The organism is Streptomyces sp. SD31 (assembly GCF_052068475.1).
Taxonomy (GTDB): Bacteria; Actinomycetota; Actinomycetes; order Streptomycetales; family Streptomycetaceae; genus Streptomyces.
Map to the genome: position 1 here is coordinate 1 of NZ_JBQHCX010000026.1, position 57671 is coordinate 57671.

Here is a 57671-nt window from a genome sequence, read left to right on the forward strand (position 1 = left end):
ACAGGAGGCGCTGGAAGCGCGAGAGAACACGTCAGGTCAAACGCCATCACCGGTGACACCTAGCGCTGGAAGTCACACAAGATCGGGAGCGGTTTCCGGCCCGCAGATGAACGCTCGGCCACGACGATGCAGGCACGGCTGAACAGCTCGACGACCCCCGCCACAGCGCGGCAGCAGCCGCTCCCCCTCAGCCCCTCCCCGGCCGTCCGGTCTGCTCACGCACCCCCGCCCCGAGACGGCGGCAGTACGGCGCCCAGCCCAACTCCGGCCCGCCACACGGGATGCCGGGCCCCGCCGGGCACCCCTCCCCTCCCCGCCAGCCCCTTGCTACGCGCACAACAGCGATGCCCGCCGGCCGGGCGACGGCTGGCCATGTAAACCCCGGCGGGATGCCGCCCGCCCCGTACGCCGCAGGTCCCCGCCTCCCGTTCCCCGTCGGGTCTCTCCACCGAGGCCACCTCCGGCTGGCACCCGCCGTGCGACCTTCGCCGTTCCCGCCCGTGGCCGGGAACGGCACAGGGGCCCGGCGAGACGCGCATCTCGCCGAGCCCCTGCGGGGTGTGCGCTGTCCGGCCTACGCCGAGCGGGCCGCCTCCTGCTCGGCCGCGAACTGGAGGGCGCACTGCACGTTGGCGTCGGCCAGCAGGGCGGCCAGCCGGTACATGTCGCCGAGTTCGGGGGTGCCGATGGAGGTCACCTCCAGCACCTCGCGCACGTTGCTGAGCGATCCGGAGAGGCTGAAGGCGGCCGGGCTGCGGGTGCAGCCGCGGTAGGTGCCCCGGTGGAGCTGCCCGAGCTCGCGGCGGGCGCGTTCGAGCCGGGGCAGGTTGACGGTGCAGCGCTCCGCCCCGCGCTGGGCCTTGATGACGGTGTCCAGGACCTGGCGCATGGCCGGGTAGACGCCGTTCCAGGCCACGGCGATCTCCTGGGCCTGCTCTGCGGGGATGTAGCGGTTGGTCACGCTGTCGGCGGTGAGCACGATGTTGGGTTCCTTTCCTCCGTCAGGCCTCGATGCCCATGTCCTTGATCCGGCTGAACCTTCCCTGGAACGCGCACGTCACGATGCCCGTCGACCCCTCGCGGTTCTTCGCGACCATGAGGTCGATCTCGCCCGCCCGCGGGCTCTCCGGGTCGTAGTAGTCCTCGCGGTGCAGCAGCACGACGGCGTCGGCGGCCTGCTCGATCTCGCCCGACTCGCGCAGGTCGGACAGCTGCGGCACCTTGCTCTCGCGACCCGTGGTCTGGCGCGAGAGCTGGGCGGCTGCGAACACCGGGATGTCGAACTCCAGGGCCAGTTCCTTCAGTCCGCGGGCGATGGCGTCGACCTCGTTGGTCCGGTTCCCGCCCCGGCTCTGCCCGTCCGGTTTGATGATCTGGAGGTAGTCGATCGCCAGGGCCGCCGGGAGCCGGTCCTCGATCTGCCAGCGGCGCAGGTTCGAGCGGATCTGCGGCACGGTGATGCCGCCGGGCGGGACAATCAGCCGCAGCGGCGAGTCCACGATCCGCTGGCGGACCCGGTCGTACTTGGTCCACTGCTCCTTGTCCATGGACCGGGTGCGCACGAAGTGCTGCCCGATCTCCGCCTCGGCGGCGATCAGCCGGTTCATGATCTGACGGCGGGCCATCTCCAGCGACACGAACGCGGCCGGACGCCCATGGACGATCGCCAGGTGGCGCATCAGGTCCAGCAGCGTCACCGACTTGCCCATTCCTGGACGGCCCGCGAACACCACCAGGTGGCCGGGCACCGTGGCCAGCATCAACTGAAGGTCGGCGTACGGCATCGGCAGACCGGGGTTCACGCCGGCGGCCTGGTCGTCCTCCCACTCCTCGACCAGCTCCTCCATCGGGGTGTCCCACCCGGCCGGGTCCTTGCCGGTGTCGAACTGCGCCTGCATCGCGAGGAGTTCGCTGGCGGCCCCCTCGATGACCTCTTCAGGTTCGAGCGTCGGGTCGTAGCCCATGGCCGCGACCCGGGTACCCGCCTCGACGGCCATCCGCAGCTTCCACTTGCCGCGCACGATGAACGCGTAGTACTCGGCATTCGCCGCCGTCGGCACCACCTGCACGAGGGTGTGGAGGTAGGACGCCCCGCCGACCTTGTTGATCTCACCGCTCACGGTGAGCGCGGCGGCGACCGTGATCGGGTCGGCGGGCTCGCCCTTGCCGTACAGCTCGACGATGACCCGGAAGATCGTCTGGTGCGCGGGCTTGTAGAGCTCGCGGCCGCTGAGCACCTCGACCACGTCGGTGATCGCGTCGCGGGACAGCAGCATCCCGCCCAGGACGGCCTGCTCCGCGTCCAGGTCCTGCGGCGGCAGCCGGTCGAAGAACCGGTCACCGGCCGAGCCCTCGCCACGGAAGGTCTCGGGCACCTCGGGCCGCTGCTGCGCCGGAAGCACTCGCTCGCCCTCGAACAGGTCGCCTTCGCTGTTCGGGCCCTGTGGTGTCATGCTGGTCATACGGATCTCTTCCTTCGAGGGTTGGGGTCTCAACGGCGGCCGGTTCTTCGCGGGAGCGGCCGCCGTTTGCGTGCGTCGGAATCAGGGGGTGCGGGTCAGACCACGGCGGGCTGACGGGCGCCGGGGTGGCACTCGGGGCACCGCACCAGACGGCCGTCGACCTTGCGGAACCGCTCGGCGGCGGTAGCGGGGCGCACACCGTCGTTGCACTCGCCGCACCAGTCCGCTACCGCTGGACGCTGACCGGGCACTGCCGCACCGCGCGGCGCCGGGCACTGCGGGTGCGTCTTCGCGCTGCCAAGGTCGAAGTAGCCCCTGGTGACCATGAAGGGCACCACGGACTCCGTCAGCCACTCCGCCGAGTCGCCATCCTCGAGTGCCTCCGCGGCGTCGGCGGCAACGGCAGCCAGGCGGCGGCGGTTGGGCCGGGTACCACGAACGTCCTTCCACTGCGTGGCGAAGGCCTCCGCCACAGCGTTCGCCGGGACGTCCTTCCCTGACTTCGCAGCAGCGGCAGGGGCGGGGGTGATCTTTTCCGGCGAAGCCGACATCTCTCTCTCCTCCGACACCTCCTCGGCCGAGACGGCGGAGGCCGCTGGGGCACCTGGGACGGTAGAGAGAGAGGCTTCTGAGAGAGAGCTTCTTAGAGGGTGATCATTTCCGCTGGTCAGAGCCAGATCCGTTCCAGAATTCTGGACCGCTGTTCCAGAATTCTGGAAAGCTGTTCCAGTTTTCTGGAACGGAGGGGTCGCACCGGCCTCCACCTGCTCTGTTCCAGTTTTCTGGAACGGCTCCCCGTCCGGGCCGAGTAGCCGGACCCGGGCCACGGCCTGACCGTTCGGCTCGGTCGTCGTCTCGGTGAGGTGGGTCGGCGGCTGCGGCGGGTTCTCCCGCCAGTCCGGCCGGTAGGCGTCGAGCTTGTCCCACGCATTGCGCCAGCCCGTGTAACGGGCCGACGGCGGGAGGTCCATGACCCGCATGCCCCGGGCGATCGCCATGGCGGCCTTCGCCTTGCCCTTGAGCTTCGACGCACCCTCCAGTTCGAGCGTGTCGCCGGGCAGGACCAGGTTGAGCTCCTCCAGGGTCTTCAACACGTCGTACATTGCCGAGACGGACAACGGCTTGTCGTTCGGCCCCGGCAGCAGCCAGCACATCTGATCGATAGTCATCCGCCGCATGCCACTACGCGGCCGCCGCCCGGCCTCGATCATCATCGAGCGCAGGATCGAGTAGAACCGGAACGCGGTGTGGGTGATCCCGGGCATGAGCATCACGTAGTCGCGGACCTGGGTGTAGCTCCAGTAGTCGGTGATGGTGCCGGTGAACTCGAACACGGCCTCGCCGGCCGGGTCGTCCTCGGCGCGCAGCTGGCTCGTCATCGGGCCACCGCCTCGGCGGCCTGGACGACTGCGGCGTCGGTACTCGCGACCGACCGAGTCGGTGCGGCGACGCTTCGTGTCGCGGGGCGGATGTGGAACATGGTGCGGGGTCTCCCCTACGAGTGGTTTGGGGAGCCGCAGACCGGCAAGTGACGGAAAAGGATGAGTCGACCTGGGGCACGCTGCTGCGTGCCGGCCAGTGCTCGCTCTATCCTGGGGGTGGTGACCTCGGGCCTGGCAGGGCTCGGGCCCCGGCGTCACGCCGACCTACGACTCAGGCTTGTGGAGGGCTGAGAGTCGTCGACTGAGATGGCCGCTCTGCTGGCAGGCAGGGCGGCCATCGGCGTTTCAGGGGGCACGCGCTGGCTGCGGAGTGCTGCTCAAACCGCCACCTTCGACGGTCTTCGCGGACGGGAATTGCCATCCTGCGATCTTGCAACGCAGCCGAGGTAGAGGCGAAGGCGTTTTCGGGCGTGGCGCTCGCTTGTGTACGGGGGTGTGTCGGTTCCTGGCCATGCTGTGGTGCCTCTCTGGTTCCGTTGGTTTCACCGCTGCCGCGGTTACTCGGATCAGTGCGGTACCGACCACCACAATCGGCCACCGCTTGGTGCAGTGCTTCCGGAAGTTGCTGGGGAGAAGCCTGCGTCGTCGCGCATTCTCCTCCTCCGGCGCGGGCTTCGTGGGCACACGCTCAATTTCGGAGTGTCGCTGGACATCTTCCCTGCTCATGACAGTCCCGGCTGCCCGATGGTGACGTATGCGGCGGTGGCGTCGTCAGAGCGCTTGAACCGAGGCCATCGGTAGCCGGTGGGGTCAGATAGTTCAGCTTCGCGGGTCCGAGTGATCAACATGGCTGGGCCCTCGGTGCGCAAGAGCGTGAGGAGGTCGGCCCAGCTAAGGATCCCGAAAGAGTCGACGAGACGGCTTGCTCCGTCGGTGAGCAGCGCGGCCTGCTGTACGCGTTCGAGTTCCACGGATCCGGTGATCGCCTCATCCGCTGCTGCCGGATTGGTGGCTGCGACCCAGTAGCCACCGGGCTTGTTGCGAAGGTTCCGCTGGACCGAGACGAGCTTTGACACGCGGGCTGTGTGCTCGGGAGTGCCGGTGGGTCCCTGAAGGGCTGCCTGCATCTCCTCGGTCGCTGTCTCTTCCACGCGCTTGTCGACGATCGTCTTGATGCCGGCGGTTCCGAGATCGAGCACCAAGACGTTGTCGGAAAGCACCAGATAGTCGAGGAAGCGGCCCCGCTCGCGGATCATTACCACGGTCGAAGCGGGCACGGCCTCCTGGTCCAGGTCACAGGTGTCACGGTGCAGGTCGTTGACCACAGCGATGGCGCGGCGTAGAGCCTCGCGGAGGGAGACCGCATCATCACCAATCAGGTTGATCAGGGTGGTCCCGAGTTGCCTGACGAACCATGGGGTGCCGTGCATGCATCCCATGGGCAGATCCTTCGGGGCGGACAGGCCGTCCAGCACGACGACTCCGGTGGGGCTCACGTGGACTGTGTCCTCGTTCGCGGTTCCCGCACCTGGGGTCGATGCCACGGATACCTGCACGTCAGGCCCCTTCCGGGCGGTAGAACGGCGTGATGCGCTTGCTGGAGGTGATCTCTAGCGTGTCGGGGTCGAACGTACTGGAGATAAGGGTGGAGAAGCGCTTCGCCTTCAGCTCCCTGTGCACGTTGGACAGCTCATTGTTGAGCCAGTGAACGACGCCGCCGGAACCGCGGGCGTGAATACCGGCGATGTAGAGGAACGTGCCTTGACCGTCAGGGCGCGGGAGCCGACCGAAGTATGCGACGTCACTGTTGCCGCCGTGGTCCATGGGCGACCGGTAGACCTCGCCGGTCTTGCGGTCGGTCAGGTACCAACCGTCGTCGTCCTTGTCGAACCGCAGGTGAGGGTCACCTTCGAGGATCTGCTCAATCAGGGGCGACAGCCGAGGGCCACAGATGACAACGAGGTTGTTGCGGTTGAGTCGCACGTTGCCCCCGAGCGGGATGCGCTCGAAGGTGATCTCCAGGCCGACGTCCTCGGCCAGCTCCCGCAGATGTTCATAGGTTTGGAAGTCCTCCGTGGCGATCACGGGTCCCTGAACCCGCTTGTCGCGGCCGTCCTCCAGCTTGCCGTGTTCCAGCTTCTCGGCGAGCGCCACGATGACCTTGCCGGAGCCGAGGAACAGACGCTCTGGAGGAGCACCCTTGGCGAGTTGACTCACTCGCCCCTTGCTCATGCGGAGCTCCGCCGCCAGTTGGGTGCTGTTCAGCTCCCCGACTCGCAGAGTCTCGTTCATCGCTTCGTTGCGCACCGCCTGGAACTCGCTGCCGTACTCCTGCACCCGACCGGCAAGTCCGTGGGCGGCTTTGGCCCTCTGTAGAGGGTCCGCCAGCTCCTTGAGCTGGGACAAGACGACGTCGACCGCTGCTTCGAGCTGTTCCTGCAGCTCGGGCAGCGGAGCCGCGTCGCGCTGTTCCTTCTCCATCAGTGCCTCCTTTCGTGACTCATGTTTACCGCACTAAACGGCATCTGTTCAAGGTGGTTGACTCCTTGCGGAATGACGCCCTATGGTTTCGGTACGCGATCGGTTTAGGGCGCTAAATCGTGCCGTCGCGTTGGCTATACCTGCACTTCGAGCGCCCACATGGCGGCGTCAGAACCAGGTCCCACGGGGCTGAAGCTGGCTGGCTGCTTGTTTCTTGAGAACTCAACAGCGTGCCAATTGAAGCGATTTGGGCTTGAGCTGCCGGGCTCCCCTCCTCAGAGGAGAGCCCGGCACATCCCCCAAAAGCCGAGGTCATGAAGGGCGAGCCCGTTTGGCAGGGCTTCGCAGGGTTCGATTCCCGCTCGCCTACCGCGCCGACCCCAGTACGGCGCGACCCCCGGCACGGCGTTGCAGCGCCATACGTGCCGGGGGTCCACGGATCCATCCCAGCTAGGAGCTGATCCGCATGACCATCATGCCCTCCCACCTGCGCCTGAAGTCCACCGGTGTTGCCGAGGACCTTCAGGACGCGGTCGCTGACGTGTTCCCTCTGTTTGAGGCGGTTCAGGGTCTGGCCCGTCTCGGGGTCCGCGTCGAGTTCACGGTGGCGCCCTCGAAGATCCTCGCCACCATCACCGTCACGCCGGACGCGGTACAGGTCCTGCCGGCGCTGCTGGAGTCGCTGGACGAGGCCCGCCCCGGGTCCCTCCCCACCGGCCAGCTCATCGTCAAGGGCTCGATGTGCCAGCGCACGGTCATCCTGACCGTGCTCATCCCGTTCGGCTGGGTCACCCCGACCGAGCTCGCGGTACTGACCGGCACCGCTGACGCCGACCCCTCCGGCCTGCTGTGAGCCCGTTCCCCCTCGGGGACGTCGCTCCCCGGCAGATCCGACTCGTACGAGACGCCCTGATGGGCGGAGAGGTGGTCAACACATGAGCACAAACACGCTGGACAGCAAGCAGGCCCACTCCCTCGACGTCTTCCGGCGTCAGGTCGACGTCGCCAAGTGGAACGGCGCCCGTTGGGAGTCGTACGAGACCCACGTCGAGATTGCCCGGGCCCACGGCCCGATCGGCAGCTTCACCGACAAGGCCCACCGCCGTACGGCGGTGGTCGCGCTCCTCGCCTACGGCTTCGCGCTGTACGCGGCGATCGAGCTGATGGAGGCCCTGGGGTTCCCGGCGAGTGAGGACCTCGACAAGCGCCTGAGTGAGCTCGTCACCGGGCCGCTGGCCAAGGCTGAAGCGCGTCTTGGCCGGGAGGGTGACCTGCTCTTCCGGCTGAAGGCGGAGCGCAGGAGCCGGTTCGTCGTCACCTGGTTCGACCGCTTCGCCGGGCGGCTTCCCCGCCTGACCCGGGGCTGACGGACCGCCCGGTGGCCACTTCCCCGGTGGCCACCTGAGTACGAAAGGAGCTGACGTGGCGGGCCGTGTAGGAACAGCCACCCGCAACAGGTCGAAGAAGTCGACGCCTCGGACCACCAGGACCAGGACGTCGACCGCACAGACCCCGCCCGCACAGCGCACCTCGACGACGGCGGCCGCCACGGCGGCCGCCCCGCTGGTGCACGACGAGGCGGACCCCCGTATCGCAGACCTGCACGACCGGGCTGCCGACATGCGGGACCTGGCGGCCGACATCCTCGGAGCGGCCCGGAAGGCGGCGGCCGACGAGGCCGCGGAACTGATCCGGACCGCAGAGGAACAGGCCGATGCCATCCGGCAGGCGGCGGCCACCGACCGCCGTACGGCTCAGGAGGACGCGGACAACGTCCGCGCCCAAGCCGACCGCTCGGCCAAGGACACCGCGAAGACTGCCGAGGAACAGGCGCAGGCCCTGCTCGCCGACGCGGAACAGCGGGCGAACGAACTCGCGGAACTGCGCCGGGCTTCGGCCGATGCCGCCTACCGCAACGCTCTGGCGGACGCGGCCCGGATCCTGGGCGAGGCCCAGGAGCAGGCGAGCGAGGTCAAGGCGGCCCGCGCGGCCGTTGAGGCCGAGACAGACCTTCACCGCAGGCGTGCCCTGCTCGAACTCGACGAGAAGCTCGCCGCGCGGCGAGGGGAGATCGAGGGCGAGTTGGCGGAGCTGAAGGAGAAGGTCCTTCGCGAGGCCGAGGACGAAGCCGACGCGATCCGGGCTCAGGCGGAGCGGGAGGCCGGACAGCTCGGCGAACGGGCGGCCGCCGAGGCCCTGCGCTTGCGCCGGGAGGAGGAGGAGCGGGCCCGGGCGGCGGTCGCAGACATCCGCCGCGAGGCCGACCAGACCCTCAAGGAAGCCAAGGAGACCCGCTCGGAGGTCGGCCGCGAGCTGGCGACTGCGCGGGAACAGCGCCAACTCGCCGAGCAGCGCGCAGCGAAGCTGGACCGCAGCCGCAGCCGGGCAGCGGTGGTCAAGGAGGCCAGCATCTGGGTCGCCCTGACGGCGGCGATCCTGCTGACGGCGTCCGGCGAGTGGCAGTTCGCCCGGCTCGTCGGACTGGGCGACACTCCGATCGGAGACGCGGCCTGGGCCCTGCCCGTGGGCCTGGACGTGTACGCCATCACCGCGTTCCGCACGAAGCGCGACGTGCCGTTCGCTCTCGGGCTCATGGCGGCCACGAACATCACGTATCACGTGGCCGACATGACCGGCGCTGGCATGGACGTCGTCGACGGCCGGGAGCACCCGAGCGTGTGGCTGATCATCGTCGCGGTGATCGTTGTGATCGCCATCGTGTGGCGCGTCCACCGCCTCCTGGAGGACGGCCACGACGAGCCTGCCCCCGCACCCGCCGCGTCCGGTAACCCGGCCGGTGGCTCCCCCGCCGGGGTGTCCGCGGGCGGCACCGGTAGCGGCTCTACCGGTACCGGTAGGCCGACCGGCAACCGGGCTTCTACCGGTACCGGTAAGTCGACCGGTAAAGCCGGGCCTACCGGTAGCGGTAAGTCGGGTTCTACCGGTGGCAGTTCCCGCACCGGTAGCGGGAGCCGTGCCGGTGGCGGTAAGCGCTCCGGCGACCTGCCTACCGCCCAGCAGCGGCAGGCGGTACGGGACCGGGCTACCGCGCTCATCGCTGCGGGCGAGAAGCCCTCGCCTACCGCTCTCGCCGCCGAGTTCGGCGGCCTCGACCCCGAGTGGGTTCGCAACCAGATCCGCGCCGTCAGTCCCTGACGGCGCGGCGTGTACCGCCGCGGGCACGGGCCCGCTTTCTGCCCCCGACAGACGGCGGGCTCCACCCCGAGAAGGAGTCACTCGTGACCGAGATCAACAAAGTGGGATCCCAGGACCTCACGCCCCTGCTGAACGTGACGGTGCTGAGCAACTGGACGCTCGACCGGCAGGGCGAGCACAACAGCGACCTCTCTACGTACGAGCGGGGGCTGGCCACCTTCCAGACGGCGCTCCGGTCGCAGCACGTTGAGGGCGACCGGGCGGGGCTGCTGGGCTCCTGGCAGCGGGCCAGCCGGGCACGGAAGGTCCTCAAGCCCTGGAAGAAGCTGGTCAAGTCGCAGAGGGACGCGGCCGCGGCCGCCGAGGAACTGCGCGTCGCGTACGCGGACCACGTCGCCCTGGTCGCCGCGCTGCCCCAGCAACGCCGGGACAAGGCGCTGGCCAGGCAGAACCGCAAGCAGGCCGTCGGCGCCGTGGCTGCCAAGTCGCTGCACAAGACGGCGTCGACCATGACGCCGAGCGCCTCGGAGGACGAGAGTAGCGGTGAAACCGCTGGTCAGGGGTCTGTTCCGGCCCAGTCCGGCCAGATCCGGGGCATCAACGACCTGTTCCATAAGGCGGGTTGATGCTCCCCTCCGCTGAGCGCAGCCGGGCCAACCAGACCTCGCACTGGTCGGCCCGGCAGGCGGACCAGGTTGCTCGGGGCACTCGGGGGCTGGCCGCCTCTTGGTGGGAAAGCGCCAAGAGGACCGCGTCTGACCAGGCACAACGCGGAAACGCGGCGGCCTGGGAGGCGCTGGTGCAGTACCTGGAGAGCTACTGCCAGCAGCACGGCCCGCGGCCCGACGGCGACAGCCGCAGCCTGGCCAACCAGAACAAGCACTTCGGCGACCGGCTGGCGGCGGCCCGCCACCCGGCTAGGCGGGCTTCGGCCTGGTGGGACCGGGCGCGCTCGATCGCCGCGAAAGCCGAACGGGAGGGCGACGAGGAGGCCTGGAACATCCTGTGCCGCTTCCTGGAGAACTACGCCCAGCACTACGCGCAGTAACCATCACCATCACCATCACCGCGACGGGCGGCCCGGATGGGGCTCCCAAGGCGGGCGCGCGGGCGCACGGGCGCGCGGGCGCGCGAGGATCCCCCATCCGGTCACTGTCTGTCAAGTAGGAGACCCCGTGGACGACGACCAGAATGTGCTCACATTCCGGCCCCGGAGCGGCGCTCCCCCCGGGCTGCCTCCGCTCCCCGGAGGCGCCCCGCCGTCTCCGCCGGCCACTCCCCCGACCCTCGGCGGAGCCACCCCGGCACCGCCCACCGCCCCGCCGCCCCCGGCTACCGCGCCGGACGACGACGGGGCGGGCCTCTTCCCGGCCCGCACACGCCGGTCGGCGGCCGACTCGCTGGCCGCCGCGACAGCCGGTCCCCCGGCGTTGCCTCCGGTCCCCGGATCCGCCCCGGCCGGGACGGTCGCCCTCCGCTCGGAGGGCGCCGACGACACAGAGGGAGACCCGCAGACCCCGGGCCTGGGAGCGCTGAGCTTGGCGGCCACGCTGGCCATCGCCCTGGCGGCGCTGCGCGGGACCGTGACGTTCGTACAGGACTGGAACACCCGGCGCCTGGCCCGGGAGGCGGAGACCGCTCCGCTGCGCGAGGCTCGCCTTAAGCGGCAGGTAGCCGCCGAGGAAGTGGCCGCCAAGCTGGAGGGCGTCAGCGGTAAGGCCGCCCAGCAGCGGGCCAAGCAGGTTCCCTCCAGCCAGGACTTCGGCCGCAAGTCCCTCAGCGGCGGCCGCGGTTCGCTCCTGGGCGGGGGCGGCCGCGGTGGCGGTGGCGGGTCCACCGGCCCGGGCCGAAGCGGCAAGTCCGGCCCCGGGTCCGGCTCGACGGGTCCCGGCGGCAGCAAGGGACCCTCGGGTAAGTCGCCCTCGACGACGACACCGTCCCGCTCGACCTCCGGCAGCGGCAAGTCCGCCGGCGGAACGAGCGGATCGGGCAAGGGCGGGTCGGGCCCGAAGTCCGGCTCTTCCGGCTCGGGCTCGAAGGGCGCCGGGAAGGGCTCTGGCAAGGGCATCAAGTCCCCGACCGACGGCAAGTCCCCCAGCCCGAACGCCTCCAGCCCCTCGCTGGAGCGCGCCCGCGGCCGCCAGGAGCGGAAGGCGGCCGGTCAGCAAGCCAAGGCTCAGCGGCGCGCGGACCGGCAGGGGGCCCGGCTGGACAACCGGGCGAAGGACCGGGACGCCGCCCGCGACCGCAAGAACCGCGTCGCGGACGCCCGGCAGGACACCAAGGACCGGATCCGTAACGCCCGGGCTGACGCGAAGGAAGCCCGGAAGGAGCAGGTACGGCAGGACCGGTTCGAGGCCAAGCAGAAGGAACACAGGGCACGAGCCAAGGCCCGCCGGAAGAAGAAGGCGGCGGCGGCCGCCGCCGACGCGGGCCGCACCACCCTCGGTCAGGCCGTGGCCAAGGCGGCAAGGCGGCGACTGAAGAAGCGCCGCCGCAAGCTCGCCCCGCCGATCCTGACCACCGTCCCGCGCAAGAAGGGCCGGAAGAAGACCAAGCCCGGTAGCCCTGCGGCCACAGGCTCGGGTTCGGGAGCCTCCACCGGCTCGCCGAAGGCGCCGACCGGCAAGAAGGGCCCAGGGGCGAAGAAGAAGCCCCGGGTGAAGGTCAAGACCAGGAAGACCGGCAAGACCCGCCTCGGCAAGGGCAAGGGCTCCGCCACCGGCTCGGGCCCCGGCTCGGGCACCGGCTCGGCAAAGACGCCGAAGACTCCGAAGGCGCCGACCGGCAAGAAGGGCCCAGGGGCGAAGAAGAAGCCCCGAGTGAAGGTCAAGAAGCCCAAGGCCAAGAAGACCTCGACCGGGACCGGCACGACGTCGTCGACCGGTTCTGGAACCGGGTCTGCTGGCAGCGGCTGGGAGTTCTGGACGCCCCCGCCCCGGGGTGAGCGCAAGAGCGCTGAGGACTCCATGCGCGACGCCGATCCCAACAGCCAGACGGTATGGATCGCGGAACCGGTCTTCGGCCCTGGCTACCAGGCTCCCGCCCGGGAGCCGCTGACTACCGGTGCCCGGGGGCTTCCCTCTGGCTCCACTACCAGCACAGCGATCAAGAAGGAGGCGTCAGTGAGCGCATCCGGATCATCCCTGCCCACCCTGCGCTCCATGGCGTCGTCCGAGCACATGACGGAGGTGACCCTCGACGACGTCCTCGACAAGCTCGCCGACTCCAAGAAGCAGTGCCTGAAGACGTACGACGAGTGCGCCAAGCTCGCCGACAAGGCGGTGAAGCTGCGCAAGCAGTTCCTGGAGCTCTCCCAGGAACTCGCGCAACGGCACAACGTGATCGGTCGGCTCACCTCCCGCGCGATGGCGCGGCTGGCGGAGTCCATGGACCTGATCAGAAAGAAGGCCCTGGAGATGCGCGCCAAGTCGCTCGCGGCCGCCGAGGCCGTGGAGGTCGCGCACGACGAGATGCACGACGCCTACAAGCCCGTGCAACAGGCCACCGCCGACGCGGGCCTGGTCATGCCGTCCGCCCGTATCCACAACGAGGACTGAGCGCCATGAGCGAAATCGAGTCCTACAAGGCCCCCGCCGTGCCCGCCCTGCGTACCGGCGGCGGGGCGCTGTCCTTCATGCGACTCCTGGGCAGCATGGTCACCCTGGTCGGGCAGGCCGTTGCTCTCAAGGAAATGGCCCATCTGCTGAGTTCGCGCATGAAGAAGGACGCCGACGACCACGACAAGATCTCCGAGATGTGCGCGGAGGCCGAGGTCGAGCCCCGTTTCACCGGGCTGATCGTCGATGCCGGAGCGGCACTTCGAGAGGTGGCCACCGCCTCCGGGGAACTGTCGGGCGCCGCCGACCAGTTGGCGACCAACGCCAAGGCCTTCGGCAGTGCCCACAAGACCGAATACCAAGGCATCTACGAAGCCGTGCGGGCGGCCAAGCGACGAGGAGTCCGGCAGGCAAAGCCGGGCTTCTACCGCACGCGCTGACCGCGTCACCAGGAAAAGCGCAGCACGTCACCGGTCGGCCCTGACCGATTCCCGCAGGGCCGACCAGCGAGGGGTCCGGCATTCCAGCCGGGCCCCTCCCTCTTTCCCTATTCCGCCCCGGCCACGGAGAACGAATTGACCACCGAGATCGAAAAGACTGATGCCGCCCCCGCGGCTGACGGGCGGCTGACCCCGAAGGGCGCCCGTCGCCTCGCCATCGTCGAGCGCCTTGCCTACGGTGCCGCCGGTACCTGGGCGGCCGCTGGCCCCATCATGGAAGTGCCCTGGTGGGCCCACGGCGCGACCGTAGCCGCCGGCGCCTTGACCGGCTGGCGGCTGTGGCGGCGCACCCGCGCCGACGACGGACCCGGCCTGCTGGTCTCCACCTACCGCTCCCTGCCGGTCCTCGGATGGTCCGGCAGCTACACCGCGGGCCTACTCGCGCCGCACCTCGACTACCCCAACGGCTGGCCCATACTGGCCGCCGCGACCTGGACGTCCGCGATGGCCTGGGCCGTGCCGCTCACCCGGTCGCTCGGCCTGCGCCGCATCGTCGAGCAGCTGCCAGAGCACAGCGCGGCCCTGGACACGGTCCAGGGGCAGGTCGAGCCCGTACCGACCACGTACTTGGGCCACCTCAAGCAGATGTGGGCCCTGTCGTCCGCGACCGGCGACACGACGCTGGAGAAGATCCACCAGTTCCAGCCCGATGAGCCGGACTTCGAGTGCTACATCCTCGCCCCGCCCGGGCAGGCCGTCCCCAGCACGGTCAACGAGCACAACATCGCTGCCGTCTTCGACGTCCCCGTGGCCGCAGTGACGATCGCCTCGGTCGACGGCTACGGCCCCGGCCGCCTCTACCTGCGCGTCGCCCCCAACAAGGCAAAGCGGGAAGCCGAAACGCGCTCCGCACAGGAAGGCCTCGTCCAGCTCTGGGCGGACCGAGTCTCCGGCCCGGGCGGCGCGGCCCCCGGGATGAACCTGATCGACTTCAAGGTCAGCGAGGAACGAGACCGCGTCCGCATCCTCGTCGAAGCCGAGGACAGTGAGCTGATCAACCTGCCCCGCCTCAAGATCGCCCGGGCCCTCCAGATGGACGACCCCGAACTCCTCATGATCGAGACCGACGGTCTCGGTCGCGGTGTGGTCACCATCTACAAGGAACACCCGCTGATCAACATCCGTGAGGCCACCGCCGAAGACCTCACGATGGGGCCGGACGGGCTGGTCACGGTCGGCCTGCGGCACGACGGCCGTCCGTTCAAGATGCCGCTGTACGACCCGGAGATGGGAGCCCTCACCGACCTCGCGGTCGGCGCCATGGGCTCGGGCAAGAGCGTCTTCCTGCTCACCGTCCTCATCGCCGAGCGCCTGAGTGGCGTGATCTCCCTTGTGGCCGACGCCCAGTCCGGCATGTCGCTCCCCGAAGCGAAGGGCAGGGTCTACCACTTCGGGGCAGGCGTCGCCGCCATGGGCGCCACGCTCGCCGCCGCCTGCGCCGTGGCCGACTATCGCGAGCAGGTCAGCTCCGCCAAGGGCTGGGGCTCCTTCAAGCTCAACGAGCCCTGGCGCCTGGCGAATGTCACCCTCGACGAGATCAACATGGTGCTCGGCGAACAGGCCCTCGTCCCGGCGGAGTTCCGCAAGTGGATCACCGGCATGATCGCCCGGCTCCAGCAGACCGGCCGGAAGTTCGGCTTCGGCATCCGCTTCGCGGGCCAGTCGATCCACGTCACCGACCTCGGTGACGCCGAGAAGATCCGCGCGAATGCAAAGCAGGGCACGGTCTGGATGGGCCGGGTCAACTCCACCATGACGCAGACTATGGCCGCCGACATGGTCACCGACGGCACCGAGATCACCCCGATCCGCCGGTTCTTCGGCTCGATCTCGGAGGAACTGGAAGCAGCCTGGGACGGCCGGGACGTCCCGCCTGGACCGATCACGGCGGGCATGGCCTGGGGCCTCCAGGGCGGCAGGGCCATCCTGATGCGGGTCTTCAAGGCCCTCAAGAAGGACCGGACCTACCCGCACCTCATCAAGCTGTTCGAGACGCAGCCGGTCATCCCCGGCTTCACTCCCGAGGAAGACCGGATCTTCCAGGCCGCCTACGCCCAGGCCCTCGCCGACGCCGAGCGGTTCCTTGCCGGTGAAGAGGACAGCGAGGACGACGAGGACGAAGAGGGCGGCAGCCGCCGGCGCAAGAAGAAGGCGAAGAAGTCCATCACCTCGGCGCCCACGGTCACCGCCGCCCCCAAGACGCTGCGCGACAAGATCCTCGAAGCCCTCGACGACGGCGAAGTCCACCTCACCAGGGACATCCGCCGCGCCGTCGGAGTCGGCACCGAGGACGGACCGGCCGCTGGATCCGTCGACACCGCCCTCGGCCGCCTCGCCGCCGAGGGACTGATCGTCAGCACTGGCCACGGCAAATGGCAGCTCGTCCCCGACCAGCCCGACGAGGGCCCCGAGTCCTGACCCGCCATGGGGCGGCCGTACCGGCCGCCCCTCCTCGCCGAACACACCGACGCGGGGCCGACCGCGCCCATCACGACCGATCGGCCCCGCCACTCCCCCAGAGACGAAGGAGCACAACAAGTGCAGCACAGCGACACCGCGCGCACGGCCAAGACCGCCAACTGGCAGGCGATGAGCCCCGAACTCGCCGAGGCAACGGCCAAAGAGATCATCCGCAACGCACTCCACGAAGAAGAGCGCGTGTCGACCGCGCCCGTCCGGCAGCCCGACCGTCGCATCATCCCCGAATGGGCCGTCGGTGTCGCCGTCGCCTCCATCGGCGTCGGCGCTGGCGTCACGCTTATCGGCTGCGGCGTCTGGCTGGCCTGCAAGGGCATCGCCTCCGTCTCCCTGACGTCCGTCCTCTTCGTGACGCTGCCCATCGCCGCGGTGGCCGCCGTCGTCACCGCCGTCGGTACCGCCGTCAAGGGAGCCAGGGCCGCCCGTACCGAGCACCACCACCACTACAAGGGCGACGTCTACCAGGACAACAGCAAGAACAGCAGCAAGACCACCGGGCTGCTCGCCCAGACCAAGAACGACAACCGGCACCGCTGACGAGAGGGAAACCGTGCGCCGCCTGACCTTCACCCGCTCCCGCCGAGCCCTCTTGCGCTCCATCGCCGCCCTGCACGACCGGGCCAGCGCCCACAAGACCCGCGCCGACATCGCCGAGCACCGCATCGAGCGGGCCCTGGCCCTGCTCGATGAACGAGGCGTCGCACACGACGACGCCCTCCGCCTCACGCTCAAGGGGGAGCTGCTGTGACCAAGCCCGCCAACGTCTTAACGGCTGTCCTTGAGGCCCACGGAGCAAAGTGCGCCTGCCGCGGAGGCTGCGGCACCGAGCACAGCGGCCGGCAGTGCGCCGCCACCAACAGCGGCAAGGGCAAGCCCCTTCTCGCTGCCCCGCAGTACCCGAACGCCAGCGACACCCAGAACGCGGCCGCACCGTTGGAGGACCTGCGTCCGTGGTGCTGGAAATGCTGGCGCGACGCCCTTGAACGTGAGCGGGAACGCGCCGCCGACCAGCGGCGCCGTGAACTAGAAGAGGGGCAGGTCAGTCTGTTCGGCGCCGACTGGGGGTCCGCCGCGTGACCGACATCGACGCCCGCCTGGACGCGGCCACTACCGCTGTCCTCGCCGAGATCAGCCGCACCGACGCCAAAAGCGGGGTACTGCTCACGGCCTTCTCCCTGCCCCTGGCCGCACTGGTCGCCGCGATGCCCGGCCGCACGCTGCCCGGCGCCTCCGGCCTCCTGGTCGGCGTCGGCACCGTCGGCCTCCTCGTAGCGATGCTCGTCGTCCTCTTCGTGGTCCGGCCCCGCCTCGGCGGGGCCGCCCGCGGCTCGTACTTGTACTGGTCGCTGTGCACGACCGAGGAACTGGTGGCGGACCTGAAGGTGCCGACGAACCAGGCCCAGCACGTCATCCACCTATCGAAGATCGCCAAGCGCAAGTACCGCGGGCTCCGGCTCGCTGGTGACATCACGGGCGTCTCGTTGGTCGCCCTCGCGGCCGCGCTGCTGGCGGCCCTGCTGTAACCCGCTCGATCGGCACGCATCGCACACAAAGGCGGGCCCCATCCTTCGGGACGGGGCCCGCCTTTGTGTTTCCGGGAGTTACGCGGCTGTCGCCTCTTCTCCGCTTGCCGATTCCTTCTCGGTGCCGCCTACCTCGACTGCGGTCTCAGCCTCGATCGTGACCGTGATCCCCGCAGCCGACGAAAGCACTTCGATCAGTGACTTCACGGCAGTGCGAGCCCGCTCGGGGTCGTGCTTCACGGCGGCCTCCACCGTGTCCGCGTCGAAGGTCCTGGCCGCCTTGGCGAGGGCCCTGACCGCCTTCACGGGGTCGGGGGCAGATGCCGTGCGGACCTCACCTTCGAGGGATGCCAGGTAGGCGAGGACTGCCTCCTCGGTCTTCGCCTTATGACCGATCGCCGCCTTGGGCAGCGCCTCCACGGCCCCCTGGATGATCGCTGCTGTCAGCCCTGCACCCTTGACCTTCAGTAGCGCCAGGTACAGGTAGACCGCCGCCTGCACGCTGTGCGTTTCGACCAGCGGTACCAGAGCCCACGCCTGCCCGTATCCGAGCTTCTTGGAAACAATTGTTTCCAATCCGCCGCCCGGCTTCGCATGGAACAGCGCCTCGGCCACGCGCCAGGTACGGATCAACTTGCCCGCGTACTGGGGCGTGATGTCCCACTTGGCCTGTGTGTATTCCTCGAAGGTGTCGAACTCTGCCCGATACAGCCGGGCGTCCCGAACCACTTGAAGTGCCTTGCCTCCGGCCCAGAAGGCGAAACGAAGGTTCTCGATCGCGGCTTCGCACTTGACGTACAGGTCCTGCTCTTGTGCGATCAGCGCTGGAGTGTCGGTGAGCTGCCTGCTGGGGAGCTTGTCGGAGTCGCCGAGCGCACGTGCCAGCTCGACCACGTTGTCCGGACGCCCGGGAGCCGTCGGGGCTCCACCTACGGTGATTGCCTTACCCATCAGAGCATCTGCTCCATCGTCAGGGCCACGCGCATGAAGTCTTCCCGTGCGTTCAGGGCCGTGCCCGACATCTTGTATTCGGTGACCAGGGTGCCGTTCTCGTAGGCGTGCTCGTGGATGGTGTACCGGCGGATCGGGTCGGCGACGCGCGGGTAGTTCCGCTCGTCGATCCAGGCCTTCACCTTGTTCAGCTGCTTCTCGTGCTTGTCCTTGCCGGGGTCGTGCATGTTGATCACGACCAGGAAGGGGATACCCCTCGGCTTGAGGACGCGCTCGATGGTGAACTCGCACTCGTCCCAGGTGATTTTGGACGGGGTGATCGGGACGATGGCCAGGTCCGCCACGTCCAGTACCTCGCGTAGGGCGTCAGCCGTCCGGCTCTCGCCCAGGGGGTCGGCCCCCCATTCGGCGTCGGGGTCGACGTCCAGGAAGCCGGGGGTATCAACGATGATGCGGCGTCGCTCGGGGTCCTCCACGATGCTTGGCAGGATGCCGAGCTTGCTCTTGGTGACGACGTAGTCGAACGGCAGAGCCTCTTCGCGCACGCCTGCACACCACTTCTCCAGGGTGCCCTGGACGTCGATGCCGGCTGCGACGATGGGGGAGCCTGCCGAGTCGTCGTCGTTGGTCAGCACTGCCGACCGGCCCGCACAAGCGGCCGTGTTGACGGCGATCGTGGACTTACCTGCGCCGCCCTTCTGCTGAATGACGACGATTACTCTCGCCGCTTTGCCGTGACGCGGCGTCGGGTCGACCGCCGCTTGCAGGGTTGTGGGTGTGCTCATTCTGTGGCCTTCCGTGATTTCACCGCGCGGTGCGGCTACTCGGATCGCCGCACAGCTTGCCAGACATTCGTGGCCACGGTGGTCACCCTCCCGTTACGGGGGCGGCGTGGGGGGCTGATCGCGTTCGAGTGGAATCGAACAGGGTGGAAACAATTGTTTCGGAACTCGTGGGCGGCCGTGGTGCGTTGCTGCGCGGCGTGAGGGTGGTGCGGTAGCTCGGGCCTGATCATTGCGTCACGCGAAAAGAGCTGACAACTCGGGGGGCGCAGGCGAAATCCGTTGTGGATGGGCCGTTAGGGTCGATGAGGATGGATCATGTCCGGCCGCCGTTGACTGCTGACGGGGGGATTGGGGACAGGGTCTCTGGTCCCGTCGGTAGGACCGGCGTGCCGGGACGGGTCGGCACCTTGAGCCCTGGCACCACCACGGGGGAGGACGCTCTTGAGCACTGGGGGAGTGGAGCAGCCGCTTCACGCGGACGAGGGGAATCGCAATGACGCAACTGGGCAGGCACGGGAAGACGGCCCTCGAATACTGGCAGACGTACCGGCCGACGGCCCTGGTGGAGCTGGGGAACGAGGAGCAGCAGACGGAGTTCTTCCACGCCTTGGATCTGCGGGTGACGGAGCAGATCGGGACACGGGCGCAGGAACTGCTCCAGCAGCTTCCGGCGGGGCAGAGGGCGGCGGCGCGGCGGGCGATGCGCTCGCGGGCGCAGGAGATGGTGTACGCCGAGGAGATCTGGCTGGAGAAGGAGCCGGGGACGGAGCACCGGGAGATGTGAGCCCGCCCCCGCGGTTCGAGCCGCGGGGACAGCAGGACCTCGCCCCCTCCGGGCAGGGTGAGCGGGCCCGCGCGAACCTGGCGGCACTGGAGACCCTGCGGGCCCTTGAGGCGGAGGGTCGCCCGGCGACCGCGGAGGAACAAGGGGTGCTGGCCCGCTGGTCGGGCTGGGGTGCGCTGCCGCTCATCTTCGAGCCACGGCCGGCGCGTGCGGCCTACGACGACGACGCCGCCCATGAGCGGGCGGTGAACCGCTGGGACGCCCTCGATGACGTCCGCGAGAAGGTGCGGGCGCTGCTCTCGGACAGCGAATGGGCCGATGCCCGCCGCAATACCCTCAACGCCCACTACACCAACGGCGACCTGGTGCAGGCCGTATGGGGTGCGGTGCGCAAACTCGGCTTCAAGGGCGGTCAGGTCCTCGAACCTGGCTCCGGCAGCGGCAACTTCATCGGCCTCGCCCCGACCCTGCTGCGCGGGGTGCGGATGACCGGCGTGGAGGTCGAGCGGAACACGGCCGCCATCTCCCGCTACCTGTACCCGGACGCCGAGATCATCACCAGCGGCCTGGAAGAGGTGCCGCTCGCCGACGGCGGGTTCGACGCCGTGGTCGGCAACGTCCCCTACGGCCGCTACAAGCGATTCGACAAGGTCCACAACCCCGACCTGAAGCTGTCGATCCACGACCACTTCGTCCTCAAGTCTCTGTACGCCACCCGCCCCGGCGGCATCGTCGCCCTGATCACCAGCCGGTACACGCTGGACGCCGAGGACTCCTCCGCCCGTGAGCGGATGTACGAGCTCGGCGACCTTGTCGGCGCCGTGCGTCTGCCCGCACGCGCCCACCAGGCGGCGGCTGGGACCGATGTGGTCACCGACGTGTTGTTCCTGCGGCGCCGCGCCGAGGGGGAGGAGCCGGGCGATGACACCTGGCTGACCTCAGCCAAGCAGGTGCTGCCCGGCCGCCCCGAAGAGCTGGCCGTCAACGCCTACTTCGGCGCCCACCCCGAATACGTCCTCGGTGACCTGCACGCGAAGCTCGGACAGTTCGGCCCCGAGGTCACGGTCACCGACCGGGGGGAGGACTCCCCGGCCGCCGAACTGGAGGCGGCCGCGGCCGCCATCGCCGTGGAGGCGGAGGCCGCCGGCCTGATGGCCGCGTCCGCCACCGTGGCGGAGACGCAGAATGCGCGGCCGACGGTGATCTACGGCGGCACGGAGGGCGCGCTGGGCCTGGACGAGGTGGGCAACCCCACCATCGTCGAAGACGGCCGGGCGGTGCCCCTGGATGTGCACCCCGACCAGCGCGACAAGCTCGTCCAGCTGATCCGACTCAAGGGCATGACGCAGGCCCTGTACGAGGCGGAGGCCGCCACCCCCGAGCCTGGCGAGACGCCCGAGTTGGCCCGGCTGCGCGCCGAGCTGCGCGTGGCCTACAGGGACTACCGCAAGAGCAATCCGCCGCTGTCCAAGCCCCGCCAGCCCTTCATCTTCACCCCGAAGGAGGCCAAGGAGCGGGCTGAACGGGAGGGCCTGGCGGCCGTCCCGGAGGCGTGGAAGCAGCGCACCGCCTACGCCTGGATCGACGACGACCCCGACGCCTCGTTCCTCTTCGGCCTGGAGGAGTGGGACGACAAGACCAACACGGCCACCGAGCAGCAGGTGCTCCTCTCCCGTGTCCTGGAGCCGCGCCGTCTGCCGACCCGCGCGAAGACGGCTGAGGACGCCATCGCTCTGGCCATGGAGTGGGACGGCGGCCGCCTCGACATGGCGCGCGTGGCCAGCCTCCTCGGCGTCGACCAGGAGGAGGCGGCCGCCCAGTGCGCGGACGCCGGGCTAGCCTTCCGCGACCCGGCCCAGTCCACGGACGAGACTGTCGTCTGGGAGCCGCGCCACCGCTACCTGGCGGGCAACGTCCGCACCAAGCTCGCCGAGGCCCGCGAACGCGCCCAGAGCGACCCGTCGTTCGCGGCCAACGTCGCCGCCCTGGACCGGGTACAGCCCGAGGACCTGGCCCCGTCCGAGATCAAGGCGAAGATCGGTGCGCCGTGGATCCCGGTCGAGGTCTACAACGAATTCCTGCGCCACCTCGGCTTCGAGGATGCGAGCGTTCTGCACGCGGGCGGCACCATCTGGGAGGTCCGCGGCGCCAACATCGGGGACCTTGCTCGCAACGAGTGGGGGACACCGGCCCGCCCGACACGGGAGCTGTTCACGGCCCTGCTGCGGCAGACGGATTCCACGATCCGGGTGACGTGGACCGACCGTGAAGGCCGCACCTACGTCGATCAGGACGCCACCGACGCCGCGCAGGAGAAGGCGCGGCTGATCGCGGAGGCCTTCGAGGACTGGGTATGGGCGGACAAGGACCGCGCTGACCGCCTCGCCAAGCTCTACAACGAGCAGTTCAACAACCTGGTCCTGTCGGACTACTCCGACCTGCCGCTCACCCTGCCCGGTCTGATCTCCGACTGGGAGATGCGGCCGCACCAGAACGCGGCGATCCGCCGGATCGTCAACGAGCCGACCGCGATGCTCGCCCACGTCGTCGGCGCGGGCAAGACGGCAACCATGGCGGCCGGCGCGATGGAGCTGCGCCGTACGGGCCTGGCCAAGAAGCCCGCGTTCGTGGTCCCCAACCACATGCTCAAGCAGTGGACCAGGGAGTTCCGCGAGCTCTACCCCAACGCCAGGATCCTGGCGATCAGCGCGAGCGACCTGAGCAAGAAGCGGCGCGCGAAATTCATGGCCCGCATCGCCGGTGGCGAGTGGGACGCGGTGATCCTCACCCATGAGGCCTTCAACCGGGTCCCGCTGCGGCCCGAGACGCAGCGCGCCTACCTCGATCAGGAAATGGAGTCGCTGCGCAACCAGCTGGACGCCGCGGCGGCCGCGGGGATGGACTCCCGCACGGTCAAGCAGATCGAGAACACCCTCGCCAACGCCGAGGCCAACCTTCAGCAGCAGATCGAGTCGATGTCCGACGAGATCGGCGTCTTCCTGGAAGACACCGGCATCGACTACCTGTTCGTGGACGAAGCGCACGAGTACAAGAACCTGCGCACCGTCTCGGCGATCCCCGGCGCCGCCATCGAGGGCTCGGCGAAGGCCACCAAGCTCCACATGGTGGTGTCCTGGCTGCGGGACACCACCGAGTCCGACCGTGTCGCCTGCTTCGCCACGGGCACGTGGCCCGCCAACAGCGTCACCGAGATGTACGTCCTTCAGCGGTTCCTGGCACCGAACATGCTGAACGAGATGGGTCTGCACGCCTTCGACAACTGGGCGGCGACCTTCGGTGAGGTCGTCTCCCAGCTGGAGCCCGATCCCAAGGGCAACGGCTACAAGTACAAGGCCCGGTTCTCCCGGTTCTTCAACGTGCCCGAGCTGCTGGCGGGCTACCGCACCTTCGCCGACGTCCAGCTCGCCGAGGACCTGAACCTGCCCACCCCGCCGGTCAGGGAGTTCGAGGGCCAGCGCGGCGAGAGAATTCTCATCCCGCCCGCCCCGGCCCAGCGGGAGTTCATCAAGCGGCTGCCGCACCAGCCGTGGGTGAGCAAGCCCGGCGGCGTGCTGAAGGCGCTCGGTGAAGGCCTGCGCGCCTCGCTCGACCTCAGCCTGGTCGACGCCTCCGACATCATGCGCGAGCTCGGCGAACAGGGCAGCGCCGGGAGCAAGGAGCTGGGCAGCAAGCTGCCGTACGCGGCCGAGAAGATCGTCGAGATCTGGCAGGAGACCAAGGACACCGTCTATCCGGTCTCCAAGGACGACCCCACCCCGCAGCCCCTGCCGGGCGGCCTCCAGCTGGTGTTCCTCGACGAGGGCACTCCCGGAAGCACCGCCAAGCACGGCGCCGACCTGTACGCGGACCTGCGGGACGAACTGGTCGACCGGGGGATGCCGAGGGAGTCCATCCGCTTCATCCACGAGGCGAACACCGACCGCAAAAAGGAGAAGCTGTTCGCCGACTGCCGGGCCGGACGCGTCTCCGTCTTGGTCGGAAGCACGGCCAAGATGGGCACCGGGACGAACATCCAGGACAGGGCGGTGGCCCTGCACCATCTGTCGTACCCGTGGCGGCCGGCGGACATGGCGCAGCGGGACGGCCGGATCGAGCGGCGCGGCAACCTCAACGTCCCCTGGGTCGACGGCACTGCGGACGACGTCCGGATCCTCTACTACATCACCGAGCGCACCTTCGACGAGTTCCGGCTGACCACGCTGGCCCGCAAGGCGAGGTTCATCGGCCAGATCCAGCGCAGAGACTTCAACCTGCGCGAGATCGAGGACATCGGCTCCGAGGCCATCAACCTCGGCATGCTCTCCGCCCTGGCCTCCGGTGACCCGGCGATCCTCCAGCTCGCCGAGGCCACCGCCGAACGGGCCCGCCTCCAGGGCCTGGCCCGCAGCTGGGACCGGCAGCAGGACGCCCGGACCGAACAGCTCAAGGACCTCGACGACTTCCTCGGCAAGGCGGCCGCCGCCGTGGACGGGATGAGGGCCGCGCTGCCGCAGCGGCGCCCCACCGCTGGCGACAACTTCGCCATGACGGTGGACGATGCGACCTACCGCAGCCGCGACGAGGCCGCCAACGCGCTCGGCGCCCGCATGGTGGCCCTCGCCCGCGACCAGTCCCTGCGGCCCGGACAGCGCGTCCCCGTCGGCACGCTGGGCGGCCTGGACTTCCACGGCGAGATCGCCTTCGACCACGCAGGCCGCCGTCAGCTGCGCCTGCGCTTCGCATGGGGACACGTCCCCCCGCTCGGACAGCGTGACGACCGGGCCCAGTGGCAGGCCACCCATGTCACGCAGGCCAACGGACGCGGCGCTATCCAGTCCTTGGAGAACTTCCTCAACCGTCTGCCCGAGGACCTCGACAAGCTCGACAAGTCGCTGTCCGCGCAGCGCGGCCGCCGGGACGAGATCGCCTCCAACGTCCGCGACAAGGACAACAACCCCTACCGGATGCACGCGCGGTCCAAGGAACGCGAGGAACGCGCCCTGGGCAAGCTGGTCGTCCTCAACGAGAAGCACGCCGCCCTCGTCGAGCGTGCGGAGCGCGTCGTCGGCGTGAACGAGGAGAGGGAAGCCGAGCTCAACGAGGAACTGACCACCCTGGGCGAGGAGATCGCCGGACTGCGGCAGATCATCGCCGACGAACACGCCGTACAGGAGCAGGCCCGGGCCCTGGCGCGCGGCGACGTCCGCGCGGACTCCGAGACAGGCACAGCGACCCTCGAGGAAGCGGCCGCAGCCGCCGAGGACAACGAGCCCGAGGCGCAGGCCGCCACCGACCCGGCGGACACCGCCGCTCCCGCGCCGGCCGCCCAAGGCGAAGCGGCCGCCACTACTGCGGCCACACCGGACAACGCGACGAACACCGGTGACGGGCAGGCAGACGCGCAGGACGACCAGGCTCCCGTCCCAGCCCAGCCCGCCGAGGCGGCGCCGGAGCCGCCCGCGCCTGTGTCTCTGACCGATCCGGGCGTGTGGGAGGAGGCCGTACAGGCCTACACCGACGCGGCCCTCGCCGATCCGCAGATCGCCCAGGCAGCACAGGCCAACGATGTGGCCGACTTCACGGTGGCCATGGCCTCCTGGTTCAGGGGCTTCGTCGCCGAGCAGTGGGACAACGTGCCCGTCGGCGAGCTCCCGGCCTGGGTGCTCGCCTACCGGCGCGAGGGCGACGACGCCGTACAGGCGAGGAACTCCCTGCACGCCGAGGTCGCAGGCCCGGTATACGCGCAGCTGCGGCGACCTGCACAGGAGGGCCCGGAACCACCCGCGGCGGCCGCCACCGACGACGAGGCCGAGACCCCGGCCGAGCAGGAAGAACAGGACGCCCCCGCCGACGAGTCCACCACCGAGACGGACGACTTGATCACCGAGCTCCAGCAGGCTTCCCTGCGGCTGGACGAGTGGTGGGAGACATCCAGCGACGAAGACGTCCCCGAGGGCTACCAGCCCTTCAGCGACAGCTCAGTGCGACTCCAGCCGGGCGACACGGTCCGAGCGGGCTGGCGCCAGTACATGGAGGACCGGCACCTCCACTACCACACGGTCACCGTCGAGCGGGGCCCCGATCCGACGGACGGCTACTACGTCGGCCGTAACGAGTCCGGCAACATCCGCCGCTTCCACCCGCGCTACATCGTCGCCGTGCCCGACGGCTCACGCCTGCTGTCGGGCAATGCCCCCGCGCTGGAGGAGACCCCAGCGCCCGCGCCGACGGAATCCGAGCAGGAGACCACGGCCGCCGAGCAGACGCCCTTGCAGGGCCTCATCGAGGGCTTCGGGGACCGCGTCTCGGTCGGGCACATCGGCGCCCCGCAACCCGCCCGCACCGGTCACCCCGCCGGGTGGGCGATCATGGCACTGCTGAACGAGCAGCAGCTCAAGGAACTGGCCAGCGCATGCGCCGTGGACCGGCAACCGGTCCCTTCGGGCGCGGAGCCGACCGAGCGGGTGCGCGAGTGGATCGCCGAACAGCGACAGAACCCCACGACCGCCTGGTACGCCTCGTCCAGCCTCGACCTGCCGGAGGCCGTGCGGGGCAACGGAGACGTGCGCCTGTCGAGTGGGGCCGACGGCATCACCATCGAGCAGAGCAGCGAGACGGCCGGTGTGATCCAGTGGGCGGAGCTCCCCGCTTGGATCGAGGCTGCCGTCGCGTACGACGAGGACAACCGGCCCGCCACCGCACCCCGATGGAAGTACGGGCGCCTGGACCACGAGCTCCACTTCGTCGGTGAACATACCGGCGCCTTCCGTACAGCACTTGCGCACCTGCACGTCGCCCTGTGGAAGATGGAGCCGCCGAGCGAGGACCAACTTGCCACCGCCCGTGAGCGGTTCGGACCACAACCGGAGACGCCGGAGGCGGAGCAGCACACCGGTCCGTCTCCGGCGATGGCGCGGTGCGCGGCGGTTCTGCGGTACTACGAGCCGCTGCTGCGGCGCCACAAGCTGTCCGGCAAGGACGTCGTGGCCTACATCGACCGGCCCGGCGTCGGCTACTCCTACGACCCGGGCAACCCGCTCCTCGACCTGGTGCACGAGATCGGCAAGGTGGGGGATCGGGTCGGCGGCAGCTTCCGACGCAGCTACCACGAGTGGGTCCACTACCAGGTGGGCGAGCGCCGCCAGCGGCAGAGCGACCAGCTGAACTTCCTGAGCCTCGACCTGATCACGCTGCACGGCGGTGACACGGAGCCGCTGCTCACGGTTGACCTGGAGGCGATCCTCGCCGCCCCGCCCGGCACGGTCATCGAGCTGGAGCCCGAGGCGGAGATCGAGGCCGCCGAAGCGGCAGCGGCCCGCATCAGGATCATCCACGATGCCGAGGGCACCGAGGTCCGCAACACGCCTCGCGGGGGAGACCAGCGCATCCGCGAGGCGCTGAACGACCTGGGCTTCTGGTGGTCACGCAAGCAGCAGAAGTGGTACCAGCCGCGCGACACCCCCTTCGAGGACCGCGAGGCGGCCGTACAGGGCCTGCGCGCCGCCTTCGGCGAGATCGGCGTCCCCTACACCTACGAGGGGCCCGCACCCGAGGCGGAGCCGGAGGAGATCAGCGGCAGCCCGGAGCAGACCCCGACCGAATCCCCGGCAGCCACGGCGGCCGCCGAGCCCGACCAACCGGCGGCGGACGAACCGGCCCCGCCGCAGGAAGAGCCGGACGACGTCCCGCCGGCCGCCGACACGGCCGAAGGCGCCGACCCTGCCGATCAGCTCGACCTGTTCGGTGCCGAGTCCGGCATGGAGGCCTCCGAGGGCGAGCCGTCCGGCGGCGACGGGGAGACGGGACAGGACGCTCCGCCGCCCGCCCCCGAACCGGAGGCGGAGACCGGGACGGACGAGCCGGAGACGGCCACCGAAGACGAGGAGAGCGAGGAGGAGCAGACCGAGGCCCCGGCCGAGGGCACCGACGAGGTGGCCGTCCAGACGCCGCACGGGCCGGGCATCGTCATCGGCAGCGACGACAACGGCCTGGTGCTCGTCACCACCGCGGCGGGCACCCGGGTCTACGAGGACGAAGAGATCCAGTGGCCCGACGACATCGCCAAGCCGGAGGGGAACCCGGAGCGGGCGGCCAAGGCCCGGCAGAACGAAGCCGACGCGGCACAGGCGGCCACCAGCGAGGGCATCGAGCTCAAGTGGACCGACGGCACCCGGCTGGTCGACCTCGACCTGGAGGCGGGGCACGGCACCATCGTCGACACCGACGACACGGTCGTCGGCTGGGTCCGCGCCCGGATCGGCGACGATGGCCGTCGCTACTGGTGGGGCCAGGACGCCCGTGGCGGCGTCCCAACCGGCCCGTTCCACGAGAAGTTGCCGGTCACCGCGGGCGTACCGGCGATACGTGCAGCCGAACGCGTGCGCACCACCCAACCGATAGCCAGAGAGAGCCAGATCGGCGTTCCCATCCCGCCAGAAACCGCGGCTCGCGAGGTACGGCTGACCACGGCTCAGGTCCGGGAACTGTCGGAACTCTCCATCACCGGCACCTATTCGGACGGCAGCCCGATCGAACCTCCTGAGTGGGTGAGCAGCCACCGCAGGTACGTGCTCACCGTTGCCCAGATGCAGGCGCTCGGAGAGGCCGCCCAGACGGCAGCCGACGCGCTGACCGGGGCCACCGCCAAGGAACGGCGTGCCATCAGGGTGCTGCGCAATGCCGTCGAGCGCTTCGACTTCGAGGCGTACGACACTGCCCGGTCCATGGCCAGCCTTCCGCCGATCGGCGAGGTCGACCCGTATGCCAGGCCGTACCAGCGCCCGGACCACAGCGAGACGGCACCGCAGGAGGAGACCGGCCCGACTGAGCAGGAGACGGCCGCCGAGCAGACGGCGGCCGCCGACGTCGACCAGACGGCTACGGCCGAGACCAGCGATGCTCCGCAGGACCCCGCTCCCGCCGCCGACACCCCGGCCGAGGAAGAGACACAGCCACAGGAGACGACGGCCGCCGAGCCGGAGCCCGGCGCGGCCGGCCAGAACGATCCCGCGCCGCAGAGCGATCCGGCACCGGACACGGCGGCCGCCGCCGAGCCGGACCCGGAGTCTGCCCCGACGGACGACGGCCAGCTCGGCCTGTTCCCCGAGGAGACACCGGACCCCGGGCCCACGACACGGCGGCGCGGCCGCAGCCGCAGCCGTCGGGGGGAGGGGGAACCCGCCGCACCGCCCGGCACCGAGGGAGCACCGGACCGCGGGCGCCTCGGCGTGTACGGGCACGCCGGACACGGCGACTGCGACCGCTGCGGCAGCACCACCGACCGGTACACCGTGGTCTGGGACTGGTACAGCTCGGAGGAAACCCTGGGCGCCATGGCCGCCGAGTGCGCGCCCTGCGTCGAACTGACCGTGGGCGTCTCCGCCTCGCAGGCCGCCCACCTCGCCGACGTCGCCGAGGCCCGTCGTGGCGGCCGCCGCATCGAACCGCGCCGCTACGAGCCGAGAAACGACGTCGTCAGCTACCGCACGGCGGAAAACGAATGGACTGCCGTCCACCTGCCCACCGGCAAGCGCTACCGCACCGGGAAGGAATCCGAGAACGGCTACAGGGGCTTCGTGACCCGCGACCTGTACGGCGTCGCTCAGGGCACGAGCGTGGGGATTCCGGCCGATGCCGTGGTCGAGCGGGCGGCGCTGGGGCGTACGGCGGAGACCCACCCCACCGACAGCGACGACTGGGTGTACTTCTCCTACCGCCAGGACGCCAAGAAGATCGCCTTGCATGAGGGGGAGAGCCTCACGGCCCGCTCGGACGGACTGCGCCGGAACCGTGCCCCGCTGCGGCACGGTCCGCTGTGGCACTTGACCATCGGGGACGTGCCCTTTGTGGTGGAGGTCGTCTACCAGCAGGGGCAGCCCGGCGAGGACGGCCACCGCTTGGACGTCACCGCCTCGGACCGGAGCCAGGCCCGCTACGAGTACTGGGACGGGGTGCTGGAGTGGGCCCGCGAGCACGCCCGCGAGGCGGCGGTCCCGCCCGCCGCGCCGGTCCTGGCCGCAGCCGTTCAGGCGGAGACGGACGCCGAGGAACCCGAACCGACCGAGGACAGGGGGGAGATGGTCGTGCCGCAGGAGACGGCAGACCCCGGCGTGCCCGTCCAGCCTGGCGAGGAGCCTGCGCAGACCGAGACCGCCGAGGCCGTGCCCGATGCCGACGAGACGGTGGAGGAGGCCGTGGAGATCGAGGAGCCGCCGGAGCCGCAGTCCTACACCGACGTCGTTCCGCTGCCCGCAGACCAGGCCTACGAGCTACACCTGACCGGCATGGACGGCCAGGCCCCGGACCGGGGCGAACTCCGATACGCGCAGGCCACGGTGGCCACCGTGCAGCGGTCGGCAGGCGGTCAGTGGTTCGCACGCCTCGCCGCCGACGGGCTTCCCGCCGACGCCACAAACCTCGCTGGCAGCCCGCAGGAGGCGGCGGACCGGGGAGCGATCCTGTTCTCCGCGCTCACCGGCACGCCGTACGGCGCACCGCCCACCCCCGCTGTCGACGAGGGCGTACGGACGCGGGCGGACGTGTTGCGCGGCGAACTGCGGGACGCCGCCCAGTGGCACCGCGGCGCACTCACCTACGCCGCGGCCCGGGTCCGTCCGATGGACTACCTCACGCAGCCGCAGTACAGGGCCATGACCACGGCGCTGGACGGCGTGGCCGCTGCGGTGTCGGGCCAGCACAACTCACGGCAGATGGCCGCTCAGCTGGAAGCCGTCGCGCAGGAGGCCACGGCCTGGCGCAACGCACTGTCGGACGACGTCGGCAGCTTCGAGCGGGAGCTGCTCGCCTACCCGCTCGCGCACCTCGTCCACACCGTTAGCAGGCTCCAGACCCGCCTTGAGGTCACCCTGGAGGCGGCACGGGCCGAGCGGGCCGCCGCCGAGCAGGCAGCGGCTGAAACGGCGTCACCGGCTCCCGCACCAGAGATGGAGCAGGCGCCTGCCCCGCCAGCCGCGGAGGACACCCCGGTTGCCGAGCCCGCACCCGCACCCGCAGCTCAGGAGGAACGGCCCGAGCAGCCCTCCGCACCGCGAGAGCAGGACACCCCTACCCCCGGGCCATCGGAGGCCGGGCCCGCCGTGTCTGCCGAACCCGTCTCCGCCGACAGCGTCCAGCAGACGCCACCGGTCGCGACACCGGAACGGGTGCGCGGACCCATGGTCAGGCTCGGGCTGCGGGAGGCCAGCGAAGGGCAGCTGGTCGCCGAGGTGCACACCGAGGAGGCCTCCACCGCCCTCGTCCTGCCGGGCATCACTGTGGCCGACCTGCCGGGGCAGGCCCTGCCGGTCACGGTGGACGTGCCCATGCTGAGGCGTCCGGCCCAGCAGGCTGAGCAATTGGTCTCCGACGAGGAGACGGAAGAATGGCTCGCCGGATTCCTGTCCGACGGCCCGCTCGCTGCGGCCTGGAGCAACGACGCGGTGCGCGTGACGCTCGTGACCGAGGTGCGCGACACCCTGCGCGAGGGCATGGCGCCCAGCCTGGACGACGTCACCGACTGGCTGGTGACCACGTCCGCCGAGCACGAAGGCCTTCTCCTGGCCGCGCACACCACCGACCTGGAGGCCTTCACGGCGGAGTTCGAGCGGGCCGCCGACTCCCTGGTGACCTCCGGTGGATCCGAGCACCTGCTGTGGACCTATCTCGGGGACGAGGGAACCCGCCGGACCCAAGTACTGGCCGCGGCCACGCCACGTGCGTACGAGCAGCTGCGCGCCCTGCCCGCACCCGCAGACGCCTCCGCCCCGGAACGGGCCGCCGCCGACCAGACCGAATCGCCCGTACCGGCCAGCACCCCGGAAGGAAACGAGATGGCCACACCTGATGAGGGATCGGCGCCGGAGACCATTGCGGCCGCCGCCGAGACGCCGGAACCCGAAGCGGCGTCCGGGACCGTCACGCAGACTGACGAAGCCCCGGTGTTGGACAGGCCCGACTTTCTGCCGCAGCCGGGTAGTGACGACGTCTCCACCGACATCGCCGTTGAGGGCGCCCGTCGGGCCCTCGCGGAGGCAGGGTTCGGCGGTGGGCAGCAGCCGGAGCGTGCACCGGACGAGACCGCGCCGGAGACGGCTGCCGAGGAGTTCGGCGACGGGGAGAGCGACTGGGCGAGCGTCTACGCCTGGACGGAGGAAGACGAGCGGGAGCTCACCGAAGGGGAGGAGCCACAGACGGCCGCCGATGCGCCGCAGGCCGGGGAGCTGCCCCTGTGGACGGGCCCCGAGGCCTCGATGGAGGATGCGGCGCCGGAGACAACGGACGGCCCCCTGGACGTCATGGCCGCCTTTGAGGGTGTCCAAGAGGCCTGGACGGAGCACGTCCCAGATGAACAGGGCACGGCGGCCGACCTGTACGACGACCTGCGGGACGAACTGGCCACTCTCCAGCGGCTACTCGCCGATGCCGTCGGCTCCGCCACCCCAGACCCGGAACCCGCCCCGTCACCCGCGCCTGAGCCGTCCCCGACGTCGGTGGCCACGGACCAGGCGCCCGCACATACCGAGGCAGAGCCCGCCCCCGCGGCACCCGCCGGCGACCAGACACCGGAGCAGGAGACGGAGGCCTCCGGGCCGCAGCAGCAAGCCGACGCCGTCAACGCCGCCCTGCGTGGGGCGGATACGCACGCCGAGACGCTCAAGGACCTGCCGGAGTGGCAGGAACTCCAGACCCTCCGCGGGGCGTGGACGAACCTCCGGCGCCTACTGAAGGAACGGGCCGGTGAGCACTTCGAGCGTCTGACGAACGACAACCGGGTCGGTGATTTCCTCCGCAAGATCTCGCTGAAGACCTGCGAGAAGATCGCCGAGTTGGCGCAGAAGGGCGCCGACAAACTCCGGCGGCCAGACGAGCGAGACAGCGAGGCCTCGCGCGACCTGCCGAGCGCCGACGCGCTGCTCCGGCTCGGCGACGCCGCCCTCAGCTACAGCTCCCCGCGACCGGGCCCCGGCGGCCATACCCCGGCCACGCCCACCGAGCCGTCCGGACGGGAGGTGGACGTCCCGGCCATGCACAAGATGGGCGAGGCCTTGAAGCGGCCGCTCCCGACAGCCGGGAAGGGCTCCCGGGGAGTGTCGACGGCGGCCGCCCGGGGCCGGTCGACCACGACGAGGCGCAGGCCGAAGGCAGCCGCCGACACGGCGGAGCAGGCCGGACACCTGCGGCGCGGCGCCACCGACCAGCAGCAGGCCCGCAAGTCCAACCAGAAGTAGCGGCACCCTGGTCGTTGTCCGGGCGAGTTCGGGTTGACCGACATCCGCCCGGGCACCGGCTGGCCAGGGGTGACCTCGTTCCGCGGGAGCGGCACGGGGCATCTGCGGACACCCACCTAAAATAGAACACGTGAGCGAAGGTGTGGCGGAACCGGTTGAGGCGCGGCCGTGGCGCCCGGAGGACGGGCCGCAGCCGCTCGTCCGGACCTGGCCCCGACGGGACCCGCCGGCGCTGTGGGTGTGGTCGAAGGGCCGGTGGCGGTGGGCCACCGTGATGGCCCGCCAGGACTGGCCGGACGGCCGGATCGCCTATCAGGTGAGCGTCGACCTCGACGGATCTACCTGCGTGCGGGCCCGGACGTACTGGTGGCCCCATCCGGGCCTGCGGGTCGCGCACCGCAGCGCCTACCCCTCGTCGACCGGGCCCGTGGAGGACGGGGACCTGCCTGCACCCGGCGGTCGCCGCGGTGACCGCGGCCGCTACGGACCGGCGATCAGCCAGAGGACCAGGACGGCGTCCAGGTCCGGGCTGTAGCGGTAGACGACGGAGATCCCCCGCCCGCCGGTCTGCTCGGGAAGCAGCTCGACGACGCGGGACTCGCTCTGCGGGTCGGCGCCCGGCAGGCCGCGGCCTTGCGTGGGGTCGTCTTCGAGTGAGCGGCGTACGTTCTCGACGGCGGCCCGCTCGGTCGGGGAGAGCTCGGTGAGGATCTTCTCGGCGGGATCGCTGAAGAAGGCGTGCGTCACCGGGCGGCCCCGGCCTCGGCGAGCTTGCGGCGCAGTTCGGCCTCGACGTCGCCGGTGGACCGGGCGAGTGCGGTCATGGCCCCGGCCTCGTACCGCATCAGGATGCGGTGCCGGTAGGCCTGGGTGATCTCACGGACCCGGGTCAGGTCGTCCAGCTCGATCGCATCGAGCTCCTCCTCGAACGCCTGCCGGTCACCGGGGAAAGCCCACGTGGACAGGGCCTCACGCAGCTCGGCGAGCGTGCGCATGGGCGGACTGAACTGGCTGGCGCCGGAGTGATCGGGCTGCGCCGTCACGGTGACCTCCTGATGGGTGCTGCCTATGACGCTACTCGGATCGGGCGGGCTGCGGGGAGAGTCCCCCCCCCCGACAGCGGCAGCATCGGCCGGACACGGGCGCGCTGCCGGGGGAGGGATCAGTCTCCCCGACACGGCCGCCCTGCGCGGACCCGGGGCGCCCTCCAACGGTGCGGTCGCCGGGTGCGGCCGCTACCGTGGCCGGGGCCTGAGCGGGAGAGGGAGAGGCGTCGTGGTGCACCGTCCGACGATCGACGAGGTGCGGCCGGTGGCTGACGCCCTCCTCGCCGCGTCCGCCGACGAGGCGTCGCCCGAGGACGCCGTGACGCTCGCGCTGCGTCTCGGGGGCGGCACCCGCGAGGGCCAGGCGCACGTCAACCTCATGCTGGCCCGCATCTTCGCCGACATCCTCGACCGGGAATGCCCCGCCCGGTGGCGCACCCTGTGGGGCGTGCCGGACGTGGCGAAGATCAACGCGCTTACCGAAGAACCCGATCTCGTCGAGCGGTACGCCCGGCAGAAGGCGAACGAGGGTAAGCCTGTGTCGACCGCCGACGCGAAGGCCCGGGTGGCGAACGCCGTGAACGCGGACGTCCTGGCGCAGAAGTTCCTCCAAATCCGCCGCCAGCAGCCCGAACGGCTCGGCGAGTTCACCGCGGCCGCCGAGGGAGCAACCGGGATCATGGTCGACCACGTATGGGGCGCGCTCTGGATGGCGTGCGGGAAGGTCCGTGAACGCGCCGGACATCCGACCACGGACTGACCAGCCCGACGGCCCCGGCCACAGCGCGGCAGCAACCCGCCCTCGCCGAGCCACCCACCGGGCGGTGCGCTCTGCTCACGCTCCCGCATCACGATCACGGCAGTACGGCGCCCGACCCGACTCCGGCCCGGCGTGCGGACGACGGACACCATGCCGGGCACCCCACCCCTTCTCGCTGGCCAGGCATGCGCGCACAACGACGAGACCCGCACCCGGCAGACGACCCGCCATGTAAACCCCGACGCGACGCCGTGGCATGACGTGCTCACAGAGTGAGGCCGGTGGCTGCCGGGGGCCTTCGCCGGCCCCCGGACCCCCGCTTCCGCGGTACCGCCCGGCGCGGTCAGGACGTGGTGGGCCGGGGACGGTGCGCGCCGGACGGCACCGCGGCCTGTGCGACCGGGGCCGGGCAAGTAGGGCGGCTGACGTCGGCTCCTACGGGTGGTGGTGTCCGAATGCGGCCGCTGGTCAAGGGGGCGGGGGCTAGGCTGGCGAGCCTTCTGTGACGCCGTTCCACTCCCGGGAGTGTCTGTGCCTGAGTCGTCCTCGTCGCCCTCACCGGGTGAGGTCTCCGCCAAGCAGATCACTGCCGTGCTGGCCGACCGGTACGGGCTGGCCGAGGCGCGGGTGGAGATCATCCCGTTGGGCACCGAGACGGACAACGCGGTCGCCGACACGGCGCGGGGGCGGGTGTTCGTCAAGGCGTACCCGGCCCGCGCCGACCTGGACGTCATGGAGGGGCGTATCGCCCTGATGGAGCTCGGCCGGGCGGCGGGCAGCCCGTTCCCGGCCGTGCACCCCGACCGCGAGGGCGCGCTGATCACGCGGCACGGCGGGGTGGCGCTGTCGGTGTGGGACTGGGTGGACGCGGCCTCGTTGGAGACGCCGTACACCGCGGCGCACGCCCGGCAGATCGGCACCGGGCTCGGCCGTCTGCACACGGCCCTGGCCACTTGCCCCGCCGGCGCCTACAAGCCGAACAAGAACCGGTGGTGGGAGGCGGCCGCCGAGGACCTCGCCGCGCGGGGCAAACGGCTGCTGGAGCTGATCGACGCGGTACCGGAGCCTGGCGAGGACGACATGCGGCGCCGCGAGCAGGTCGCCGAGCGCATCGCCCAGCTGAAGGGCCTGCCCGCCGTGCAGGCCGAACTCCCTGCGGCCCCGCGCGAACAGGTGGTGCACTTCGACGCGACCGGCGCGAACCTGCTCTGGGACGCCAAGGAGGACTTGGCAGCCATCATCGACCTCCAGGCCCGGGTCGCGTTCCCCACGTGGGAGCTGGGCCGGGTGCTGTACGAGCCGTTCACCGTGGCGGAGTCGCCCGACTGGCGGGCGGTCGCGGTCGACGGGGTGCTGGCGTACGCCCAGGAGGTTCCCGCCGACGCCCACCCCGAACTCGTGTACTGCGCGCGGATGGCGCTGCTGCACAACCTGACCTCGTGGTTCGGCGTGGACGCCCTGTACGGGGACAGGCAGCTGCCCGGCCGGTCGATCTACGCCCGGTTCTGGGACCTGCGGGCGCAGGCCGCTGGCCGGATGCTCGCCGAACTCGACGAGATCGAGGACGAGCTGCGGACCGTCCTCGCCTGACCGGTCACAGGACTGCGGCTTGCCGTTCACGCTCGCGCTGGAGCAGGTAGTACGAGCGGGCGGCGCTCACCGCGCCCGACCAGTCCCGGAAACCCCGGTCCCGGGCGGCGGCATCGCACTCCCGGGCGCCCGCCTCGGTGAGGCCCCAGCGGGCGGCGACGTGCCGGGCGAGCCGGTCCGGGGCGAGGTGGACGACGTCGTACTGCGGGTGGTCGGCGGCGACGGCGGCGTTCAGCTCCAGCGCGGCCGCCACGGTGGAGGCCGTGGCCTCCGCATCGGCCAGCAGTCCGGCGGCGTCCTCGCGTGTGGCGGGCCACACGCTCCATGCGCTGTCGAAGCTGGCTGAGCGCAGCATCACACGCCGCATCATCTCGGCGGAGTCCAAAGCCGTCAGCTCCGCCTCGGTCAGCCAGAACGCGAGCTGGCCGGAGTCGAGCGCGTCGGCGTGCGCGCCCAGGTCGGCGGCGGCCTTCACCGCGGCCGTCTCCGCCTCCGCCGGGTCGGAACAGCGGGCGATGTCGGCAAGGACCCGGGTGCGCCACCTCTGCGGGAAGCCCGGGTCGTAGAGCTGCTCGTACTGCAACAGCGCCCCGAGCGGCAGCTGTGGCGCCGGGGCCTGCCCGGCGGGCGCGTACAGGCTCTGCCACAGGGTGGTGAAGCTGGTCCGCCATGACTGCCCGCTCAAAGCGTCGGTGAAGGGCCGGTAGCTGGTGAAGTCGGGACTGTCGGCCCAGCGCAGCACGTGTTCGGCGTCCTGGCGCTTGAGGTCGTAGGGGTGCGCCTGGCGCCACAGGTCGACCTTCTGCAGAGCGGCACCGAGGCCTTGGGCGGCCGCCGCGCGGTGCAGCGCGGTCCAGGTGCGCCGGGTGTAGGGCAGGCGGAGGGCCGTCTCCTCCAGCGCGGCCGCCTCGTCGGCACGGACCTGCTGGGCGGCGGCCGCGCCGCGGATGGCGCAGCGCAGGTTCACCAGGGCCTCGGTCAGTTGCTTCCCTTCGGGGGTGTGCAGGACGGCGACCTCGTCGTCCGCCTCCAACTGCCCGGTGCGGAAGGCCTCGAAGATCTTCCCGACGCCGAGCATCCCGAACGCGGCGAGTTCGACGGCGCGCAGGGCGCCCATGCTGGCGGCGCCCACCACGGCAACGCCGGCGTCGAGCAGCAGCAGGATCTCCTTGTGCCGCACCGGAGCACTCTGGTGCCATACGCCGTCGATGATGACCACCACGTCCCCCTCGGCGGCGCCGAGTCTGAGTAAGTCGCCGTGGGCGACCGGGGGATGGCACACGGCGTCGGGGACGAGCCTGCGGACGCGGTCGGCGGGCAGCGTCGGCCCGGAGAAGACGTGAAGAGTCATGCTGCTGCCTCGATGGATGCGGGGCGGGGGATGGTGTGGCGCGAGACGTACCGAAGGTGCGGGGCGAGCACCTTGACCACCGACAGGCCGCGCCGGTGGAACTGGCCCCAGGACAGATCGACGGCCAGCGGCGGGACGCCGGTGCGGGCGGCGACCACGGCCGCCAGATACGCCGCCTCGTCCTCGTCGGTGGCGTGGCCGGTGACGTACGCGCCCGCGACCTTGGACCAGGGCGCGCTGGGCCTGCGGTCGTGGGCGGGGGCGGAGTGTGTGCCGGGCTGGAAGGCGAGGGGATGGATGTCCTCCCGGCTGCCGGTGATCTGGGTCAGCCGGGTCTGGGCGGCCTCGGTGACGGCCCGCGACAGCGCGATGTGCGGGTCCAGATGGGCGCCGGAGCCGGACACCACCAGGGTGGGCTGGTCCTCGCGCCACAGGTAGCAGACCATCACCGGCACCCCGAACCGGTTCGGCAGGCTCCACAGCTCGAACCAGATCCGGGCGCGGGTGAGCCGGTCGAGCAGGGCGGCGCACCCGGCGTCCTCGACGCTGGCGGGGTCGATGCGTTGCGCAGCCACGGGCCGTTGCCCGTCGGCGAGGTCGCTGATCACGTCCCGCTCGATCAACTCGTACAGGGCATGGCACAAGGCTTCGGCCCGGGTGTTGCCCGAGGCGAGGCCGTTAGTGGAAGAGCTCGGCAGGTGCAGCCGCCACGCGTCATGCACCTGGCGGCCGAGCCGGACGGATGCGGCGGGGACGGCCACCAACGCGCCATCGGTGAGTGACTGGGCGGTGATCCACTCCAGCACGGTGCGGGAGGTGACCAGGCTGCCGGGGTGCGCCTCCAGCGCGGTGACCGGGTACGGCAGGCCCAGATGGTCGGCCGGGGCCAGGAACTCGGGCTCAGGCACGGCCCGTTCGCCGTGCCACGCCTCGATCGCCTCCATCGCGCCGGAGATCCGGGCGGCGGCCAGCGTGGTGCCCTTGCCCTGGGCGACCGACAGCGTGCGGGCCAGCGGGCGGACGGCCATGGTGACGGGGATACCAAGGTCGTCCAGGCCGGTGACGTCCGCGACGCGGGTGATGCCGTACGAGGGGAGCAGGGGACGGATCGTCTCCCAGGTCTCCTCGGGCGGGCGAGTGCGGTGCGTACCGTCGAAGTACACCTTGCGCACGGGACGGTGCTCCCTTCGGTGGGGGTGGGAAAACGGCGCCGGCCGCCGCAGGCCCGCCGGGGAGGGCGGGGTGCGACGACCGGCCTCGGTCACAGCGGCCCGTGGATCAGACGGTGGTGGGCTGCTGGTAGACGTGGTGCTGCGGGAAGGCGGAGTCCGGCACGGACGGGTCGCCGCCCGCGTTCTGGGGGAGCTGGCCTTCCTCGTGCAGCGCGGTCACGAAGTCCGCCGGGTCGACGGTCACCGGGGTGGTCGCCTGGACAGTGGGCATCGGGCCCTCCTTGGGGTCGATGGATCTACGACGGCTTCACCGAGAGGTCGGAGAAGCAGATGGTGATCAGCACCTCGCGCGACTGGGTGTCGAGCGGGGTACGCCAGTGGGGGATCCGACGGCCGTCGAATCCGGACAGCACGCGGTGCAGGATCGGGAACGCCTCGCCCTGCGGGTAGGGCATGTCCTGGAGCTCGTCGGCGACCTGCTGCGTGGACAGGTAGCGCAGGCGCGGCAGCCAGCCCATCGGGGCGAGGTTCGGCGTCAGCCCGCACGAGAACGTGATGTCGCACTTGCCGTCATCGCGGTGGACGTGCATGTAGTCGCCCGGCGCGTAGAACTTGTAGCCGTACCGGATCGGCGTCATCCGCGCTTGCCCGGTGGCCTCCCCGGCGATGTCCGCCAGCACCTTGGAGCGGGCCAGCGCGTTCAGCGCGCTCCCGCCGGGGTGCACCCGGCAACGCTGGGGCGAGGTGATCGAGCCGTCCCGCATCACCAGCAGACCGGGCCGTTGGTTGTGCCGCTCGACGGCCACCGTCTCGCAGCGCGCGGCCTCCTCGGCGATCTCCTCCCACAGGCCCGGCTCGATCGCGTCCGCGGGGACGGCGGCCCGGCCCTCGGCCAGCCACGTCTGTCGCAGCGTCGTCATGGGCCCGCCTCACAGGTCCATGTAGGAGAAGGTGGCTAGCAGGCCCGGCTCGGCGCCGGGATACGGGGTGCGCCAGTGCGGGACGCTGTACCCGGCGAACGCACGCACGCTGCCATCGGGGCCCGGGTGCTCCAGCCGATCGAACTCAGCGCACTCGGGCAGGATCCCCTTCTCGGCGACCACCTTGGCCAGGTCGTCCGGCATGGCGTCGCGCAGGGACGGCGCCCACCACATGGGCGGCAGGCCCTCGGTCAGGGCGATGCCCACGGTGACGGTCGCCTTGACCGTGTCGGTGTGCACACCCTGGAAGTCGCCCTGGCGGTAGACGACCACCGAGCCGCCCCGCGGCACCAGCCGGGGCATCCCCGTCGCCTCCCGCAGCACCGCCAGGAGCGGCTTGTCGAAGGCGAGTTGCTCCAGCAGCGGCCCGGCCGGCAGGAAGCCGCAGCGCACCGGGGATGCGAACGAGCCGTCCCGACGGGAGCTGACCTCGTCCCGTTCGTAAGGGGTGGCCGTGCCGAGCCGCACCTGTGCCTCGGCGGCCACTGCCTTCACCCGCTCGGCGTCCAGGACGCCGGACAGCAGGACACTGCCGTGCCGTTCCCAATCGGCGTGGGCGGGGCGGCGGTCGACTTGCGGGATGGTCTCCATGACCCCTCCTTCCTCGTGCCGGTACCTTCGCGGTGTTCCCGCAGGTCCGGAAGGTGGTGGGGCGTGCCCAGGTGTGCCCACGGCGTTACCAGGCGTTCCCATGCCGCAGGTGGGTTCGGCTCTGTTCGTGTCGGCCCGCCGCCTGAGCGGGCACCATGAGGGGGTGGAGATTGACGGGCATCCGCTGACCTACCTGCTCCACCTCAATGGCTGGTCAGCCACCGACTACTTGACGCGATTAGACGTCGTGCACCGCAGGCTCGGGTACGGCCGGATCGCGACGAAGGACCGCAAGCGGGTCACACGCTGGACCCGGTACGGCATCACCCCGGAGATGCCCGCCCAGTTGGCGATGGCGGCCCTGCACGGCATCCCGGCGGAGGAGGTCACGGCCCGGCCCTGGCCGGAGTGGCTGAAGCTGGCATGCATCCGAGAGCGGCAACTACTTGACGCCGCGTGGAACCCGCAGACCACGATCGAGCTACTGGACCGCGTCGCCTCCACAGGAGGGCCTATGGATCGCAGGGGATTCCTGGTCGTTACGGGCATAGCCCCGCTGCTCGCCGGGGCCGCCAACGCCGAGCCAGCCACCGCCAGTTCCCGCGGCCGCCGCATCGGCCAGCAGACACCCGCCCTCTTCGACAAGGCTCTCGCCATCCTGCGCCGCCAGGACGACCAACTCGGCTCCGGCCAGGTCCACGCCTCCGCCCGTGCCCAGCTCCGGCTCATCACGACGACTCTCAAGACCAGGACGACCACCGAGGAGACCGCCCGCCAGCTGTATGGCACGGCGGCCGAGGCGGCCCGGATCTGCGCGTGGACCGCGTACGACTCCGGCTATCACGCCCTGGCTGAGGAGTACTACTTGGGCGCGCTGCGGGCGGCCGCCTCGTCCAACGACCCGGTGGTCACCGCCAACACGCTCGCCTTCTGGGCGATCATGCGCTACTCGACCGGCGACCCGCATGGCGCGGCCGACCTCGTCGACGGCGCCCTTGGACAGGCTCGCCGGATCGGCTCGCCGAGGATGACGGCGATGCTGCACGCCCGGCTCGCACGCGCCCACGCGCACGCGGGCGACTCCCGGGCCTCCGCCCGCTCCCAGAACGCCGCACTGGACGCCTACGACCGGGCCCGCGACCGTTCCCCGGAGGAGGACCCGGACTGCGTGTACTGGGTCAACCTCGGCGAGCTGAGGATGCTCGCCGGGTCCTGCGCGCTCAACCTCGGACGCCCGGGGGAGGCACTGGCGCACTTCACCGCCGCCGAGGACGGGCGGCGCAGCGCCGACGTCTACCGCGAGGACGACTTCCCCCGCGGCGCCGCCATCTACCTCGCTCGGGAGGCGGAGGCCCGGATCGCCCTCGACGACCTCGACGGCGCCGTGGACACCGCGCACCGGGCCGTCGAGCACATGGGCGGCGTCACCTCCGCTCGCGGCACCTCCACCCTGGACGACCTACGCTCCAAGCTCGCCGTACGCAAGGACGTTCCGCTGGTGAACGACTTCCTGGAGAGCACTGCCTGACGCGTACGCCGGACGGGAGAAAAGGAGAGTGCGGCGCCACGGGGGGAGCGCCGCACACGGTGACCAGCGTAGCGACGTGCCCGCCCTGTTCGAGGGGTTTCTCCGCCACCCCGCACCCTCAACTCACCTCTTAAGAGGTGAGTTTCTGGGGTGAGTCACCCGTGCGAGGGCGGAAGCGGCGAAGAAGACCGCGTTGTCGGTGGGCGCTGCTACGGTGGGAACCACCTCAGCCCGAGAGGGTTGAGGGCTCCCGCGCACGCGTGGAGTTGGATCGCAACTACAGCAGAGGTGCTCTTCGCCTCGCATGTAGGCCCGCTTTGGCGGAGTGGCACACCGCGCAGCACCGGCGCGGTCGAAAGCCCGGAACGGCTTCCGGGGTGAGGATCGCAACTTGGTCGCGTTCCTGCTGTGCAGGACAGATCGCTGTGCAGGCCCCGGACTCCGGTCCGGGGCCTGCTTCGTTCACCCAGCGGCGGCCGTCCGCAGGTAGAGGCGAGCGAAGCGGGCGGCCGGGTCGATCAGCGGTGCTGCCGCCTCGGTGCCGCCGAGCTCCTCGGCCCTGTCCTCGAACGACGCCGTCGTCTCCAGCCAGACAGCGAGAGCCACCGCCCCCTGGGGATCGAGCGCGGCCATGTGGGAGGCCGCCGCGAAGGCCCGCGCGTACGTGTACGGCCGGAACTGTCCGGATAGGCAAGGGTGGCCAGGGCGCTGCTGCTCACGGTGCCGTCCGCTTCGACGTCCTGCGGGGTGAAGGCAGCCACCAGCAGCGCGCCCGTCTCGTCCTGGTCGACCATCCATCGCTCGTCAGGGGACTCGGCGGCCTCCGAGGCGCGGCGCCGCAGCAGCGCGGCCGCCTCCCGCAGCAGTTCCTGCGCCATCACGTGGCCCCTCCGCCGCGTCGTGACGCACGGATACTCGCCTCCAGCGCCGCCATCAGATCCTGGGGAGGCTCGCGCGGCCCCGCCGGCGCCTCCAGCTCCCTGCCCGCGGTCACCGCGGCGACGAGCCGGTTCAGGGCCTCGCTGTACTCGTCGCGCACGGCGGAGGGGTCGATGCCCAGCAACTGGGTCAGCAGCAGCTCGGCAAGCTCCAGCTCGCGGTCGGTGACCGGGAGCGTGGGCGCAGGACCCGGCTCACGGATCTCGTCCGGCCAAAAGACGGTGTGAATCGTCAGCACCCCGGATCGGGGCCGGAGCACGGCCAGCCGCTCGCGTGTGCTGAGGGCGGTCTTGGCGATCCCCACCAGCCCGGTCCGGGCCAGCGCGGCGACGAGGACCTCGTACGGCCGCTCGGCGGCCGCGCCGGCGGCCGCGCCGGCGGCACGGGCGTAGTAGGCGCGCTGGTAGGAGATGGGGTCGATGGTGTCGCCCGGGACGAACCCCAGCACCTCGATGACGCGCCGGGTCGGCAGCGGCAGCCGCTCCAGGGCGGCATCGTCCAGCACAGCCATCGTGCCGTCCGGCGCCTCCACGCCGCGCGCCACGTCCGCATAGGCGACCTCCTGGCCGTCCAGCTCACACACCCGGCGGTGTCGGAGACGCCCTCCGCAGCGCCGGTGCACCTCATGCAGGCGGATGCGGTGGTCTTCCGTGGCGGGCGAGACCAGGACGGGCACGGAGACCAGACCGAACGACACGGACATCGTGGTCGCCATGTCTCCATGGGACCGCTGAGCTGCGGCTGACGCATGTCGGCGCTGGCGACGGCGTGAGGGGCCGCTCATGTCGGCCGCAGAAGCCGGGATATGGCGCCCTGAAGGGGCTATGGTGGGCGCGGCTGGACACGCACTGCCGTCCGCCGTCGACCGGCGCCCACGCCGCCCGGGTCGGCTGTGGCCAAGGTCCTGCGGGGCCCGTGCGATCCCGTCGTGCCTCGATCCGGCGGAGCGTGGGGCCGCCCATCGGAGCACCTGATGCCCAGGAATCAGTCCACCGCTGCCCAGCGGGCACGCGACGCCCAGAAGACCCCCGGCGGCGGGAAGTACACCACACTGCTGCGCGCCGCCGAGACGGGGCAGCCGCTCGACCCTGAACCGGACAATCCCACGGCGCACGCCTGGTGCCCGCAGTGCCGCTACGCCTTCGTCCTGCACCGTGCCGGTCAGTGTCCCGAGCCCGCCGTGTACCGCGTCAGCGATCAGGACTTCCATGGCCCGCACTGGGGCGGCGGCCTGCACTCGCACGGCATCTGGGCGTGGGTGATCGCCCGCGCCGACGGCGGCCGCGGCCGGTGGCTCACCCCCGACCTGGCCCTCGGCGGTCCCGACGCCCTCAAGGGCGCGCTGCGCGCGGACACCGACGACCAGGACATCGCCGGGTTCCCGGACATCGATCACCTGCGGTCCGTCCTGGACAAGGCGTTCCCCGGCGCCACGGAGGGGCCCTTCGCTCTCGACCGGTACGCCGATGTGGATGAGGACCCGGCGGACCTGGTCCGGGGCGAGTTCATGTGGAACTGCGACAACGACTGTGGAGACGACTACTGACCGCCCGTCCGGCGGGGCTTACAGCGGGTCGTCCTCCTCGGTGACGACCTCCCGGTCGACGACCCACTTGCGGATGATCCGGCGCGTCCCGTCGTCCTCGTCGGCGACGAACTGGACGACGACGGCGGGGTCGTGGGTGTAGAGCCCGAGCCACCCCTTGTAGGTGGCGCGGGCGACGGCGGGGTTGTCCTGCCACTCGCCGGTGACGGCCGGGCCGTCCTCCACGAACTGGAGGATGGCCCGGTACAGCGTCATCGCCCGTCCCCGCCGGCCGGGCCGGACTCGTCGGCGAACGGGCTGGGTGAGTGGGCGACGACGTCCGGGTGCAGGCCGGGGGCGATCTCTTCGAGGTCGGGGTGGGTGGCGGCGACCTCGCGCAGCAGCCGGGTGAAGGTGACGTGATCGAGGCCGCGGCCGGTGCGGGATACAAGGAGCGGGCCCTCGCTCTCGGTGGAGTGCGGGGCCTTGTGGGTGCGCACCGGCAGGTACTCGTCCAGCGCCCACACCAGCGGCCGGGGGATGGGGGTGAGCGGGCCGACGGCGGAGGCACTGTTGTTCTTCACCGGCAGTCGCCAGGCGGGCCCGGCGGCGTTGTCGCGCTGGAGGTACTGCATGACGGCGGCGATGGACTGGCCGGGGCGCAGGCCTGCGAGGGTCATGTAGGCGGCGAGGCGGGCGCGTTCGGGGTGGGGGCCGCGGTAGCGGTCGGCGGCGGTGCGCAGTGCGTCGGTCTGGAAGCGGGTGAGGGTCTCGCGCTCGGCCGGCGGGGTGGGCCCGGCGAGCGCACGGCGGGGCGGCAGGTTCCAGCGGGCAGCGCCGAGGTCGTCCTCGCAGTGGGTGTAGAAGGAGCGGACGGCGGAGACGGCGCGGCCGCGGGAGGCGGCGGCGAGCGGGCTGCCGTCGAAGGCGGTGAGCCTCGAGGCCCAGTCCTGGATGTGCAGGGGCTCGAAGTGCCAGACGAGATCGCCGATGTAGGTGAACCAGTCCTGCTTCCAGCCGGGCGGGGCGTCGATCCCGGCGAGGTAGAGGCCGTAGCGGTACTTGGTGTCCTCGTCCCAGACGCGGCCGATGACCTGCTGCCCGTCGGGCCGGACGTACGCCCCGGCGAGCCAGCCGGTGAGGATGGCGTACGGGTCCGGGGCCTGGGTCGCTGAGCTCATCGGGCCACTCTATGGATTCCGGGGGACGGCCTCTTTGCCAAGGCCCGGGATCTCTCAAGAGACCTTTGTCCGTCGGGGACGGCATACGCGACCGGGTACCGCGCTGGAGCTCACCCTACTCCCGCCGCCGAATTGCCCGGGCCCGTTCGCCCCCGATCTGAACTTTAAGGAACAGACCGGCCACCGTCACCAGGAGCCAAGGGGTGGCTGAGCGCCGTACGGACAGTGCGGAACGGCGCCGCGCCCCGCCCCTCACCGCACTTGGCTGGGGAGCTGGTCTGTTCCTTAAAGTTCAATGCCTGGATCTTGGGCAGCGGATCGGGGGCTATGCCGCCTGCGCCTCGGGGTGCCGGGCCTGCTTGCGCAGGTCGGCCTCGACCTCACACCGCGGCCTGTCCGCCTCCTTCGCGTACGAGGTGACGGCCCTCTGCGTCTTCCAGGCCCGATCCCGCCACTCCTGCCAGGCCTCCTCGTACGCCGCGGTCTGCTCCTCGCTCCACGGCCCGGCCGTCGGCCTGCCGAAGGTGTCCCGCAGCTCCAGTACCCGCGCGTGCGCCTCGTCGGCCTCCAGCTGCAATCCCACCAGGTCCTCGAATGTCTGTGTCACGAGGACGGATCCTAAGCGGCTCCCGCCCGAATCCCCGTGCCCCGACCACGGGCCGACAGTGGCCGACCGCGAGTTTCGAGGCGGCGCCAATGGCCGTTCCGTTGTTCCCGAGACCGTTCCCCGAACGGCACGGACAGCAGTAGCGCAAGTCCGAGCGCTTCCCTCTCCCGGCTCCGTGACCCGTGGGGGGAAAGGCGAAAGCCTCCGATTCGCTGGCAGCGCCCGGAGGCTGAGGAACATCAACAACTCGCGCTATGAAACTGTGCGTGGCTGCGGTGACGCCAAAGAGTCCGTTCGCCGCCCCCCGTCATTCTTGCCGGAGTGAAGAGGGCGGCGAACCACCAGACAAGGAAAACTGCCAGTTCAATCGCAGGATCCATTGGTGTCGGCTCTAGCTTGATTGCACTAAAGCCCAGTGATCCAGTGAAGGGTCAAAATGGGGGCTTTGTCAATACCTAACTGCGGTCTTTTTCCCGCCGTGACCTCCTCTCGACATTCCCGACGTCCATAAGGCAACCTTGTCGGCAAACCCAATACCCCCTCGCGGATCGTGTCGATTCTTGCCGGAGTGAGCGACCCGCGAGGCCACCTGCAAGGAGATACCAATGGTGTTCCTGCTCTGCCTCATGGTGATTGCCGGACAGCTCATCCATTCCCTGTATGTTCCCCTCTGCTCTGCGCTGATCAATTCGACCAGCCCAGAATTCGGGAGCCTCCAACACGCCCTCATACAGATAGGAGTTGCGGCCATCTTCACGTTCGTCCTCTCCGACGTGATCAGACGGTTCGCCTCCGCAGACGGGCGGGTTCAATGGTTCGCTGCGGCTCTGCTCGGATGGAGCCTCGGAGAACTCATCGCACCCTTCATCAGCCCCTAGAAGGACCCGTAGTTAAGACAGGAACCGAGTCGGCCGGCACCGGCTCGGTTCTTCTATGTCCGCCGTACGCCGGGGCCGTCCGGACGGGAAGCGTGACGTCGGGATGGAACTCGGCGTACGCGTCGCAATGTTCGGCGAGATGGCCCCGACGGCCGTACCTTGCGGCTGATGTCCGAGATAGGAGCACCGCCCCCTTGGGCCCGGCCTCCCCGCAGGCTGGGGCCCGCTGTGTGAACATGTCGGGCAACCAGCGGAGCCGAGTACGAGAGGCCTAGGCCGCATGAGCACCACACCCGGCAACGTGCCAGACGCCCAACAGTTCGCCGCCACACTCGCGCAGATCCAGGCAGGCCAGCTCTACAGGGCCATCGGGTACACGACGTTCGGCGACTACGCCGAACAACACTGCGGCATCAGCCGCCACCAGGCCTACCGCCTGATCCGCCGAGTCCAGTAACCGCGCACGGCGCGACGGAGGCCGCCATCCCCAGGGCGGGGTGGCGGCCTCCGTGTCGATGGGCGGGGTGCCGTCAGTCGACGGCGGCCGGGGCCGACTGGGTGGGAAGCCTGACATCGGGATGGAACTCGGCGTACGCGTCGCGGTGTTCGGCGAGATGGTCCCGACCGGCCTGGGTGACGTGCAGCAGCGGCCAGTTGTCCCCGTAGTGGCCGTAGGCGTCGAACCGGACCAGGTTCGTGTACTCGGCAAGGCCCCGGTCGACGAGGACTCCGGGCGCCTTCGTGCTGCGGGTCGCCTGCTTGACCTCGTACGAGAACAAGCCGCGCGGAATCGCCGCCAGCTCCTCCTCGGTCGCCTGACCGTACCGTTCGACCTCGCCGCGGGCGTGGTGCTCCCGCCGGGGGTGCTCGGTGCCCACCAGGGCGACGAGCAGCCGCAGGGCGGGGGCGTCCAGCAGCCCGGCCGGGCGGCGCTTGCGCGGCTGTTCCTCCTCCGGCGGAGCGTTGAGCAGCCGGTAGAGGTAGCCGTCCCGCAGGGCGCGGTGCAGATGCACGGCCAGTGCCCACGGCTGTTCGAGTACGGTGCCGCGCGCCGGGGTGGGCACTGCCTCGGTGTGGAGCCCGGCGGCGGCCTTCGCCTTGCCCTTGCGGTTGGTGGTCGCCCGGCGCAGCCGCTTGCGCTGGCATTCCGCGTACAGACGCTCGCCCTCCACGTCGACCGCGACCACCCCGGTCGGGGTGTACGCCGGCAGTTCCGCCACGGCGGCCGCCGTCTGGGCGCGGATCGCTGCCACGGGGTCGGCGCCCTCGACGACCGCGGTCACCGCGGCGAGCGTGGCGGCCGTGTACTGCGGCAGACGCTCCGCCAGTACGATCCGCATCTTCGTCCGGTAGCCGTCGAAGGTGTCCGCCAGGGCCTTCGCGTGGGCGCGCTTGAGCTCGGAGACTTCCCGGTACATCGCCAGGGCCAGCTGCCCCTCCTGCCGGTGGAACTCCTCCTTGAACTCGACGTCGGCCCGGGCGCGTTCCTCCTGCGCCCTCTTTTCGGCCCTCTCGGATGCGTGGGCGAGCGACCAGCATTCGCCCCGCAGCCCGTCGAGCAGCCGGTCCGCCTCCTCCGGCCAGCCGACCCCGCCCGACGGGTCGGGCAGGTTCAGCTTCGGGTACGCCGCGGCGTAGGCGGCGTGGTGCTCGGCAAGGTGGGCGACGCCCTCCTCGGTGATCTCGAACCCCTGGTAGGTGCCGCGCGAGCGGGCCAGCCCGCGCGGGATGAGCTCCTTGTCGATGGTGGGCGAGCGCGCCCAGTCCAGGTATCCCTTGGGGTTGCTGGACGCCTCGTAGAGCTGTCCGAGGACCTCGGCGGCCCGCTCCTTGAGCGGCACCTTCGTGCGGGAGGCGCGGGGCTTGGTCACCCACCGCATCAGGGCCCGGCCGTGCTTGGTCATGGCGACCTGGTGCATCCGCCCGAACGGGGTGGCTCGGTCGTCCAGGGTGATCAGGTCGTGTTCCACCAGGACCTTGATGGTGGAGCCGGTGCCCTGGTCGTGGTGCCCGGCTCCGCGCCAACGGATCTGGAGCTCGGTGCGGCCCACCAGGTCGGGTACGGCCGGTTCGTGGTACGCGTCGATCGTGCGCCACTCGGCGGCGGGGAGACGGTTGTAGTTCCCCGACGCGCCCGCCGCGCGCTGCGCGGCCTCCCGTCCCTGGTCCTCCTCGAAGATGGTCTTCAGGTAGAACTGCTGACGCGGGTTCAGCGCCTTCCAGAGCTCGGCGTAGTCGACGGCCATGGCTCTCTCACCTCCTCCTTGCCTTGGGCGGGTTACTACTCGCTGGCTGTCTGAGCGTCGGGTGCTGCCTTGCGCAGCCGCTCAGCAGCGTGCCGCAGCCGGGAGGTCTCGATCGTGACCGTGGCGTACGCGTCGTGGTCGGACGGGATGAACTTGGCGCCTGCGTCGAGCAGTACGGCGATCGACTCGACGACGTCGGCGGCGTCGCGAATCCCTCCGACGAGGTCGCCGGTCGAGTCCAGTCGGTACTCGGCGCGGGCCAGCTTGTCGTACGGCTCCACGCCGTCTCGCTCGAACTCGGCGCCGGGGTCCTGGCCGTAGCCGACCCGGATGGTGGTGAGCCCCAGGGCGGGCCGCATCCGGTGCTCGCTGTTGAGGTCGTCGGGGTCGGCTGGCTCTGCGCAGGCGGTGAGGTGGGCGACCACGGCGTGCGCCGGGTCCTCGACCGGGCCCGGGTGCGCGACCGGGTCGGCGAGGAACAGCGGGGTGTCCGCGGGCAGTCGGGTGAGGATCGCGGCCAGTTCCCCGGTGGTGGTCACCTCGCGGGCTCCGGGCAGGGCCTGGAGGAAGCGTGCGGTGGCGGTCTCGGCTGCCTCGGTCGCCTGCTCATCCATCCTGATCCGAGGCGGCATCGGCTGCTCCTCGCTTGCTACGGGCCGCAGCTGCGGCGGCTCTTCACCGGACGGAGCGCGGTCCGCGTTAAGCAGGATGGGGGCCATCTTGTACTCACTGGCTCCCCGGCCGCCGGCCGCGGCAAGCAGCTGCTCGATGAGCGGTTCGTCTTCGGGGGCGCTGGCTCGCTCCGGATAGGCGGTGTCCTCGATCAGCTGCTCGACGTGCAGCAGCAGCGCGTAGTCCTCCGGGGTGAGGTCGCTGTTCCCGAGCCGGTACGGCGACGGATGGGAACGGCGCCAGGCGGCGCCCTCGGCGACGGCGGGCGCGAGAGTTCCCTCGCGGCGGGAAGCGATGGCCCGGGCCGCCCATGCCCTGGAGGACGTTCCCCGGTGCAGGTGCAGCTTCCGGTCGCGCATGTCGGGGAAGTGGTGCCCGGCCAGAGCCTCGGTGAGGTGGGCGCGCATCTGGTCGCGAGTCGGGCCGTCGGCCCAGCTCATGTTCCAGCGGGGTCCGCTGTCGTACACCAAGGTGACCGTGACTCCGGTGACCTCGCCGAGGTGCGCGGCGAGGCGAGCTGCCTGTCGGGTGCGGCTCATTCCGCGTCCCCCTTCTCGGTTCGGTGGTCGGTCACGGTCGTCACAGTCCGATCCCTTCGGTGGCGGCGTCCTCGAACATCTCGCCCTCGTCGACGTACTCCCAGAACACCGGCGAGTTCGCGCTCCAGCCGCCCTGCTTGCGCAGCTTCTCGACCCGCCTGCCGCTCTTGCGGCCGGTGGTGACCAGCCCCCGCCGGCCGGAGTGCCCGGTGATGCGACGGCCGGTCAGGCCCGCGTACTTGGCGGCCCGGGCCATGGCGCGGCCGACGCCATCCGGCGACAGCCGGGCGGAGCCCAGGTAGCCCCACTGGTCGACCGGGAGGAACGCGGGGCCGCCCGGCTTGGCCCCGGCGGCGAGCTTGGCCGTCTGCCAGGCCAGCCAGCAGCGCACCGGGCACGTGTCGGCGTTCTCGCCGTAGGTGACGGGAACGTCCCGGGCCGGACGGTCCTTGACCTCCGGGACGTGCACCGCAAGACCCTCGTCGAGGAGCTTGATGTGCGCGTCGTCGAGTACGGACATCTCCTCGTTGCGCCCGGCCACGGCGAACTTCAGCGTGTTCAGCGCCCGGTCCCGCAGCCGGGCCAGCTCCGGCACCACGTACGTACGGCGGCGCCGGGCGCCTTCCTGCGGGGCACGCTCGCGGGCCGCCGTGTTCATCGCGTGCAGGTCCTTCGGGGCGATGGCGGCCGCCTTGCCACGTCCCCGGGCCTGCCGCTCCTTGTCCTTCTTCAGCGGCTTCAGCGCCCGACGGGCCGCCTCGGTGGCCGCCTTGGGCACGGTGTACCCGAAGCGGCGAGCCTCCGAGGTGACGCCGGTGATCCTGCGCTCGATCGAGTTCGGCGCCGCCTCCTTCACCTCGTCCAGCCACGTCACGAAGCCCACGAAGGTACCGACGGTGACGGCGCTGAGCGGGAGCTGCGTGCCGGTCTTCGCCTTCAGCCAGACGTGGAACTCGACCCACAGCTCCCAGTCGCGGGCGTACCCGGTGCGCGTCTTGCGCGGCCGGACCCGCTGGAGGTGCTCCTCGGCGTCCTTATCCAGGGCCTTGAGCACGGCGGCCGTCGCCGGGTCGTACGCCTCGACCGCGCCCTCGGACCCGGCGTCCTCGTCGTCGACGAGCTCGCCGTCGACGACTTCCACCGGCTCCAGCTCGGTCCCGTACTCCTCGTCGACAGCCGTCATTCCGCCGCCCCCGCCTCGGTGTACTCCTCGTTCACGCCTTCCCTCCGAACGGGTCGGGGACGGTGTAGCCGTGCTCCCGCAGCCACGTGTGCGCGGCCTTCTCCTCTTCCCGCAGCCGGTTGAAGACGGCGTCACCGCCGGGGCTCAGGTCCTTGAAGGCGACACGGGCGCTGCGGGTCTGGGCCCACTGGCACAGCTCCCATTCCGGCTGCCCGGTCGCACTGTTGTACGCGGCCGGGGGGAGGGAGCCGTCCCGGGCGAACGCGTCCCGCTCGGCCTCCCGCTGGGCCACCTTGGCCTGGGCGGCGGCGACCGCGGCCTGAGCCTCTTCCACCTCCTTCTGCGCCTGGCTGATCCGGTCCTCGAAGTACGTGGCGACGACGGTGGTCGGGTCGATCTGCTCGGCGCTCACTGGCTGTTCTGCTCCTCGGTCGTGGTCGGCGGAGGCCTGCGTCAGGGCCCACACCCGGGCGGCGGCGGCATCGGGGTCGGGCTTGCCGACCTTCTCGCAGTGCTCGGCGAGGGTCCGGCACTCGGCGTGGGTGCACAGGACCCGCACCTGGGCGTACAGCACGCCGTGTTCGTCGTTCACGACGACGTTCGCGGCCGCCGTGCTGGCCTGGCGCAGTGCGGCACAGCCGAGGCTCGCGGCTTCGGTGTCGACGAGCGCCAGGAGGTCCTTGACGAGCCCGGCGCGGCCGCCGTGCCTGTCTACGGTGACCGGGCTCCAGGCCGTGCCCTCGGAGTGGACGACGGCATTCGTGCCGTCGGCGAGGGTGACGGTGGCCATCTGCATGGCGGTCACTTCCCGTCCGCGGTGAGCCACCGCAGGGTGCCGGTGATGGCGCCCTGTACGGCGTCCTCGCTGCCGGAGAGGAGGGCGTCGAGCAGACCGAGGCCCGGGGTGTCCTTGCGGTAGACGAGCACGAGGGCCGCGTCGTCGTCCGGGAGCGTCTCCGGGAGGACGTGCAACGGCATCATCGGACCCGGCGTGATGCGGGCGGCCCGCACCTCACCCACCCGGACGGCACGGGGCCGGTGCCCGATGCGGTGCACCAGGTCGTGGGTGGGGTCGTCCTCCTCGCGGCAGCCGCCGGGGCACGGCCGGGGCTGCGGTTCGGCATCGTGCCGGCGGGCCAGCTCGCCGCACAGCTCGGCGAGCCGTTTCATGCCGAGGTGCCGGGTCTCGCCCGCGATGCCGGAGCGGGCCAGCATCTCGGTCTCGCGCACCAGGTGCTCGGGCGTCATGCCGTACGGGTTCGGCAGGTCCAGGTGGGCCCGTCCCTCCGCCGTGAGCGTCAGGGGCATGGACCCGCGGGCCGGTGCCGTCCAAGTCGGCAGGTCGGCGGCGCCGTCCAGGTCCGTCGGGTACGGCTTGCGGCCGGTCCGGATCAGGCGCTCGATCTCGGCCCGCACGCTCTCCTGTGTGTCGCCGGGGAGCAGCCCGCCCTCCCTGAACAGGTGGGCGGCCTCGTCCAGCATCAGCACGACGCGGTCGGACGAGCCGCCGGTGCGCTCCCGCTGGACGGCCAGCACGGCGGCGAGCATGTCCGCGGGCGTCTTGCCGGGCATGGGGCGGTCCAACTCGCCGCGCAGCTTAAGGAGTTCCACGGTCTGGCCCTGGAGCTGCCCGGCCGCCCACGCGCGGGCGGCCTCGGCCTCGACGTCCTCGTCGGCGTCGCGCCGGTAGCGCTCGGCGACGGCGGCGCAGGTCTCGGAGTCGCACAGCACGCGGGCCACCGCCTTGGCCGATCCGTCCGGGCATGCGATGAGGTCAACGTCGGCGTCGGTCAGCTCGGCGGCGATGCACTCGGAGACGGAGCGCAGGCCGTCCCTGGCGGCGGCCTCCAGTGCCAGGGGGCCCTTTGCGGTGAGCACGTCGGCGTCCCAGTGGGCGCTGTGCACGTGGACGGTGTAGTGGCGGTCCGGGTCTCCCGGGACCAGCAGCAGCGGAACGCTCAGCGGCATGAGGTGGTCGGCCTTTCGGGTGAGGTGGTCGGTCGTAAGGTCCGGGCGGTCACCGGGGCTGCTCTTCCCCGTCCGGCTGCTGCGCGGCGGCCGCCCGCCGGGCCAGCCGGGCCTTGGCCTCGCGCTCGGCGCGCGGGTTGCTCGGCTGAAGGATGATCAGCGTCCGGGCGAGCAGGCAGGCCAGGGCGGTCGGCATCCCGATCGTCAAGGGGTACAGGGCCCAGCCGGGCAGGTCGTTGATGCTGAAGTCCGCCGCGTACAGCCCGAGGATCGTGCACAGGGCGGCGGTGCCGAAGCTGACGAGGAACCCGAACTCGAACAAGCGGCGCAGCGCCATCGGTCAGGCCCCCTCGGCGGCCGTGCGGTACCCGTCCAGGCCTTCGCCGTACGGGCCCACGGTGCCTTCCATGAGGTTGCGGACGTGTCCGGCCTCCCAGGAGCCGGACCGGTTGCGCAACACCTCCTCGATGCCGCCCTCCTTGGCGGCCACGGTGCACAGCGCGTGGGCGAGGAACTCGGCGACGTCGCGCCCGTCCTCCAGTGCCTCGGCGATGACGTCGGCGGCCCGGCGGGTCAGGTTGTCCATGGTGGTGGTGGCCTTTCGTCAGGAGTGCTCGCCGGGCACGGCGGAGCCGTGGGCGAGGGGGCGGGTCAGGGTCTCGGCGATCGTGTCGAGAGCGGTCCGGAGGGCGAGGTGTTCGGCGCCGGTCAGCTCGCCGAGCGGCCGGTTGGTGTCGAGCAGGGTCCATCCGGCGGGGACGAAGTCGCGCTGCTCGGCCTGGCGGATGCGGACCTCGACCCGGTCGCCGTCCAGGTGGGTCAGCCGCACGGTGGCGTCCTCGACGACCCACTGCTCGTCGGCGATCCGGTCCGAGAGCCGGGCCAACGCCCGTCCGGCCAGCTGCTGTTCGCTCACGCCGTCGGCGGCGAGGACCTGCGCGTGATGCAGGGCCTCGCTCAGCCGGTCGACGAGGTCGTGGGCCAGTTCGTCGCGGCCCCACCGCCGGTGTGCGTCGCTGTCCTCGTCGAGCAGTCCGGCGATCCGGAAGAGGGCCGTGGTCAGGTCCCAGGCCGTCTCGGTGAGCGGGTCGGCGTCCTCGGTGAGCACCGCCGGGCGGACGACGGAGTCCATCAGCAGGGCGAGTTCGTTCACGGCGTCGGCCGTCAACGGCGCGTGCTGCGGGGCCGGTTCGGGGGCGGCCTCCTTGTCGGTCGGCTCGATGCCCCGGGTGCGCAGGTCCTCGTACACGGTGTCGCGGGAGACGCCCGCGGCCGCCGCGAGGCCTGCGATACTGCGGGTGCCCGCCCACCAGGCGGCGGCCATCAGGTCGGCCCGGTTGTCCGGCAGCCGTTCCCGGCGGGTGGCCCAACCGCGCAGCGCCGCAAGGGAGGTGCGCACCATGTCCGCCTCTTCGTACGTGGCAACCGGCAGCAGCGTGCCGCCCGCCTCCTCGACCCGGGCGCGCAGCCGGGCGGTGAACTCCGCGGGCATCGCGGCGGACGTCTTGCCCGGCCCGCCGGCGGTGAGCGTCGCCGGGTCGATGGGCGGCTGCGGCGGGGCGGGATCCTCGCGGGGTGCGCCGTCGTCATGCTCGGGCACGTCGTCTCCTTCGTCCGGGTAACTGTCGACTGACTCGACACTTACCAGACCATAGTGTCGAGTCGCTCGACATGTCGAGCGGTTCGACACTTTCGGGCCGTTCGGACAACCGGAGTTGACGGTTCCTCATGTCCGTTTTATCGCCTCGGATATGGCACGTTATCCGAGCCGAGACGCACCGTGCCACCACTTCACCCGAACGTGTCTAGATTTCTGGCCCGATTCTGCGGGGTCTAGACAGCGAGGGGGCCGGAGGGGCAGACTCGCCAACAGACCCCGGAGAATCGGGTAAGAATTCGTCGGAAGGCTCGCATGAAGATCACCATTGAGGGCGCGAGCGAGGAGTTCGCCGAGAAGGTGCTCACCCTCGCCGCACAGCAGGGCGCGAACCTGACCATCAGCACGGTCGAGACCGGGTGGACGGCGGAGCGCGCCGAACGCTTCCTCCGCTCGCTCCCCGCCGGCGCCCGGACCTTCGCTCAGCTCGTCGTGGTCGACGGTGACGGCCGCGCCGAGGCGGAGACGCTGCGCGCGGTCCTGGGCAAGCTCAACGGCCCCACCGTCGCCCTGTCCCGCGCCGTCCCGCGCGGCGTGAAGGCGGGCTGGTGGCCGGAGGGCACCCCGGCCCCGATCGAGAAGGTGGACGACCCCGATCACCCGTCCTGGCAGAAGGCTGAGGCGTACGTGATGAGCCGGGACCTCGTGCCCATCTTCCGCGCGGCCTTCGCCCGCCTCGCCTACACGCAGGGGGCCGCCCGGGCTGCGGGGCTGCACCCCGGCGGCGCGGGCAAGACGTCCATGTCCTGGACGCCCGACGCGGTCTTCGAGAAGGGCTTCCCCGGCGTCAACCCCGTTGACGTGGACGGCGGTTCACTCCCGGCCGACGACGACCAGGGCGACGCGACCGAAGGGACCGAGCAGTGAGCGACCCGAACGCCGACCGCACCCCGCTGGAGGGGGCCGACCTGCTGGCGGACGCCCGGGCGGCCGCCGCGATGGAGCCGAACCCGGAGCCCGGCAGCATGGTCGCGTACCTGCACGCCGCGCTCGCTGAGGTGGACCGGCTGACCGAGCTGGTTGACCGGTACCGCGCCCCGCTGCCCGGCAGCCCGGTGGCGCGGCCTGAGCCGGACCCGGCCTATGCGCTGATCGAGCGGCAGCGCGCCGACCTGGAAACCGGGTTCACCGACTGGCCGTACGCCGTGGGCATGGTCCTCTGCCCGGCCCGCGAGAAGTGCAGCGAGCGGATCGACAGCGTGTTCAAACCGATGTGGAACGGCCGCCTGCCCATGCATCGCGACTCCTTCGGTCACGCCTGCCCGGGCGCGCACCAGAAGCCGGTCACCCCGCGGCTGAGGCTGCGGTCGCAGACCCCGCCGGCCGAGGACTACACCCCGCAGAACGGGGCCGCGTGGATCGACGTGCGGCGGGCGCAACGACTCTCGTTCGGGGTCCGCAAGGTCGACCCCGTTGCCGAGACCAACCGAGAGGAGACGTCATGACGTTACCCACCACCGCCCCCCGCCTCGCCGCCGCCAAGGAGTACCTCGGCATCCCGGCCGTCGTCGCCATCTGCGGATCCACCCGCTTCATGGCGGAGATGACGGAGGCCGACCTGCGGGAGACCGCCGCCGGGCGCATCGTCGTCAAGCCCGGCTGCAACATGAAGGAACCGCACCCGCTGTGGGCCGACCCTGCCGAGGCGGAGGCCTTGAAGGCCCGGCTCGATGAGCTGCACCGCGCCAAGATCCGACTCGCGGACGAGGTCCTCGTCGTGGGCGACTACATCGGCGACTCCACCCGGGCCGAGATCGCGTACGCCCGCAGCCTGGGCAAGCACGTCCGCTTCACGCACCCCCAGGTCGACCCCGACGGGGAGACGCTGACCGCGTCCCCGTACGAGATCCGGACCGACGGATCGGCAACGGCCGTGCAGGTGCTGGCCGTTGAGCACGTGCCCGGCCTGCACGTCTACGAGCAGCCGGAGGACCTGCGCGGCCCGGGCGACGACGTCACGCACCCGTGGC

At 70.9% G+C, this 57671-nt stretch carries 50 protein-coding genes and 1 pseudogene; 24 read left to right on the forward strand and 27 right to left on the reverse strand.

The window, feature by feature from the left end; genetic code table 11:
* Positions 1–574 precede the first annotated feature (574 nt).
* The 5 genes from ACTMVF_RS39630 to ACTMVF_RS39650 form a co-directional block, all read right to left on the reverse strand.
* Positions 575–979, reverse strand: coding sequence for a hypothetical protein (locus ACTMVF_RS39630; protein WP_441275943.1), 405 nt, complete (start codon positions 977–979; stop codon positions 575–577).
* 22 nt (positions 980–1001) lie between these two features.
* A complete protein-coding gene (locus tag ACTMVF_RS39635) occupies positions 1002–2462 on the reverse strand; it encodes a replicative DNA helicase (protein WP_441275944.1) in 1461 nt (486 codons plus the stop codon).
* A gap of 95 nt (positions 2463–2557) precedes the next feature.
* The gene (locus ACTMVF_RS39640) at positions 2558–3796 is read right to left on the reverse strand and encodes a hypothetical protein (RefSeq protein ID WP_441275945.1); all 1239 of its coding nucleotides are present in this window, start codon (positions 3794–3796) and stop codon (positions 2558–2560) included.
* A 770-nt stretch (positions 3797–4566) separates the two neighbouring features.
* Entirely contained in the window at positions 4567–5340 is a 774-nt protein-coding gene (locus tag ACTMVF_RS39645; protein ID WP_441275946.1) for a hypothetical protein, read from the reverse strand.
* Between the two features lie 61 nt (positions 5341–5401).
* Positions 5402–6325 carry a sigma-70 family RNA polymerase sigma factor gene (locus tag ACTMVF_RS39650; RefSeq protein ID WP_441275947.1) on the reverse strand — a complete coding sequence of 308 codons (924 nt, stop codon included), beginning with the start codon at positions 6323–6325 and terminating at the stop codon, positions 5402–5404.
* Between the two features lie 466 nt (positions 6326–6791).
* Here ACTMVF_RS39650 and ACTMVF_RS39655 point away from each other — a divergent pair, with 466 nt between their 5' ends.
* The 12 genes from ACTMVF_RS39655 (at position 6792) to ACTMVF_RS39710 (ending at position 17542) form a co-directional block, all read left to right on the forward strand.
* Positions 6792–7178 carry a hypothetical protein gene (locus ACTMVF_RS39655; RefSeq protein ID WP_441275948.1) on the forward strand — a complete coding sequence of 129 codons (387 nt, stop codon included), beginning with the start codon at positions 6792–6794 and terminating at the stop codon, positions 7176–7178.
* An 82-nt stretch (positions 7179–7260) separates the two neighbouring features.
* Entirely contained in the window at positions 7261–7692 is a 432-nt protein-coding gene (locus ACTMVF_RS39660; protein WP_441275949.1) for a hypothetical protein, read from the forward strand.
* 55 nt (positions 7693–7747) lie between these two features.
* Entirely contained in the window at positions 7748–9481 is a 1734-nt protein-coding gene (locus ACTMVF_RS39665) for a hypothetical protein (protein ID WP_441275950.1), read from the forward strand.
* Between the two features lie 83 nt (positions 9482–9564).
* Positions 9565–10107 carry a hypothetical protein gene (locus ACTMVF_RS39670; RefSeq protein ID WP_441275951.1) on the forward strand — a complete coding sequence of 181 codons (543 nt, stop codon included), beginning with the start codon at positions 9565–9567 and terminating at the stop codon, positions 10105–10107.
* A complete protein-coding gene (locus tag ACTMVF_RS39675; protein ID WP_441275952.1) occupies positions 10107–10529 on the forward strand; it encodes a hypothetical protein in 423 nt (140 codons plus the stop codon). Before ACTMVF_RS39670 ends, ACTMVF_RS39675 begins: the two co-directional genes overlap by 1 nt.
* Positions 10530–10656: 127 nt before the next feature.
* Positions 10657–13041, forward strand: coding sequence for a hypothetical protein (locus ACTMVF_RS39680; protein WP_441275953.1), 2385 nt, complete (start codon positions 10657–10659; stop codon positions 13039–13041).
* 5 nt (positions 13042–13046) lie between these two features.
* The gene (locus ACTMVF_RS39685; protein ID WP_441275954.1) at positions 13047–13481 is read left to right on the forward strand and encodes a conjugal transfer protein TraB; all 435 of its coding nucleotides are present in this window, start codon (positions 13047–13049) and stop codon (positions 13479–13481) included.
* A gap of 135 nt (positions 13482–13616) precedes the next feature.
* Positions 13617–15959, forward strand: coding sequence for a hypothetical protein (locus ACTMVF_RS39690; protein ID WP_441275955.1), 2343 nt, complete (start codon positions 13617–13619; stop codon positions 15957–15959).
* 120 nt (positions 15960–16079) lie between these two features.
* Positions 16080–16556, forward strand: coding sequence for a hypothetical protein (locus ACTMVF_RS39695; protein ID WP_441275956.1), 477 nt, complete (start codon positions 16080–16082; stop codon positions 16554–16556).
* A gap of 13 nt (positions 16557–16569) precedes the next feature.
* Complete coding sequence (locus ACTMVF_RS39700; protein ID WP_441275957.1) at positions 16570–16767, forward strand: hypothetical protein; 198 nt, start codon at positions 16570–16572, stop codon at positions 16765–16767.
* The gene (locus ACTMVF_RS39705; RefSeq protein ID WP_441275958.1) at positions 16764–17096 is read left to right on the forward strand and encodes a hypothetical protein; all 333 of its coding nucleotides are present in this window, start codon (positions 16764–16766) and stop codon (positions 17094–17096) included. Before ACTMVF_RS39700 ends, ACTMVF_RS39705 begins: the two co-directional genes overlap by 4 nt.
* Positions 17093–17542: a Pycsar system effector family protein gene (locus ACTMVF_RS39710; RefSeq protein ID WP_441275959.1), complete on the forward strand. Its 450-nt coding sequence runs from the start codon at positions 17093–17095 to the stop codon at positions 17540–17542. Before ACTMVF_RS39705 ends, ACTMVF_RS39710 begins: the two co-directional genes overlap by 4 nt.
* Positions 17543–17620: 78 nt before the next feature.
* On the opposite strand, the gene ACTMVF_RS39715 is transcribed toward ACTMVF_RS39710, so the two are convergent.
* Both ACTMVF_RS39715 and ACTMVF_RS39720 read right to left on the reverse strand, forming a co-directional pair.
* On the reverse strand, positions 17621–18436 hold the full coding sequence (locus ACTMVF_RS39715; RefSeq protein ID WP_441275960.1) for a hypothetical protein: 816 nt from the start codon (positions 18434–18436) through the stop codon (positions 17621–17623).
* Between the two features lie 56 nt (positions 18437–18492).
* Complete coding sequence (locus tag ACTMVF_RS39720; protein WP_441275961.1) at positions 18493–19278, reverse strand: ParA family protein; 786 nt, start codon at positions 19276–19278, stop codon at positions 18493–18495.
* Between the two features lie 493 nt (positions 19279–19771).
* Between ACTMVF_RS39720 and ACTMVF_RS39725 the strand changes: the two genes are divergently transcribed.
* The 3 genes from ACTMVF_RS39725 to ACTMVF_RS39735 all read left to right on the forward strand — a co-directional run bounded on the left by ACTMVF_RS39725 (position 19772) and on the right by ACTMVF_RS39735 (position 33823).
* Positions 19772–20062 carry a hypothetical protein gene (locus ACTMVF_RS39725; protein ID WP_441275962.1) on the forward strand — a complete coding sequence of 97 codons (291 nt, stop codon included), beginning with the start codon at positions 19772–19774 and terminating at the stop codon, positions 20060–20062.
* A complete protein-coding gene (locus tag ACTMVF_RS39730) occupies positions 20059–33288 on the forward strand; it encodes a DEAD/DEAH box helicase family protein (RefSeq protein WP_441275963.1) in 13230 nt (4409 codons plus the stop codon). The genes ACTMVF_RS39725 and ACTMVF_RS39730 overlap by 4 nt, the downstream gene beginning before the upstream one ends.
* 130 nt (positions 33289–33418) lie before the next feature.
* Positions 33419–33823, forward strand: a complete 405-nt coding sequence (locus ACTMVF_RS39735) for a hypothetical protein (protein ID WP_441275964.1) — start codon at positions 33419–33421, stop codon at positions 33821–33823.
* Here the strand turns inward: ACTMVF_RS39735 and ACTMVF_RS39740 are convergent.
* Positions 33769–34035, reverse strand: a complete 267-nt coding sequence (locus ACTMVF_RS39740; RefSeq protein WP_441275965.1) for a hypothetical protein — start codon at positions 34033–34035, stop codon at positions 33769–33771. The genes ACTMVF_RS39735 and ACTMVF_RS39740 overlap by 55 nt on opposite strands.
* Complete coding sequence (locus ACTMVF_RS39745) at positions 34032–34331, reverse strand: hypothetical protein (RefSeq protein ID WP_441275966.1); 300 nt, start codon at positions 34329–34331, stop codon at positions 34032–34034. The genes ACTMVF_RS39740 and ACTMVF_RS39745 overlap by 4 nt, the downstream gene beginning before the upstream one ends.
* 232 nt (positions 34332–34563) lie before the next feature.
* Between ACTMVF_RS39745 and ACTMVF_RS39750 the strand changes: the two genes are divergently transcribed.
* Positions 34564–35094: a hypothetical protein gene (locus ACTMVF_RS39750; protein WP_441275967.1), complete on the forward strand. Its 531-nt coding sequence runs from the start codon at positions 34564–34566 to the stop codon at positions 35092–35094.
* A gap of 531 nt (positions 35095–35625) precedes the next feature.
* Complete coding sequence (locus ACTMVF_RS39755) at positions 35626–36684, forward strand: phosphotransferase (RefSeq protein WP_441275968.1); 1059 nt, start codon at positions 35626–35628, stop codon at positions 36682–36684.
* A gap of 4 nt (positions 36685–36688) precedes the next feature.
* Here ACTMVF_RS39755 and ACTMVF_RS39760 read toward each other — a convergent pair whose 3' ends face one another.
* From ACTMVF_RS39760 to ACTMVF_RS39780, 5 genes are all read right to left on the reverse strand, one after another.
* Complete coding sequence (locus ACTMVF_RS39760; protein ID WP_441275969.1) at positions 36689–38035, reverse strand: TfuA-like protein; 1347 nt, start codon at positions 38033–38035, stop codon at positions 36689–36691.
* Positions 38032–39207, reverse strand: coding sequence for a YcaO-like family protein (locus ACTMVF_RS39765; protein WP_441275970.1), 1176 nt, complete (start codon positions 39205–39207; stop codon positions 38032–38034). The genes ACTMVF_RS39760 and ACTMVF_RS39765 overlap by 4 nt, the downstream gene beginning before the upstream one ends.
* Positions 39208–39313: 106 nt before the next feature.
* Positions 39314–39478 carry a hypothetical protein gene (locus ACTMVF_RS39770; RefSeq protein WP_441275971.1) on the reverse strand — a complete coding sequence of 55 codons (165 nt, stop codon included), beginning with the start codon at positions 39476–39478 and terminating at the stop codon, positions 39314–39316.
* Between the two features lie 25 nt (positions 39479–39503).
* A complete protein-coding gene (locus tag ACTMVF_RS39775) occupies positions 39504–40127 on the reverse strand; it encodes a hypothetical protein (protein ID WP_441275972.1) in 624 nt (207 codons plus the stop codon).
* Positions 40128–40136: 9 nt separating this feature from the next.
* Positions 40137–40778 (reverse strand): hypothetical protein, encoded by a 642-nt coding sequence (locus ACTMVF_RS39780; RefSeq protein ID WP_441275973.1) that lies wholly within the window; start codon positions 40776–40778, stop codon positions 40137–40139.
* Positions 40779–40941: 163 nt separating this feature from the next.
* Between ACTMVF_RS39780 and ACTMVF_RS39785 the strand changes: the two genes are divergently transcribed.
* Complete coding sequence (locus tag ACTMVF_RS39785) at positions 40942–42306, forward strand: transcriptional regulator (RefSeq protein WP_441275974.1); 1365 nt, start codon at positions 40942–40944, stop codon at positions 42304–42306.
* A gap of 462 nt (positions 42307–42768) precedes the next feature.
* Here the strand turns inward: ACTMVF_RS39785 and ACTMVF_RS39790 are convergent, their stop codons facing one another.
* Entirely contained in the window at positions 42769–42939 is a 171-nt protein-coding gene (locus ACTMVF_RS39790) for a hypothetical protein (protein WP_441275975.1), read from the reverse strand.
* Positions 42940–43183: 244 nt separating this feature from the next.
* A complete protein-coding gene (gene ku, locus ACTMVF_RS39795; RefSeq protein WP_441275976.1) occupies positions 43184–43960 on the reverse strand; it encodes a non-homologous end joining protein Ku in 777 nt (258 codons plus the stop codon).
* Between the two features lie 258 nt (positions 43961–44218).
* On the opposite strand from ku, the gene ACTMVF_RS39800 reads away from it, so the two are divergent.
* Complete coding sequence (locus ACTMVF_RS39800) at positions 44219–44791, forward strand: hypothetical protein (protein WP_441275977.1); 573 nt, start codon at positions 44219–44221, stop codon at positions 44789–44791.
* 18 nt (positions 44792–44809) lie between these two features.
* Here ACTMVF_RS39800 and ACTMVF_RS39805 read toward each other — a convergent pair whose 3' ends face one another.
* The 3 genes from ACTMVF_RS39805 to ACTMVF_RS39815 form a co-directional block, all read right to left on the reverse strand.
* Entirely contained in the window at positions 44810–45046 is a 237-nt protein-coding gene (locus ACTMVF_RS39805; RefSeq protein ID WP_441275978.1) for a hypothetical protein, read from the reverse strand.
* Positions 45043–45951 carry a hypothetical protein gene (locus ACTMVF_RS39810; RefSeq protein ID WP_441275979.1) on the reverse strand — a complete coding sequence of 303 codons (909 nt, stop codon included), beginning with the start codon at positions 45949–45951 and terminating at the stop codon, positions 45043–45045. The genes ACTMVF_RS39805 and ACTMVF_RS39810 overlap by 4 nt, the downstream gene beginning before the upstream one ends.
* A gap of 325 nt (positions 45952–46276) precedes the next feature.
* Positions 46277–46558 carry a hypothetical protein gene (locus tag ACTMVF_RS39815; RefSeq protein ID WP_441275980.1) on the reverse strand — a complete coding sequence of 94 codons (282 nt, stop codon included), beginning with the start codon at positions 46556–46558 and terminating at the stop codon, positions 46277–46279.
* Between the two features lie 605 nt (positions 46559–47163).
* Between ACTMVF_RS39815 and ACTMVF_RS39820 the strand changes: the two genes are divergently transcribed.
* Together ACTMVF_RS39820 and ACTMVF_RS39825 are read left to right on the forward strand one after the other, a co-directional pair.
* Positions 47164–47436 (forward strand): hypothetical protein, encoded by a 273-nt coding sequence (locus ACTMVF_RS39820; protein ID WP_441275981.1) that lies wholly within the window; start codon positions 47164–47166, stop codon positions 47434–47436.
* A 280-nt stretch (positions 47437–47716) separates the two neighbouring features.
* Positions 47717–47893, forward strand: coding sequence for a hypothetical protein (locus ACTMVF_RS39825; RefSeq protein WP_441275982.1), 177 nt, complete (start codon positions 47717–47719; stop codon positions 47891–47893).
* 73 nt (positions 47894–47966) lie between these two features.
* Here the strand turns inward: ACTMVF_RS39825 and ACTMVF_RS39830 are convergent, their stop codons facing one another.
* From ACTMVF_RS39830 to ACTMVF_RS39865, 8 genes are read right to left on the reverse strand one after another with little or no spacing between them, the layout of a single operon-like run.
* A complete protein-coding gene (locus tag ACTMVF_RS39830; RefSeq protein ID WP_441275983.1) occupies positions 47967–49682 on the reverse strand; it encodes a hypothetical protein in 1716 nt (571 codons plus the stop codon).
* A gap of 35 nt (positions 49683–49717) precedes the next feature.
* Complete coding sequence (locus ACTMVF_RS39835) at positions 49718–50893, reverse strand: hypothetical protein (RefSeq protein WP_441275984.1); 1176 nt, start codon at positions 50891–50893, stop codon at positions 49718–49720.
* Positions 50894–50933: 40 nt separating this feature from the next.
* Positions 50934–52076, reverse strand: a complete 1143-nt coding sequence (locus tag ACTMVF_RS39840; protein WP_441275985.1) for a hypothetical protein — start codon at positions 52074–52076, stop codon at positions 50934–50936.
* A gap of 31 nt (positions 52077–52107) precedes the next feature.
* On the reverse strand, positions 52108–52881 hold the full coding sequence (locus ACTMVF_RS39845; RefSeq protein WP_441275986.1) for a hypothetical protein: 774 nt from the start codon (positions 52879–52881) through the stop codon (positions 52108–52110).
* Complete coding sequence (locus tag ACTMVF_RS39850) at positions 52878–54044, reverse strand: hypothetical protein (protein ID WP_441275987.1); 1167 nt, start codon at positions 54042–54044, stop codon at positions 52878–52880. The genes ACTMVF_RS39845 and ACTMVF_RS39850 overlap by 4 nt, the downstream gene beginning before the upstream one ends.
* A 49-nt stretch (positions 54045–54093) precedes the next feature.
* Positions 54094–54381, reverse strand: coding sequence for a hypothetical protein (locus ACTMVF_RS39855; RefSeq protein WP_441275988.1), 288 nt, complete (start codon positions 54379–54381; stop codon positions 54094–54096).
* Between the two features lie 3 nt (positions 54382–54384).
* Positions 54385–54630 carry a hypothetical protein gene (locus ACTMVF_RS39860; RefSeq protein WP_441275989.1) on the reverse strand — a complete coding sequence of 82 codons (246 nt, stop codon included), beginning with the start codon at positions 54628–54630 and terminating at the stop codon, positions 54385–54387.
* An 18-nt stretch (positions 54631–54648) separates the two neighbouring features.
* Positions 54649–55644 carry a hypothetical protein gene (locus tag ACTMVF_RS39865; RefSeq protein WP_441275990.1) on the reverse strand — a complete coding sequence of 332 codons (996 nt, stop codon included), beginning with the start codon at positions 55642–55644 and terminating at the stop codon, positions 54649–54651.
* A 312-nt stretch (positions 55645–55956) separates the two neighbouring features.
* Here ACTMVF_RS39865 and ACTMVF_RS39870 point away from each other — a divergent pair, with 312 nt between their 5' ends.
* The 3 genes and pseudogenes from ACTMVF_RS39870 to ACTMVF_RS39880 form a co-directional block, all read left to right on the forward strand.
* Positions 55957–56568, forward strand: coding sequence for a hypothetical protein (locus ACTMVF_RS39870; RefSeq protein ID WP_441275991.1), 612 nt, complete (start codon positions 55957–55959; stop codon positions 56566–56568).
* Positions 56565–57146 carry a hypothetical protein gene (locus ACTMVF_RS39875; protein ID WP_441275992.1) on the forward strand — a complete coding sequence of 194 codons (582 nt, stop codon included), beginning with the start codon at positions 56565–56567 and terminating at the stop codon, positions 57144–57146. Before ACTMVF_RS39870 ends, ACTMVF_RS39875 begins: the two co-directional genes overlap by 4 nt.
* Positions 57143–57517: pseudogene (locus ACTMVF_RS39880) on the forward strand (hypothetical protein); the annotation flags it as partial. The gene ACTMVF_RS39875 and the pseudogene ACTMVF_RS39880, both read left to right, overlap by 4 nt.
* Between the last annotated feature and the right edge of the window lie 154 nt (positions 57518–57671).

Coding starts and splice junctions, on each gene's coding strand:
- ACTMVF_RS39635 (WP_441275944.1), bottom strand. CDS start 2,462: ATGACCAGCATGACACCACAGGGCCCGAACAGCGAAGGCGACCTGTTC.
- ACTMVF_RS39650 (WP_441275947.1), bottom strand. CDS start 6,325: ATGGAGAAGGAACAGCGCGACGCGGCTCCGCTGCCCGAGCTGCAGGAA.
- ACTMVF_RS39655 (WP_441275948.1), top strand. CDS start 6,792: ATGACCATCATGCCCTCCCACCTGCGCCTGAAGTCCACCGGTGTTGCC.
- ACTMVF_RS39660 (WP_441275949.1), top strand. CDS start 7,261: ATGAGCACAAACACGCTGGACAGCAAGCAGGCCCACTCCCTCGACGTC.
- ACTMVF_RS39675 (WP_441275952.1), top strand. CDS start 10,107: ATGCTCCCCTCCGCTGAGCGCAGCCGGGCCAACCAGACCTCGCACTGG.
- ACTMVF_RS39685 (WP_441275954.1), top strand. CDS start 13,047: ATGAGCGAAATCGAGTCCTACAAGGCCCCCGCCGTGCCCGCCCTGCGT.
- ACTMVF_RS39720 (WP_441275961.1), bottom strand. CDS start 19,278: ATGAGCACACCCACAACCCTGCAAGCGGCGGTCGACCCGACGCCGCGT.
- ACTMVF_RS39725 (WP_441275962.1), top strand. CDS start 19,772: ATGACGCAACTGGGCAGGCACGGGAAGACGGCCCTCGAATACTGGCAG.
- ACTMVF_RS39760 (WP_441275969.1), bottom strand. CDS start 38,035: ATGACTCTTCACGTCTTCTCCGGGCCGACGCTGCCCGCCGACCGCGTC.
- ACTMVF_RS39770 (WP_441275971.1), bottom strand. CDS start 39,478: ATGCCCACTGTCCAGGCGACCACCCCGGTGACCGTCGACCCGGCGGAC.
- ACTMVF_RS39775 (WP_441275972.1), bottom strand. CDS start 40,127: ATGACGACGCTGCGACAGACGTGGCTGGCCGAGGGCCGGGCCGCCGTC.
- ACTMVF_RS39780 (WP_441275973.1), bottom strand. CDS start 40,778: ATGGAGACCATCCCGCAAGTCGACCGCCGCCCCGCCCACGCCGATTGG.
- ACTMVF_RS39790 (WP_441275975.1), bottom strand. CDS start 42,939: ATGGCCGCGCTCGATCCCCAGGGGGCGGTGGCTCTCGCTGTCTGGCTG.
- ku (WP_441275976.1), bottom strand. CDS start 43,960: ATGGCGACCACGATGTCCGTGTCGTTCGGTCTGGTCTCCGTGCCCGTC.
- ACTMVF_RS39800 (WP_441275977.1), top strand. CDS start 44,219: ATGCCCAGGAATCAGTCCACCGCTGCCCAGCGGGCACGCGACGCCCAG.
- ACTMVF_RS39805 (WP_441275978.1), bottom strand. CDS start 45,046: ATGACGCTGTACCGGGCCATCCTCCAGTTCGTGGAGGACGGCCCGGCC.
- ACTMVF_RS39810 (WP_441275979.1), bottom strand. CDS start 45,951: ATGAGCTCAGCGACCCAGGCCCCGGACCCGTACGCCATCCTCACCGGC.
- ACTMVF_RS39820 (WP_441275981.1), top strand. CDS start 47,164: ATGGTGTTCCTGCTCTGCCTCATGGTGATTGCCGGACAGCTCATCCAT.
- ACTMVF_RS39825 (WP_441275982.1), top strand. CDS start 47,717: ATGAGCACCACACCCGGCAACGTGCCAGACGCCCAACAGTTCGCCGCC.
- ACTMVF_RS39830 (WP_441275983.1), bottom strand. CDS start 49,682: ATGGCCGTCGACTACGCCGAGCTCTGGAAGGCGCTGAACCCGCGTCAG.
- ACTMVF_RS39835 (WP_441275984.1), bottom strand. CDS start 50,893: ATGAGCCGCACCCGACAGGCAGCTCGCCTCGCCGCGCACCTCGGCGAG.
- ACTMVF_RS39840 (WP_441275985.1), bottom strand. CDS start 52,076: ATGACGGCTGTCGACGAGGAGTACGGGACCGAGCTGGAGCCGGTGGAA.
- ACTMVF_RS39850 (WP_441275987.1), bottom strand. CDS start 54,044: ATGCCGCTGAGCGTTCCGCTGCTGCTGGTCCCGGGAGACCCGGACCGC.
- ACTMVF_RS39855 (WP_441275988.1), bottom strand. CDS start 54,381: ATGGCGCTGCGCCGCTTGTTCGAGTTCGGGTTCCTCGTCAGCTTCGGC.
- ACTMVF_RS39860 (WP_441275989.1), bottom strand. CDS start 54,630: ATGGACAACCTGACCCGCCGGGCCGCCGACGTCATCGCCGAGGCACTG.
- ACTMVF_RS39870 (WP_441275991.1), top strand. CDS start 55,957: ATGAAGATCACCATTGAGGGCGCGAGCGAGGAGTTCGCCGAGAAGGTG.